This window comes from Loigolactobacillus backii (assembly GCF_003946275.1).
GTDB lineage: Bacteria > Bacillota > Bacilli > Lactobacillales > Lactobacillaceae > Loigolactobacillus > Loigolactobacillus backii.
Map to the genome: position 1 here is coordinate 1 of NZ_RHNQ01000014.1, position 43,901 is coordinate 43,901.

Consider the following 43,901-nt stretch of genomic DNA (forward strand, 5'->3'; position numbering starts at 1 on the left):
AACAAAAAGCACATTCACCGAAGTGAATGTGCCGTTCAAAATCTCCACCAATACGATTTGACAGAGACCCAAAAAAACGAGGCTAGGACTTTTGTCCTAGCCTCATTGCATTTATTCTTTAGACTATTTTTTAATTATTTATTATTCCGCAACTACTTGGTGAATTAATTTAGTATCTTTACGCATTTCACCAAGCTCAATGGCGCCACGAACTTCTTCTTGGGCAGCAACTGAATCAGCATCACTACTGTAAACTGTTGCCAACACTTCGCCGGCCTCTACGGAGTCACCAATCTTTTTCCGTAAAACAATTCCGGCTGCTAAATCTAATTTTTGCTCCGCATTCTTCCGCCCAGCATTTAAGGTTTGAATAGCGTGCCCCATTTGATCAACATCAATGGTACTTACGTAACCTGAGCTGCTGGCCCGAACGTCATTTGTGTAAGCAGACGCAGTCAATTTTTCTGGATGATCGATAACGTCTGGATCGCCACCCTGACTAACGATTAAATCACGGAACTTAGCAAGAGCTTTCCCAGTTGCCAAGTTACCAATTAAAGCAGCCCGCGTATCTTCGGCGTTGGCCCCGTAACCACCAAGCTGTGCCATGTGCGTTCCTAATTCCAGAACTAATTTACGTAAATCAGTTGGCCCACCATTTTTTAACGTCGCAATAGCTTCCACAACTTCTACGCCGTTACCAATAGCGTGGCCCAAGGGTTGACTCATATCGGAAACAACGGCCAGTGTTCGCCTACCAACCTCATTACCGACGTTAACCATAAGGTGCGCTAATTGTTCAGCCTGCTCCTCATTCAACAGATCATGCCCGCTACCAGTTTTAATATCTAAAATAACGGCATCTGCACCGGTTGCGATATTCTGACTTAGCGTTGAACAGGCTACCAAGGACGGAATTGCCATCGTATCAGTTTCGTGCCGCAACCGCCGTAACTTCTGTTCGGCCGGTGCCAACTCATCGACTGGGGCAGCGATTGCCAGACCAATCTCCTTGACGGCCTGGACAAATTCATCCGGCGTTAAATTAACCCGAAAACCAGGAATTGATTCTAATTTGTCTAACGTACCGCCTGAATGATTAAACGAGCGCTGACTTAATTTAGCGACGGGAATGCCTAAACTAGCAACTAAGGGCAACAGAACCAAGGATGTTTTGTCCCCTAATCCCCCAGTAGCGTGTTTGTCCACTTTAATCCCCTGAATAGCAGATAAATCATAGACGCCGCCGGAATACGCTAATCCCATTGTAAAGTCTGTTAACTCAGTTAAATCAGTACTATCCTTGAAAGCTAATGTCTCAAGAAAAGCACCCATTTGGGCATCAGTCACACTAGCATCGCCGAGCCCCTTGATTAAAAAGGAGATCTCATCTGCCGAAAGCGGTTCTCCGTGTCGTTTTTTAGCAATTAATTCTGTCATTTGCATTACGAAATACCTCCAGATTAGGTCCATAAACAAAAAGCCGTTACTTATTAAAAAGCATACGGCTTTAACGGGACGCTTGTCAAATAAAGCTAGCGTGGTAAGTAGAACGGGCAATGGTATCGGAGTGGGACAAAAGTCGGTTTTGAGTTTACTGCGTAACGTAGGCTAATTCAATAACCGCTCTATGATTATTGAATTAGCTGTAGTTAGGCATGTGAACCCAGACTTTTGGCGCACGTTCTAGAGTAATGCTCGGAAATAACTAGGGGTTAGGATCTTTGACCCAACCTCAATGGTATTCCCAAGTTTAGATCGTGTTTGGAAAATACCTTATTAGTGTTTACCTGACCAATTTAGTGTAAACGTGTTGGGAAAAGCAGCTTCCTGCGGTGACCGAGACGAACTTAGTCGAGGAAATACAGTTATGGACTTTATAACTGTGTTCCTTGTTTTTGCCACAAGAATAGACAACATTCGTAGCATCATGAGTTATTTGCGCTTTTTGCAAATAACTAACCGTAATTGCGAAGTAGTAGTTGAATGGACAACGGATGAAGCATCAAAATTATTAGCGTTTTGGGCTAATAATCCTCAATTGCGGAATAGTAGCTACAACAGCCAAATCACCTTTTTCAAAGGTGATTCGTCTGTTTAGGCTGCGACTCGGACTTCGGTTTATCCTAGATCGACATCGTTAGTAATCCTTAATCTAAGTCATGCTTGGAAAGTGCTTTTACTTTTCTTTGCCTGACTAATCTATGGAAACGTGTTTGGAAAAGCAGATTCCTGCGGTTAGCTACAACAGCCAAATCACCTTTTTCAAAGGTGATTCGTCTGTTTAGGCTAATCCTCAGAATCTAATCGCTTTTCCAAACACTCTGTTATTTCTTACCGCGACCATAGCGGAAATACAGCCAGGGACCAATTGGTTGAATTAAAGTCACTGGCAACCAAACAAATTTATTACCGCGCTTAAAACTTGAACGATGTAAAATACTGCGAATGGCCAGACCTTGCACAATAAGCTCCGCAATGGCCACCGGCACCAAAATTTGGCGGCGCCGCAATTTGCGGTAGCGTTGTTGTAATTTTTGATCTTTAGCTTTTACCTTCGTATCAGTCATCATGATCCCCACTTTCCAGTTTCATTATGGTTTGGCAATTGTTGGTTGTTGACTATTCTGTGTGGCCGTTCGTTTCTGACTGCTAATCGACGCATTATTTGAAGAACGTATGCCTCTGGCCGTGGAGCGGACAGTTGTGTAGTAAGTTTGATTAATCGATTTTTTAGCAAGCAATTTTCGAATAGCCGCATTCGAACCAACAAAATTACCGTTATCACTTAATGAACGTGCCTGTGCCAATTCATGCTGATAATTCTTTTGTTGCTTGATAACTGTTGGTAGCTTAGCTCGCAGTGTCTTTGCTTGCTTAACTAACGTTGAATTGCCATGTTCAGTTGCTGCCACTTGTTGTAATTTTTCTTTAGCAGCGGACTTTTTGGCCTGCTGAACGTCCGTATCGGCGGTGCGCATTAACTTAACCTGTTTTAATGAAGTTTGTGCCGTCTGATCCGATTTTTTAGCAGTTAACGCCTTATTATATTGTGCTTGTGCCGTTGAATAGTTTCCTTTATCAACCGCCGATTTTGCTTGTGTCATTGCATCTTGGTAATCACTATTCGCTTGGCTACTACAACTTGCTAGTAATAAGCCGCTACCTAAAATCAATAACACGGAGACCAATTTTTTCACGGGAAAACACCCTCTCAAACCCGTTAATTAATTTGATTACAATAATTTTTTAACCAGTTACACTAAAAAGCCATGTGCTTCTTGAATACTTTCTCGTCAAAGTATACCATGTTTACGGTTACTTTTCCTGCACTAGTATATTTTAGAATTAAAAACACTTCATTAACTGCTTACACTTACTACTTTTCAGAAAGTGGCGTATACTGTCTTTTATACTTACATTGCGAGAGGAAGGATTTTGGCACATGCTTGAAAAGACTTTTTATAAAACACTCTTCAGTCACTCATTTAATATTCCAGTTAAAGTAAATTATTGGGACGGCAAGAGTGTTGTTTACGGTGAAGGCGAGCCAGAAGTCACCATCACATTTCACGAAGTAATTCCAATGAAAGAGATTCTAAACAATGCTTCATTGGCACTTGGCGAAGGTTACATGGACGGTAAGATTGAAATTGATGGTGGACCTTACAGTATTCAAAAACTATTAACGGCGGCATACGAGAGCGCTGGCAGCTTTATGCGTAATTCAAAATACATTCGTTTCCTACCTAAACAGTCCCACACTGAAAAACACAGTAAAGAGGACGTTCAAAGTCATTATGACGTTGGGAATGACTTTTACCAGTTATGGTTAGACTCAACAATGACTTATTCGTGTGCTTACTTCCAATCACCAAAGGATACGTTGGAGCAGGCTCAAATGAATAAGGTTCGCCATATTCTAAATAAGCTGGATCCACAATCTGGACGAACCTTGCTTGATATTGGCTGTGGTTGGGGAACCTTGATGCTAACAGCTGCAAAAGAATATGGTCTCCACGTTACTGGGATTACTTTGAGCCAAGAACAATACAATTACGTTCAACAACAAATTAACGATCAAGGACTACAGGATGTCGCCGATATTCAGCTGACCGACTACCGCGAATTAAAACACGAACCATTTGATTACGTTACTTCAGTTGGTATGTTTGAACACGTTGGCAAAGAAAATCTTGAATTATACTTCAAGACGGTTAGCAAATACATGAAGGACGATGGCGTGGCTTTGATTCACGGCATTACGCGGCAACAAGGTGGCGCAACCAATGCTTGGTTAACTAAGTACATTTTCCCAGGTGGTTATGTCCCTGGTTTAACTGAAAATATGCAGCACATTATCGACGCTAAGTTACAAATTGATGACGTTGAGCCTTTACGACGTCACTACCAGCACACGCTTGAAATTTGGGATAAGAATTTTAATGACCATTTGGATGAAGTTACCAAGCTTGAAGGTGAACGGTTTACTCGCATGTGGGACCTCTACTTACAGGCCGCCGCTGCTTCATTTGAGTCTGGCAACATTGACGTTATTCAATTCTTAATCTCTAAGGGTGCCTCCGGTAAATTTATGCCAATGACCCGCGATTACATTTACGCTAAAGAATTGGCTAAAGAGTCTGCAACTAACGATTAATTACTTTAAGGGAGTGGGACAAAAGTCCTTTTTGGATTTACTGCGTAACGTAGGCTAATCGAATAACCATAGTACGGTTATTTGATTAGCCGTAGTTAGGCACGTGAACCCAGACTTTTGGCGCACGTTCTAGGGTAATGTTCAGAAACAATGAGAGGCCAGGACTTTTGTCCCAGCTTCTTTTTGTTTGCATTAAAATATCATCATATTTTAATTTTCTCATTTTTAATCTAAAATAGCTATTGACATCCATCAAAATCAGCCTTATAGTAACACCATATTAGAAATAGATGAGATATAAATAGACATTGATGAGGAAAAGTAATTGATTGTCGTTGAGTCAGCGAGTTTCGTTAGGTGCAAGGAAACATCACGACAATTTTTGAAAATCACCTTGGAGTTATGACGCGAAGCTTAAAGTAACCGTCATTGGTAGCAACCATTATTTTGCTAGCGTATCGAATAATTCTGATTATTATTCCGTACGTGATGAGTTATGTTATGTGAGTAACATAAAAATTTGGGTGGTAACGCGATTAATCGTCCCGTAAAGTAGATTTTCTACTTTGCGGGATTTTTTTATTGAAATGCACTATACGTATACTTAATATTACCCGCTTTTAAACACACTCACTTTATTGTTGAACAGTCTCACCTATTTCTAAAAACTATTTGAGGAGCTGATTTTTATGTCAGAAAAGAATGTACTTGCTACAAAGAACGCCACTGAAGAAGAAGTTGCTAATGATCTGTACCAAGCCTTGGTGACCAAACGGCCATTAACTGCAACTGACTACGAGGAAAAAGTTGCTAATTTTGATACTGCCTATCGTGTTCAACGTGCTTTTACCGAACTTAAAAATGAAGCTGTTGGCGGCTATAAAGTCAGCCTAACCTCCGAAGAAACCCAAAAAATGTTTGACTCTGATTCACCATTTTATGGCGCTGAAACAACCAGTGCCTGGCTCAAAAATTACGCGACAGTTAAACTCAGTGATTTAATGGATCCCCTACTTGAAGTTGAAATGGTCTTCACCGCAAAAGAAGCACTTTTAGCAACGGATTCATTGGCCGAACTGCTCAGCAAAGTTGAGGTCTCGGCCGGCGTTGAGCTGCCTGACTCACGGTTCAAAGATTGGTTCCCTAGCCTTTCGAAATACTTAGTTGTTGCCGATGGTGCCGTTGGTGGCCGGGTAGTTTACACAAAACCAACGACTGCCAAGGTTGCCGTTAACGACTTGGCCGGTGTTGATTGCACCTTATCCCTTGACGGAAAACAACTCGGCACTGGTAAATCCTCTGAGGTTCTCGGAAATCCGCTCAACTCATTACAATGGCTAGTTAAAAAATTAGCCGAACAAGGTGTTGACTACCCTAAAGGTACTAAAGTTTCCAGTGGCACTTTCCTTCTCCCACCACATTTACAAACGGGCCATTACGTTGCACACTTCAGCAAATATTTTGAAGATGTTGAATTAGACGTTAAATAATTAGAGCGTGTTTGAAAAAAGAGACAAAATAAGCTCCAAGCCTTCAGAAAAATAGCTGAAGGGCTTGAAGCTTATTTATTCGGTTAATTTATTTTGCCTGTCGTTCTTGCCGTAATTTTAGAGCCAACTCCAGTGTCCGATCCGCAATTGTCGACTGAGAGTCAACAACTGGGTAATTATGATCCGGCGCCTTTTCTTCGGCCAATGATAACTCAGTGCAACCTAAAATAATGGCGTCAACCTTCATATCCTGAACCATATCAGCCAAAATTGTGTGGTAAAGTGTGGCGTCAACGTGGCCTTGTTCCTCTTTAATGGAGGTATAAATCAAGTCGTTGATTTTCTGCTGAATTGCAGGTGTTGGATCAACTTCCGTGTAGCCAGCCTTTTTAATTATTGGTTGGTAAACGCCACTCGCGACAGTTCCTTGAGTCGCCGCCAAACCAATTCGTTTGGCCGTCGGAAATTTATGCTTGATTTCCTTAACCGTTTCTTCAGGCATATTTAAAAATGGCACGTCACTAGCTGCATTTAGCTCATCGTAAAAATAGTGGGCCGTATTACAGACCATTACCATGAAATCAGGCTTTAATGAATTTTGTTGTTCCACATCTTCTAGTAAAGTCGGCAAAAAATTCGTTTTGCTATGATCTAATAGATAAGTTGTCCGGTCCGGTACAGTCGCGTGATTGACCAAAATATAGTTTAAATAATCTTGATCATTTTTGGCCGGCGTTCGTTGATTTAAAATTCGAATAAAACTATCCGTCGCCATTGTGCCCATTCCACCTAAAATCGAGAAAAATTGTTGCATCCTACCAACCTCCTAAAAATGCGAGCATAAGGTTAAAACGATGAACTACATGCGAATACTTATAAAAGCGTTCCAGTCACGAGCGTTGTTCACTAAATGAAATTAAGCACGGAAAGATACTTTTTCAAGCACCTCTAACCCAAATTGGTTAGAAAAATACTACCATAACCAATTTTCAAAGTCAGCCTATTCCTTATTTTCCTTGAAGTATTGGGCAAAACGTCCATTGTACAAATAGAAAGAATAACGCTGCAAAATATACCGCTTTAAGTTGCGGTCACCCTTGTAAAAAACAGTTGTGCCGTAACGTTTGGCCGCTAATAATTTTAGGGCTCGCTGCTTATCGGCATTGTCCCGTGCGTATTTTTTGAAAACTTTAGCGGGAACACCTAGCCACAACATTTGTTTAGACTCATCTTTGTTACCATAGACAGTTGGTTTATCTTTCATTTCACCTGTGACGTAATCTTCAACTGGCATTTGTGCCAAATTATACCCATTTAAAGTAACAAAGAAGCTGCTACGACCTTGGCGCAAATTAATTTCAAATAATTTAAAGCTCTTATCCCGGGAATCATACTTCATATCGAAGTTGCAATAACCGGTAAAGTTGATTGCCTCCAAAAACTTCTGAATCGTATCGTACAGTGCTTGATTATATTCAGGTAAAATTGCGACGTAGTTACCAATATCAGCTGGCGTTGGATCCTCCAATAATGGATGTCCCAAACACATTAACTTCACGTGGTGATACTGATCAACATAGCAGTTTAACGTGCGCATGTTGGAATCATCACCAGGAATAAAATCTTGTAAGATAACGTCGGAAGTATAGCCGTTATCGTAGATTTTGCTGACAATATCGTCAAATTCTGCCCGAGTTTTAATTCGAAACGCCTTTTTACGTCCTTCAAAATGAATGTCTAACCATTCAACAGCATTTGAGGGTTTCAACGCAACTGGAAATTGATATGGAACATCAATTTTTGCAACGCCAGCCTTATAGTCATCCCACGTAATAATTTGGGTTAACGGATGGGGTAAATCATACTGATCAGCCATTTCGTAAAAGGCTTCTTTACTGATTAATTTCTCGACAAGATCATAATCAACGTAAGGAACAACAAACGTTTTTTGTAGAAACTCTTTATGCTTAGAAACAAGTTCAACGTAGCCATCACCACAAGCAATTAAAATCACTTTTTTATGAACATTTTGATAACGCTTGGCGATCTTCTCCATGCTGGCAATAAAACCAGGATCCTCATTAAATCCCGGGAAGGTTTCGACGTCAACTACTTTACTGTATTTAGTTGGAGCAAATTGGACACTGGCAAAGGCCTGCACTTTTTTACCGTAGCGCTCATAAAAAGCCCGTGCCATTCCATAAACATTAATATCGCTCCCTAAAAGTACTGGGATAAAATCAGTTTCACTTTCCATCATTAATCTTTTAATCCTCTCACAATTTCTTTAGCAACGACCATGTCAGTTGGGTAAGGCGTATCGACACCACGAACCTTTTGGTAGGCGTCGTCACCCTTTCCGGCGAGCACGACAATATCATTTTCCGTACTCAATTCAATGGCCTTGCGGATAGCCTTGGGCCGATCTATTTCAATTGTAACGTTGACTTTCTTATGGTCAATGTTTTCATCAATTTGTTTAGCAATTTTTAAAGGATCTTCAAAACTAGGATCATCTGTTGTTAAGAAAGCGACATCTGCGTACTCACTCAGAACCTTAGCAAAGCCTGCCCGGCGGGAAACTCCCTTATTTCCTGGACTACCAACGACAACAATCACTTTATCCGTCTTTTGCTGACTTTCTAGAAAACTTAGTAATGCTTTCATACTGGCATAATTATGCGCATAATCCGCGTAGATGGTGCCATGATGTTCCGTTTGCAATGATTCCATTCGTCCTGGAACGTGGACAGTTCTTAATCCTTGCGCGATTTCTGCTTGACTTGCCCCCGCTAAACTAGCGGTGACCGCAGCGGCTACGGCGTTACTTTCATTAAAGTTACCAGGCAAATTTAATTCGTAAGTTGCGCCATTACCGATCTTCTTAGCCTTAGGCGTTACCGGATAAAATTCAAACTGACTTTCAATTAAATCGGCCTCATCACTTTTGAATCGGTAATCAACCGGTGGAACTGCCATTTTAGGCTGAAAATCTTGATGGGCAAATAAATAAATATCTTCTGGCTGGCTAGTTGTTTTGGCGGCCTGATAAACATCCAATAAGTGGTCCGTTTCAGCATTAATGACGCAGATTTTCGAATTAACTAACAACTGTAACTTGCAGTGTAAATAATCCGCGAAGTTAGGGTGCTCCGTCGGTCCAATATGATCTGGTGTAATATTCAAAAAAACACCAACGTCAAAATGAAGTCCGTAAACACGTTCTTTTTTGTAAGCCTGGGAAGAAACTTCCATCACCAAGTGCGTCATCCCTGAATCCACCGCCTCGCGCATGTCGTGAAAAAGATCCAGTGATTCTGGCGTCGTTAAATTAGATTTAAATTCCTGCTCTGGTTTAGGCCCAATAATTCGATCAATCGTTGAAAATAAGGCTGTTTTATCCGATGTTGTTTCCTTTAAAATATTACGGGTGAAATAGCTCGACGTTGTCTTACCCTTAGTCCCAGTATAGGCAATGATGAAGAGTTGATTTTGCGGAAAGTCATAAAACGCCGCACTAATTAACGCCATTGCCTTTTGAATATTAGTGACAATAATCGCAACTAGACCCACGCCCTCTTCTAGTTCGGCCTCGGCCATATAAGCCGTTGCACCATTTTTCTTTGCCGTTGATAAATAATCTGGTTTAAAAGCGCCCTTACAAAAGAAGAGTGAGGCCTCCGTCACCTTACGTGAATCGTAAGCAATCCCCTTAAAAATGACGTTTGGTGCATCAGTGACCTTTTTTAATAGTTGATGTTCATTTAGTAATTCAATAACTTCATTTAGTTGCAACTGCATGATGATCCTCCTTCAGATGCCCAATTAAAACCTGTTTGAAAAAGTAGCATCGGCATTCAAAAATTACGTAAAACCGTTTTTAATACGTGATTTATTATAGCATAAAAGCCCCGTTTAAATGAGATTCTCACTTTTGTTTCCGAAAAAAAAGAACGGTGTTGAAAGTGCCCAGTTATGAGCAAATCTCCACCACCGTACTTGTTCATCATCTAAATTTAAACGCTAATCGGTAAGTAGCTATTCAGCCACTAGGAAAAATAATTTCCGTCACGCTATCGCTTAAAATATGTTTTGGAAGAACCGACTAACTTGTTGGCCAAACGTTGCCTTAGCTACAGAGGTTTGTGTCACTAAGGTCACTTTTGGTACTGAATAGCCCGGAAGATAATTGTTGGACTGAACCGTGGCCGTTCCTACTTTTTGCTGTGCCTTAACGGGTACTGTTAGTTGTTTCTTTGCGGCCGCCTTCGTTAACTGATAACTAAGTTTTATTTGATTACTAGTTGCAGCAGTTGGCGCCCAAAAAGTCAGTGCCTGCTTAGTGCCAATTTTAACCGCTGTATTCTTCCCATTCGGTACCGCCAAGGTTTTAAGCTGGTTCACCTGTGCCCCTTTAGGTAACCAAGTCTGTTTAGTCTGCGTATTGAAAACCTCGTGCATTAATTTTGCCGTTTCGGTAAACCGAGCATTTTTATCCTTTTCGGCCTGATTAGCGTGCATTACCACGGTAATAATTCGATTGCCGTTTTTGCTAACGGTACCAGCAAAGCATTCACCGGCCAAATCCGTTGTGCCTGTCTTCAAGCCATCCACCGGTAAATCACTGACCGCGGCCGATTCACCAGGTAACATTGCGTTCCAGGTTTTCATAGTCGTTGTCGTTCCTGATTTTACCTGAAATGGCAGTGAGCGCTGTTTAGTTGTTTCCAGAACTTCTGGGTAGTCGGCCATTAAATGCTGGGCAACAATAGCAACATCTGCCGCCGACATTTCATTTTCAGCCGTACTAGCCGAATTAGGGTAGCGATCATCACCTAAGTAACTATTATTTAGACCGCTAGTATTTACGATCTTGGCATCTTCAATCCCCCAACGCTTAAGTAAAGTACGCATTTGATTAACTGCACCTGTCTGTGACCCTGCTACCGCATTGCCCAACAGAACTGCTGCCGAATTGGCCGACGCAACTAGGGCTGCCTGGTATAAAGAACCAACCGTGTAGTGACCATTTTCTTCCAGTGGCACATTGGTTAGATCCTTATCTTGGGTTAGACGGTAGGCCAATTGATCCACTGGTACTTCAGTATTCCAAGTTAATTTGCCCTCTTTAATGGCCTGCAAAGTTAGGTAGATAAGAACCATCTTTGTCATTGAACCAATTGGCAAAACTTGTTTAGCGTTTTGCTGGTATAAAATTTGCCCACTACTAGCGTCAACTGCAATCCCAGCCTTGGCATCTAACAGTTGCCCCTGAGTTGCCGCTGCACTTGGTTGACTGACCGTAGCTACCCCTAACAAACTTAAAGTTAGAATAACAATTATTCGGCTAACAATTTTTTTCACTATCCTACTCCCTTTTCCACTAGTTCTGGTATTGCTTCGGTATTTCTAATTTAACCCCGTGCTTAACGGGTAAGTACATGACAAAACTAGTTAAATGCCTGTCCGAAGTTGCGTAGATATAGCCACCATGTAAACTAACAATACTCTGAGCAATGGCCAAGCCTAGACCAGTACCTCCAGTTTCTTTAGAGCGTGATTCTTCCACCCGGTAGAAGCGATCAAATAACTGACTCAACGCTTCTTTAGGAATCGGTGAGCCATCATTTGACACTTTAATCATAACCTGAGTACCTTCTTGTTTAGCTTCCAAAAAAATATGTTTGGCATCTTTACCGTACTTTAATGCATTGCTGATCAGATTATTGAACACCCGGCTTAATTTTTCTGGATCAGCGTCCATCATTAATGGATCTGGTCGATACTTCACGTTGATTAATAATTGCTTTTTTTCGGCCTCTAGCTCGAAACTGGCGGCCAATTGCTCTAACATCTGGCCCATATCAATTTGACTAATGGTAACTGGTGTCGAAGTTTGCCGAACCTTAGTGTATTCAAACAAATCCTCAACTAATACTTGCATCTGTTTGGCCTTTCCAAAAGCTATGTGGGTATATTTCAGAATTTGAGCCTCATTTTGATACTGGTGATCCTCAATCAGACCCAAATATCCAATTATAGACGTTAGCGGCGTTCGAATATCGTGGCTAACGTTGGTGATTAGCTCATCCTTTGAGTCCTCAATTCGCCGCTCATCATCCATTGCCTTAACCGTCGAGTCAACCAACGCGTTAATACTTAAAATAACGCGCTGCAAATCACCGCGCAACGTAAACGGAATTCTATGCTCAAAATGTCCGTCCGCAATATGGTGTAATTCACTAATAACGTGACTAAGTTGCATCTGATGGTAGCGCCGAATTAAACGCCAATAAACAACCAAGGCATCAAAAACTAGCATAAAAATCGTAAAAATATTTTGCCAGCTCATTAAGTGGAAATTATTGGGCCCAATTGAAACGGCGTTCTTGATTTGAAAAATACCATCGTTCAACGCTCGATTAGTGTGAATAGCCTGATTAGCCAGAACGATTACGGACAAATTCAATAATAGTAATAAAATAACGGTTGTAACGCCCTCTATGAATAGCGCGCTTTTTTCTCGTCCGGTTAATTTCACAGTTTACCGGTGACCTCCTTAATGTGCTTCAACTTTATAGCCCACGCCCCAAACAGTTTGAATGACCTTCTCGCCATCCGTTGCTTCCTCAATTTTATCGCGTAAATGACTGACGTGAACCATCACCGTTTTGGCCGAAACAATACTTTCTTGTTGCCAAACACGTTCAAAAATTTCATCCGCTGAAAAAACTCGGTTGGGGTGACCGGCCAATAAGTATAAAATGCCAAATTCTAGTGCCGTTAATTGAATTTGCTTTCCAGAAATCGTTTTTACTTCATGGGAATCTTTTTTAATCTCTAAAGGTCCAACTTCAAGTACATCGGGTGTATCATCGGTTACTTGTTGTTGACTGCGGCGTAACAAGGATTTAACCCGCGCCATGACCTCTAGTGGATTGAAGGGCTTAGAAACGTAGTCATCAGCCCCACTAATTAGGCCCTGAATTTTATCCATATCAGTTGTCTTGGCCGATAACATAAGGATCGGAATCTGTGAATCTTTTCGGACTTCACGGACAACTTCCATTCCATCCATATTTGGCATCATGATATCTAAAATCATCAAAGCAACGTCTGGATTAGTGGCCAGTTTTGTTAAAGCCTCCTTACCATCGTAAGCCTTAAGTGCCTCATAACCTTCATTTTTAATGTAAATACTTAATAATTCAACGATATCCTTATCGTCATCAACAACTAAAATTTTCATAGATAATTCCTCCTTGTTTCACATCAGCTAATTTTTAAACACGTTTAAGTAAATTTTATTGCGGCCGAGCACAGAATACTCTTAAAAAATTTCTTAGTCTGCTCATTAAAATTCCTTATGAACCAGCTTGCCATGATCGCAACTGGTAGTATCGGCAACTTCAAACCATTGCCTTTATTTATGTGGATCATCCCATAACGGCCACCAAGCAAGCTTGAACCGTTACTAGTCTTCAACGAACATACCACACTTTAGTAATTCTAACAAAGAAAGCTTGAGAAATAATTAAGAGTGGCACTTTTACGCCGGAAGTACAAAAAAAGAAGCCCAGAAAAGTCTGAGCTTCTTACTATTTCCGATCATTATTCTAGAACGTGCGCCAAAAACCTGGATTCACGTGCCTAACGGGAGTGTTTGGAAAAGCGCCCAGGTTCCTGTGCTTAGTTACGCAATAAACCCAAAACCGACTTTTGTTCCACTTCCAGTCCTTAATTATTTAGCGGCCAATTTGCCTTGGTATGATTTTGCAATTGCGCTAATCAAATCAGCATCCTTCAAACCAGTTACTTCTTTAATAACGCTGGTTAGATCTTCGTCCTTCAACATTTGTTGTAACTTAACTGATTCATCATCTTTAGGTTCATCGTAAGTAAAGATCATGCCAACAGTATCCAACAAGGTGCTGTAATCTAATCCCTTGGCCTTCAATTCACGCATTGGTCGTACAAAGCGTTCGTCGTAGCCTAACTTACGGATTGGTGTTCGTGCAACCCGTGAGATATCGTCAGAGATATATGGGTTTTGGAAACGACTAGCAACTTTATCTTGATATTCTTTTAATTCGGCAACCGTAAAGTCAAATTCATGGCTCAACAAATCACGAGTTTCGCTCAAAGCACCCTGCAATTGTTTCCAAATTTCAGGATCTTTAATGGCGTCACCAATTGTTGTATAACCTTTATATTTACCAGTATAAGCAACAGTAGCGTGGCCTGTATTAACTGAGAATAACTTCCGTTCGATGTATGGTTCCAAATCGGGAACGTAAACAACGGTATCAAGCTTCAATTCAGGATTCTTCATCTGGGATTCATCAACGACCCATTCCTTGAATGGTTCAACGGAAACGGCCAAAGGATCTTCATGATGTTGAATCGGTACAATCCGGTCAACGGCAGCGTTTGGAAAACCAACGTAGGCATCGGCGTACTTTTGTTCGTCGGCATTTAAATGCTTATAAACTTCAGTCTTTAAGAACTGACTGCCACCAATCATATTTTCACAGGCAATTGCATCTAACTTAGTTTCAGATTTTGCAGCTAAACGTGCCTTAATCCCATCAGCAATCAATGGTGCAATAAATGGTAAAATCTTAGGCCCAATGGCAGTTGTCACTAAATCAGTTTTTTCAATTGCTGCGACAACAGCCTCAGGATGATCCTTGTTATTTAAACCATCAACGTTTGCAACGTGAATCTTTTTATGGCCTTCAGCGGCTAATTCAATATCGTATTCGTGCCGTGCGTTTAAGGCATCAATGATGGTGCTGTTAACGTCAACGAAATCAATACTAAAACCATTTGCTGCTAAAGTTTCACCAATAAAGCCACGACCAATATTTCCTGCTCCAAAATGTACTGCTTGCACGTTACTCAACCTCTTTCAATAAATTGATAATTTCATCTGGTGACTGCGCGTCAGCCAACTTTTCGACATTATTAATGTCGCTACAGAAAAGTGCGATTTGCGATAATAACTGTAGGTGTTCACCATTTAAGCCTGCAATACCAAAGACTACGGTCACGAGTTTTTCATCTGCGGGATCATCCGCAAAATCAACACCCCAAGGCAATTGAACAATCGAAATACCTGTCTTTTTAATATACTGCTTACCGTCACCAGTGCCGTGAGGAATTGCGATAAAGTTACCCATATAAACGGAAACATCGCGGTTCCGCGCCAGCATTGAATCAACATAAGGTGCCTCAACGTAGCCGTGATCAACTAATAAGCCACCAGCCATTTTAATGGCATCCTCTTTGGTTTTAACTTCTTGGTTCAGCAAGATCATATCTTTATCAAGTGCGTCCATATTTCTCACCCTTTCTCTTTTACACTCGTCACTCTGGCGTTGCCGCGTCATTAATCACTTTAATTTCGTCTAAGAATAGACTACTGATTAGTTGATAAACGATTGACTGCGTCCCAGTTTTATAAATTTCTAAATTTAAATCACTTTCAATGATAGAACCACTAATCTTTCCCATCAAGCTATTTTCAGCAAAATTCATATTTGCTGGTCCTAGCATTAGTAAAACACGCGTTAATGCAATCGGTTTATTATCCATACCTTCAACGTCTAGCGCATCACTCAAATCATAAATTGAAAAGAATGGTTTTTTGATTGTACTATCGGTAGTGTGAATTAAAGCCATTGCCGTCCCCGGAATACCAACTGGTGCCTTACGCATTCGCTTAATTAATAGCTCGGCGACCCGGTGCGGATCACTCAACATGAGTCCATCCAAACTGGTCGTAATTTGCGTTAAGGTTGCTAGCAAGTCTTGATTGGCATTATTAATTTTTTGAACAGTGACGCGTTCTAAAATATCATTAGCAGTTCGCATTGCTTGGTAAACCTCTTTAAAATCCTGAGTTTTTTTAGCTAGTACCTTTGAATCAGTTGTGACCTGCTTTTTGGCCACCGTTTTCGGCGTACCATATTGGGTTACAATATCATCCTTAATTTCCTTGATTTCACTTTGAAGTAGCAACGGACTAATCATCTTATACTTCATTGGAAATCCTGGTAAGAAAATAGTGGATAAAACTAAATCATACTGACTCAAATCCAAATTATTCAATTCTGAAACTCGGGAAACTTTGAAATGTTTAATTTCTGGTACATTTTTACGTGATCGTGTTTCCAAAATCTTGGCCGTTCCGATACCGTTGGCACAAAGAACCAATGCAGATACTTCAGCCTTTTTAACTCGTTTTTCGTAAGAAGAAGCGAAGTGAATCACAATGTAAGCAATTTCGCTATCAACAAAATGTGTTTCCGGAAAAACCTTAACTAAAGCTGCACTAACATCCTTGTATAAATTAGAATACTCGGTCTTAATTTTTGTCAAAACCGGATTGTTAAGCTCTGGTATCTGAGAATGCGAGCGTTTCAAGGCGGCCGACAAATGTGCCATTAAGTCCTTAAATAGCGTATCGTCTTGTCGAAAATCCCAAGCAAAGCGTGTCGTTACATCAGCAATTAGTTCTCGGACTTGATACGATAAAGCCAAATCGTAATTTTCCAACATAATATTCTTCGGAATCGCAAAGCTCATTCCCTGAATCTGTAATGCTAAGAATTCAAGCTCCAGCATATTAACGTGATCCCGAATGGATTCCGGAAACTGATTAAACAGGTTAATGGCCAAATGTTGGTCCTTAAATAACTCATTTTTATCAACGTGCTTTAACTCATCTAACGTTTGTTCTTCGGCAATTCGCATTGCCGAAACCGTCAAAACAATGGTTAACTGTTGCAGCTGGCTATCAGAGAGATGCTGAAAATCGGATTTCTGGTACTTCGTAATTGCCTGAAAACTAATGGCTAACAGCTCAGAATCTAACAATTTAATGAAGTACATTGAACTGTATTCATTTTTTTGAGTAGCTCGATTATTTTTTTCCAAATACTCAAAGAATTCATATTCGTTAATTTCACTGTTGAGCACGCCACTTAAAACACGCCGACGATTACTCTCTTTTCCAGTAACTTGAATTCCTTGCGCCTTTTTGCGAACAATCTGTAATCGATAATCCGTAAAAATTGGTTCGATTGTCGTTAAATCTTGGGCAATGGTGGCGGAACTAACACCAAAATCATCCGCAAAAGTTTTCATTTTTACGATATCATTTGTCAGTAACAACCGACAAGTGATCGCGCTTTGCCGCCGGCGAACATCGAAATAACCAATGTTATCTTCAGTTGAAAGTTGCTGGCGCAGCTGCGTCATTGCGGCCGGTTTCCCCACCATTTGATAATAATTTTGTTTCTTAACTAATTGAATCTGTAAATGAGCAAGTGTTGTCTCAAGACTGGAAAGCTCTCGGTAAACAGTTCGCTTGCTAACGTGAAGTCGTTTCATCAAATCTTCACGGGTCATTCCTTGTGCGTTCCGTAATAGTAATAAAATTATCTCTGCTTCTCGATTGGAAAAGTACATCAAACCAACCTCTTTAATGTGAATAAAGTCGAGGCAAGGCGTTTGCGTAGCTTAATGCTACATACGGCAAAAGGCAAATTCTCCCCTAAAGAGAAAATTGGCCGCCTTTTGTGTCGTTTTTATTCACGATCTTATTTAAGTTCAGAGATAATTTTATCATACTCTGCAGGATCTAACAGATTACTCATTACGATAACTTGTAAATCAGCAAATTGCGATTTAATTCGTTTAGCAGTTTCACGACTAGCAAGAACCAACACTTCTGGCTTATCTTCCAAATCGTTAACAGCAACATTGCGTGCAGTTATTTTCTTATCGTTTTTCTTTAAAGCAGTCTTAAAGGTTGAAAGGGCCATTGTTGCCGAACCAACATTCTGGTCGTGATGAACGAAATCAACTTCAGTAACTTTGCTAAAATCAACTTTATAAGCCGAAGCGTCAGTTTCCTTAGTAGTAGAATCTTGCGCTGCATTTTCCGTTGAAGTCTCGTCATCTGCTGTAACTTCTTTGGTCTTCAAGCCGGCGACAATTTCATCGTACTTAGGACTATTCAAGAAGTTTTCAACTGATACGTGGACCGCATCTGGCGTCTTCTTCAAAGCTCGATCAGCTAATTCTTCTTGTGTAACAACTAATAAACCAGATTCATCCTTCAAATTACTAATGGCCGTGTTGGTTACAGAAAGATCCAAACCAGCTTTCTTAACCTTATCACGTAAGATTGAGGCACCCATTGCGGATGAACCCATCCCAGCATCACAAGCAAAAATAATCTTACTTACAGTACCACCAGATAAGATAGCTTTAGCGTCTTTGCCATTGCTAGCTTGAGGCTTGGTGTTACCTTTCATAGCATCTACTTGTGCTTGACCAGCTTCTAAAGCAGCATCCGGATTGGTCTTATCCCGGCGCAAGATAACCATTGAAATTAAGAAGGAAACAATCGTTGCTGCAGCAACACCGGTTAAGACAGCAACAAAGTTTCCAATACCTTTAGGTGTCATTAAGAGAATCGAAATAATTGAACCAGGTGATGGTGATGCTTTCAAGCCAGCACCTAACATACTAAAGGTAAACGTCCCAGTTACACCACCAGCGATAACAGATAAGAATAATGCTGGTTTCATTAAAATGTAAGGGAAGTAAATTTCATGAATCCCACCAAAGAATTGGATAATGATGGCACTTGGTGCAGATGCTTTAGCAGTCCCTTTACCAAAAATAGAAAAGGCAAGTAAAACACCAAGACCTGGACCTGGATCAGGTTCAAGCAAGAATAGAATTGACTTTCCTGCTTTAGCCGCTTGCTGAATACCAAGTGGTGTCAAAATCCCCTGATTAATAGCGTTGTTTAAGAACAAAACCTTCGCTGGTTCAATGAAGATATTTGCCAACGGAATTAAATGAATCGAAATGATGTAGTCAACACCAGTTGCTAACCAGCCACTTGCTGTTGTTACAACTGGGCCAATGGCATAACAGCCAATAATAGCTAAAAGCATTCCAATAATACCAGATGAAAAGTTGTTAACTAACATTTCAAAGCCTTGACGAATGTGAGGCTGAACTCGATCGTCCCACTTCTTAATACACCAGCCGCCAAGTGGTCCCATTAACATAGCACCAATAAACATTGGAATGTTGGCACCAACAATAACACCCATTGTTGCAATTGCACCAACAACCCCGCCACGATGACCTGCTATTGATGAGCCACCAGTAAACGCAATTAATAATGGTAGTAAATAAGTCACCATTGGTGTAATCAATTTGGCAAGATGTGCGTTTGGCAACCAACCAGTTGCCATAAATAATGCTGTAATTAAGCCCCAAGCGATAAAGGCGCCGATATTTGGCATAACCATGTTAGACAAGGCACTACCTAAACGCTGGACTTTCGTTTTAAGTGACGATTTTTTCTTCGTCGATGTTGCTGTATTTTCCATAACTTAAAACGCTCCTTTCCTTCTACTTTACGAAATTCATTGTAGCCGCTTCCTGAAATCGCTTCAACACGAACTTTGGCACACTTGATCGTGCCATCTTCTACTTTAACTAAAAAGTGGCACAAAAACAGACTAGATTCCGCTCTGCAATAACATCAGTTTTGGCGCACTTCAAAAATAACAACATAATCACGAAACAGCATAAAGAATCGTGTTTTAACGCCCTAATTAAATATAATTAGCAGTATAAATTCCACCGTTAATCGAATTACTTCTATATGAGAGCATGATTGTTGTTAAATAAAAAATCCAAAAAATGAGTGGAATGCTTGACTATTTTTCAAAACGATTTATAATTGGACTATACCAATAAAGGTACGAAAACTTATGAAGAGGGGTTCTAAATAATGAACGTTATCGTTGTTAAGAATGATGTTGAAGGCGGCAAAAAAGCAGCTGATATGATCCGCGAAGGTGTTAAAAATGGTGCAAAAGTATTAGGTCTTGCTACTGGTAGCACTCCTGTTGAAATGTACAAGAACTTAATTGCAAGCGATGTAGATTTCACTAAGATGACTTCCGTTAACTTGGATGAATACGTTGGTTTGGCACCAGATAATGATCAAAGCTACCATTATTTCATGCAAGACAACTTGTTCAACAAGAAGCCATTCGCTAAAAGCTACGTACCAAACGGTTTAGCTGAAGATTCTGATGCCGAAGCCGCTCGTTACAACAAAGTTATTGCTGATAACCCAATTGATATCCAAGTATTAGGTCTTGGCCGTAACGGTCATATTGGTTTTAACGAACCAGGCTCCCCCGTTGATGCTCAAACACGTAAAGTTGCTTTAACAGAATCAACAATCGAAGCTAACTCACGTAACTTTGAACATGAAGAAGACGTTCCTAAATACGCTTATTCAATGGGTATTGGTTCAATCATGAAATCTCAGAACATCATTTTGATGGCTTGGGGTGCTGAAAAAGCTGATGCTGTTAAGGGTATGATTGAAGGCCCTGTAACACCAGATCTTCCAGCAAGCATTTTACAAAAGAAAGATAACGTTACAGTTATCATCGACGAAGCAGCTGCTTCAAAATTAAGCAATAAATAATTTTAAAGACTAAAAAAGGACCAACGACGGCGGAAATTCCGTTTGTCGTTGGTCCTTTTTTTATACATTTTATTTTCTGTAACTAATTTGTCCTAAACATGCTAAAAATTATCGTTGCTCAATTGCGGAGTAGACTCTAACCGCTTTTTAAACGCTCTCTAATTTGAAGCCGCCATCTTATGTTCAGCCAAAGCCAACAATCGTGAAATACTGAAAGTTAAAACAAAGTAAATCAATGAAGCAACAATTAATGGTGAAAACGGCTTAAAGCTTGCGCCCTGAACAACACCCGTTTCAAACATCAATTCACCTACCCCGATTACTGAAACAACCGACGAATCCTTTAAGACAGTAATAAATTCATTTCCCAACGCCGGTAAAATATTTTTGATTGCTTGCGGTAACACAACATAACGCATACTAGCGGTTTGCGTCAATCCTAATGAACGCGCCGCCTCTAGCTGTCCTACTTTAACCGAATTAATCCCCGAACGAATAATTTCTGCTACGTAAGCACCAGAGTTAAGTGATACGGCAATCATACTTGAAATTAAGGCCGATAGCCCAAGACCCAACATTTGTGCGCCAAAGAAAACAATGAAAACCTGAATCAGCAGTGGTGTCCCCCGAATAAATTCGATGTAAATAACGGCAACGGCCTTTAATAACCAATTCTTCGATCGTTTCATAAAGGCAAGCATTGTTCCTAAAATAACCCCAAAGAACACACCAACAATGGCCAACTCAACGGTATAAAGTGTTCCTTTAAGGAAGTAACTACCATATTGTTGGAAGAAACTACTTTTTTTGAACATTAAAGCATTGGCGTCCTTTTTATACTTGGTCATTAACCCTTTTTGATTGATCGTAGTAATACTTTTATTTACTTGCTTTGTTAAGGCCGGCGCATCTTTGGGCATTGCAACGGCCGTTGGTTTTGTAGAATTAGCAAAACTAGTCTTAGTTATCGCAAAGTCCTTATTCTGCTGGACGTAAGCATCAGCAACTGGCTTTTCTAAAACAATTGCTTTAATTTTATTATTTTGTAAATTAAGTACTAAATCCGTTGTTTTTTGTAGTGACATCACCTTGGCACCAAACAACTCATTGTGCGCCAATGTTTCCTGAGTCGTTTGTTTTTGAGCACCGACTGCGACACCTTCATAATCCGCTGAAGTTTTAAATTTGGCGGCATCCTCTTTTTTGGCAATTACAACTTGCTTAACGTGTAAGTACGGCTTAGAAAAAGTAACCTGTTTAGCTCGCTCTGGCGTTTCCGACATGCCCGAAATAATCATGTCGACTTTTCCTGTTTTAAGGGCACCTAATAAAGCATCAAAACCCATTTCATTAATTTTTAATTTAACACCCATATCTTTCGCAATTCGCCTGGCAATCGATACATCAAAACCAACGATTTTATCTTGGCCATTAATTGTTTGGTGAAATTCGTAAGGTGGGTAATCGGCGGATAATCCAACCGTCATGTAGCCCTGTTTTTTAATTTTTTTCAAATACTTATCTGATTGCGTTGTTGTCTGCTCGGCGGCTAAACTTGGTGTGCTCGCCAGTACGGTCGGAACAAGTAATCCTAATAGTAAACTCATTAAAAGCAGCAATTTCTGAACCTTGTTTTTCATACTGGAGTCTCCTTTTTTAATCCGTTTTTAATTATTGAATTTATTATACGTTAAAAATAATTTTTATGCAAATATTATTCAATTATTAACTTACTTTAGGCCAAAAAAATAAGCGCTGCGGGGTTACCCAACAACGTTTATTTTCCTTCTATTTAATTTTTACGTTTTTTGAAACCAAACATTAACAAACCACTTAATTCCAATAAAAGTACACCTAACGCACTACTACTTTGTGCTTGTGTCTCGCCAGTTTGTGGTAATTTAGTCATTTTATTTTTTTCAACAACTGGTACAGCCTTTGTCGTTGTGGCAGCCTGTTTTACTTTTTTGTTAGTAAAGCCTGTTACTAGTTGCTTAGTTTTAACTAATTTTGTACTTGTTTTCCCAGTGACGGGTATTTTCTTGGTGCTTATCTTTGAAGCAACTACTTTTTTAGTAGCCTTAGTAGTCGGCTGGGATTGTGTTGGTACTGTCGGCTGGACAGCCGTTACTCGCTGATAAACATAGGTCACCGTTTGTGGTGTTGTTGTTAATGTCCCAGTTGCGGCTGCGCTACCGGCGGCTAAACGCTCGTACGTATAACCTGCAATTGTTCCCGGACTTGTGGTATAACCCTTACCAACAAAGGCCCCATCTGGATAAACTGTGCTGCCAGTTCCAAGACTGTTTCCTTGTTCATCTTCATACTGCACGGTCACAGTTGCCGCCTTAACTGGATTTTGCTGGTAGACATAAGTCACTGTTTGTGGTGTTGTTGTTAATGTCCCAGTTGCGGCTGCGCTACCGGTAGCCAAACGATCATACGTATAACCTGTGATCGTCTTCGAGTCCGTGGTATAACCCTTACCAACAAAGGCTCCATCCGGATAACTTGCGCTGCCAGTCCCGAGACTATTACCTTGTTCATCTTCATACTGAACGGTCACGGTCGCCGCCTTAACTGGATTTTGCTGGTAGACATAGGTCACCGTTTGTGGTGTTGTTGTTAATTTGCCACTAGCTGCAGCACTACCATTACCCAAACGCTCGTACGTATAGCCTGAAACCGTTCCCGGACTCGTAGTATAACCCTTACCAACAAAGGCCCCATCCGGATAAGCTGCGCTGCCAGTTCCAAGACTGTTTCCTTGTTCATCTTCATACTGAACAGTCACGGTTGCCGCCTTAACTGGATTTTGCTGGTAAACATGCGTCACCGTTTGTGGTGTTGTTGTTAATGTCCCAGTTGCGGCGGCACTACCGGTAGCCAAACGATCATACGTATAACCTGAAACCGTTCCCGGACTTGTGGTATAGCTCTTCCCAACAAAGGTCCCATCTGGATAAGCCGCGCTGCCAGTCCCAAGACTGTTACCTTGTTCGTCTTCATACTGAACAGTTACCGCCGCACCATTTTGTTGGTAGACATAGGTCACTGTTTGCGGCGTTGTCGTTAATGTCCCTGTTGCCGCGGCACTACCAGTAGCCAAACGATCATACGTATATCCTGAAATCGTTCCCGGACTCGTAGTATAACTTTTGCCAACAAAGGTTCCATCTGGGTAGGCCGCACTGCCAATTCCAAGACTATTACCTTGCTCGTCCTCATACTGAACAGTTACCGCCGCACCATTTTGTTGGTAAACATAAATCACTGTTTGCGGCGTTGTTGTTAATTTGCCACTAGCTGCAGCACTACCATTGGCCAAACGCTCGTACGTATAACCTGCAATCGTTCCCGGACTCGTGGTATAACTCTTACCAACAAAGGCTCCATCTGGATAAACTGCACTGCCGGTTCCAAGACTGTTACCGGCCTCATCCTCATACTGAACGTTAGCAACAGCCTTTACGGTAACAGTAACAGTCTGATCGGTTTCATTACCGTCCTTATCCGTTACCGCGTAAGTAACATTATACGAGCCTGACTGTTTTGTATCAAAGCCACCATCATCTTTGACAACGATATTACTTGTAATATCGCCATCTTCAATATCGTTAGCGGTTGCCGTATTTTTTAGGTTGTAATCAACATCATAATCAACAACTTGGTTGCTAACTTCAAGTGAAGGATAGAAACCATTTGTCCCCACCTTAGCAAAAGCCGAATTTAAATTAACCACATAATGAGAGGGTTCACTCGCACCTGGTTTTGTATAATCAATTGAAAAACCATTCAAATATTGAGCATTAGGGTCAGCACCCTTAACTGCATAAGTAATCAAATAAATGGCATCTGAAGTTGTATTACCTAAATTAATTTGAAAATTATGATCACCATACGTAATTTCATTGGCAAACTGATCCGTCACGTCAACACCCAAATGCACAATTCTAATTGAATCAGGAATTAGTGTCTGATTTGTATCATAGGTAAAACCTAATGTTACGTCACTATATGGTCCTAATTTCATACTTTGATTGTATGCATTTTGAAAATCCATTTCTCCTGAACTGAGCTTAAATAAACCATATTTGGTACCATCTTGTGTCGCGGTACCCACAAAGTTAGTAACGTTTGTCCCCGTATAGCTAGCAGTATTTTGCCAATATGGTGAAATGAGTGAGCTATCAGAATTATCGGTATTGCCTGTGACTGTGATTATTGGATTGGCTACTGGAACAGCAATAATTGTCCCATTAGTATTTAAAATATTGGCCAAAATCGGTGCACCTTGCGTTACAGAGGTAGAATTATTAACGGCAAAAACTGGAATCTTAATTGTAACCTCCCCAAGCGTAGAGATTGTTTTAAGAAATTTAAATTTAATTTGATTATTTGCCGTATCAACCGTCATTGCTAAATAATCGGGTAAATTCAACTCACTCGACTGTAAACTAGCATAACTCAGCACTGATGAATCAACCGTTAAATCCAATTCAGTGCCCACCGGAATAGTATTTGTACTGAGATTGTTAATTGCAACACTTAAAGTAACGTTTTCATAAGGTGAAACATCTCCAGTTGCATTTGTATCAATTGTGACATTGTCGGCCTGAAGTCCTTCTGTTACTGCCAACTCACTCAATTGGGATTCATTAGTAGCAGCTGTTCGTTCTGGGCTAACAATTTTAGCCTGTCGACCTGCATATTTCGCAGTGTCCATTGATTTTCCCGCACTTTGGATCTTCCCACCTACAGATGCCACGTCTGAAGTGGCTGTTGATTCTTGAGTTTGTGTCTTTCCAGACGAACTTTGATCTGTGCTCGCTGCTGAAGTATTGGCCCCAGAACTTGCTGCCGGAGCCGCACTCGTAGCCTTTGAATTTATTTGCGCATCAGCCACTGAACCAGTCGTTGCAGAATCAACTTGCGCGTCCGCAGACGAGCTTTGACTGGCACTTACTGCTGATGAATTTGAGTTTGCTACAGAGCTTGCGGCTGTGGCCTCGCTTGAACTTTTTGAACCAATTTGTGAATTAGCAGTGCTTTGCTTAGGAGCCGCTGAATTGGCCTGTGTGCTCGCGGACGAACCTTGATCAGAGCTCATCGCTGAGGTATTGGCCACAGAAGTAGCCACCGGTACTGCCGATTCAGCGGTAGCCGCGCTATTAACTAAAGTGACCACTTGTCCTTGATTTGAGTTTGTTGGCGCAATTGTCACTTGATCTGATTTGTTTACATTATTAGACTCATTGTTCACGGCTGCATGAACATTTCCTTGATTTAAAAATCCACCACCAAAAAAAGCAATACTTAGTAAACCAGCAAATAACCATCGTTTACCAGATTTATACATTTTATAATGTAGTTTAGTTTGTGTTTCAAACGCCCGTAATTTATTTTCTTTAACATTACGCACAATAAATCATCCCTTAACCTAACCCTTAAAGAGCTAAAATTGTGATACCAACAAGTATATGGTACTACTTTATTAAGACCGTTCGAAACATAAATAGGCAATATTTTCACCCAAATTCAAATTAAATTCTTATGTAATTTGATAAGAGTAATTAGATAAATTATTCCAACCTTCATTTTATGTACCCCTTACCAAAATTTATGAACCTCTAATCAAATAACTCGTTTACGAATAGATAATGCCTTAAATCATTTACTATTTTCCAAAACAAAAAGCCCGCAAGACATTTAGCTTGAAGGCTTTTTGATTTGGAAAGTGATTCAGCTACCGATCACTACGCAATTCATGTCGGTGCCGTGGATGTAAATAAAGACCAAATTTATTCATTACTACTAAAATCAAGGTTGCCATCACTAAACCAGTTAATACCAACATAATCGATGAATTGGTTGTTAGAACTGTGTATAAACAACCTAAAATAATGATAACTTGCAAGATCGTTGTTAGCCACAATATACGCGGCGACCTGGGCCGGTCAGATTTCATCCTTCATCATTCCTTCTTTACACATTTTATACTTGTATTGTAGCATGTTTCGGTCAACTTGCTACTATTTAACTACCCTTTTTGAACAACAATTGCTGTTTCGGCGGGTAACTTATCTTCCAAAAATTGGTTTAAGTCAGTCATGTTTTGCTGAAAATCTAAAGCAATCACACGTTCCTTATCCGTTTGAAAAATAGCCTGAATTCCCTGTTTAGTTGCACGCAAAGTAACTTTTTTAATGTGTGCGTAAGCCGTGTAACTAAAGAGAACACTATCAGTTAAGATTCCTGTTTGCGTCAAACCTGCACGTAGAAAGGCCCCCGCAACACAAGCAACCGCTAGAATTAAATTAATTATTTTCCCACCAATTGTTACTTTTTCCAAGGTCTCAATTAAAAAAACAACTGCCAAGGCACCAAATAAAATTGTGTACATCCAACTCATTAATGCATGATATTCTAACTGTTTTTGAATACCATATAAATAAACTAATAGGGCAATCGCCGCTATTAAAAGTACTCCCATCAACCACAACATTAGGCAGATCTCCTTTTGTCCAATATTTCTTACTTAATTATACAAAGAAAAAGTGGGATATTTGGAAATCTCATTAAACTGTTGTAAAACGGTAACATTACCGTAATATATAGGCTGAATTCTGTTATTATTGTAAAATTTTTTAAAAGTAAGGCGCTTATCTAAATCAACCTCCCTTAAATAAGCCATTTTTGATTTAAAATTAAGATAATCTTGGCATGTTTTAAGTGAATAAAAAATCATGAAATCAAATAATTCATCATTTTTATTTCTCAGATCCAGTCCTACTCTTTATAAAACGCCGATAGATTAGCTTTACGGATCACTTAATTCTCGTTATACTAAAAATGGTTTATATGATTTATTACGATGTGGTGTGCAATATTTTTATAAACGGAGGTGATGGCATGTTAAATCGGCAAACTTACCTAGTGTCAAATCAAAAAGTACTTGATAAAATTCTACAGGAATTTACTGCAGCGACTGATTTGCCTACAATACTTGTTGATACACAGGGTAACGCACTTACTTCTAGTCATGGCTTCACTCCTTTTTGTCGACTTATGCGGCAAAATGAGGCAACTCAAAAGCTTTGCCAAAATTGCGACGTTGCAGGCGGCCACCTTGCCTTGAATAATAAGCGACCAACACCCTATCTTTGTCACGCCGGCCTAGTGGATTTTTCCTATCCCATCATGCTTGATGACCAAGTCATTGCTTACATTATTTGCGGACAGGCCAAGGTTAAAGATGGTGCCGAACTCCAACCAATCACGGAACAAAAAACTACTTTATCTACGAATGCTGCTTTAAAGTCAGCCTACACAGCCCTTCCATTCGTAAACTTAGATAAAGTTAAGGCAGCGGCAAAATTGCTCCAGATGATTATCAATAATTACCTAACTGATATTGTCGATCAAACTTTAACTGTTGGCCCCTTTAGTTCAGTACCAAAATCAGTGCAACAAGGAGTCACATCAGCAAACGACGAGGCTTGGGCAACCAATAATCAAGCGACGCAGACCGCAAACATTGATTTTAAGATCCAACCAGCTGCGGCACAAACGGTAATTGATCATCCCCAAAAAGCCGAAATCAAAAAGGCCATTATTTACATTAACAGCCATTTAAATGAAACCATTACACTCAATGCCGTTGCTAAGCACGTCTTTTTATCTAGCTATTATTTAAGTAAGTTATTTAAAAAAGAAATGAATATTAATTTTGTAGACTACGTTAACCGGAAGAAAATCGATCGTGCCATAATTTTACTTCAGGACGCGACGTGGTCAATTGATAGTATTGCCCATAATTTAGGCTTTTCACAAACTAGTTATTTCAGTAAAACTTTTAAAAAAACAACGGAATTATCCCCCAGCCAATATCGGAAGCAAATTCAAAAAAATAACGAGTAATGATAGTTGTTTGCGCTGGGACAAAAGCCCTTGCCTCTTATTGTTTCCGATCATTATTCTAACGTGCGCACGACCGACGTTTGTCCCACTTCCGGCCATTTTCTTAAAATTTCAAAAAATACAAAAACAGTGGCAGGTCAAGTATATTATGGCCTGCCACTGCTTTCTTCTAGCGCTATAGTAGAACTTAATCAATTTTCATTAGGGCAACTATTCCAACAATTTATTAATCTCCGCCCTAACATCAACGTCGGTCTCATTAAGCAGACGTTCCTTAAAAAAGCGGTGTAATTCGTCATTTAGACCACGGCTTAACTGCCCCACTGCCCAGACCGCAGTTAAACGAATTACTGGTCGTGGGTCTTCTTCAATCAACTGTAATAATAATGGCAGTGCACTACGATCCTTCATGTTGGCTAAAGCAATAATTGCGTTGCGTTGAAGCGGCTTCTTCCCCCGCCACGAGCCGGCTAAACGGCCAAATTGTTCTTTGAATTCACGGTTGCTTATCGTTAACATTGGTTGCAAGATTGGTGTTACTTCATCTACTCGTGGCTCCATTTCTTCGTGTAAATGAAAATCCTTTCCCCTATTAAATGGGCAAACTAACTGGCAAATGTCACAACCATAAATAACACTGCGTATTTCGGAACGGAATTCCTCTGGCATGACACCTTTCGTCTGCGTTTGGTAAGAAAGACACCGTTGAGCATTTAACCGTCCATCCCCCATCAAGGCCTGTGGTGGACAATAATCAACGCAGCGTGTGCAAGTTCCACACTGATTTTCTACTGGTGTATCTGGTTCAAAGGGAATATTAGTTATAATTTCACCTAAATAGACAAAAGACCCAAACTTTTCCGTTATTAGAAGTCCGTTGCGGCCAATAAATCCTAGACCAGCACGCTGGGCCACTGCAACATCACTTAGTTCGCCAGTATCCACCATCGGTTTGAAAGTGAAATTTTCTTCTGGAACGGTAGCATTAATAAAATCCACCAATTTTGTCATGCGGTCTCGTAAAACGAAATGGTAGTCTTCCCCCCAGGATGCTCGGGCAAAACTACCCCGCCGTTTGGTTCGATCACGCGGGGCCTTTTCTTGCATCCGACTTGGATAGGCCAATGCGATTGCGATAATTGATTTAGGCTGATCAAATATTTTCTCCGGATACAAGCGCTCTGCCATGACTTGGTGCTCAAAACCACTTGTATGCCCAGCAGCCTTTTGGGCCAAGAGACTTTCCTTCATCTCTGCAAACGGCGCTGCATCCGTGAAACCAATTTGATCAATTCCAATTTCATCACTTGCGGCAATAATTTTACGTTTTAGATCATTATACAGGGTAGGCACCTCCCTTTTTATGCCTGTTATTTTTAGACTGTATTTTTAAATTAGTCTCCTAAATTACGTTTAATTCTGGATGCTAAGGCCGCTTTATTGAGGTGAGGCTGGAGCAAAAGTCCTAGCCGCTTACTATTTCCGCGCATTACTCTAGAACATGCACCAAAAGTCGGGGTTCACGTGCCTAACGGAAGTGCGATTAGATTAGCTTACGTCACACAGTAAACTCAAAAACTGACTTTTCACCTCTTGTTTAGCCCTACAATTATTGTCCTATTGCTTATAAATTGCTTTTGTAAATCGTACTTGTTATGCTGAGTTTACACACATCAGGAAGGGAGCCACGATAATGTCACAACAAACTGACTTACAAAAGCATCTCCAGACCATTCAAAATAACGAATTTGATCCGAAAAGTATTCAGCACAACACTTTCCGTTCCTGCATTCACCGTAGTGCTCAAAACCTTGGCTTCGTAAAGGACAACCAATTAACTAAACGCGGACACGAGCATTTAAAAATTAAACTAACTTAACTTCAGCACACAACCATAAGGGTTCAGGACAAAAGCACACTTTTGTCTTGAACCTATTTTGTTGTCTTTGCTATGCTAACGGTATTTGCCAAAGCATTTTAGCATAAGTTTGACCAAAATGTCGTAATCGATCTTGATACGTCATTTCCTTCGGGTAAGGAGCCGGACTTAGCGTATGCTTAATACCATATTTATTAGCATAAAAACTCGCCTTCCGATTATGCCAAGGTACGGTCACGATCAGACAACGTTGCAGTTGAAACTGGCGCAATAATTTCAACGAAAAAGAAAAATTCTCAGCAGTGTTGCTGGCTTGCCGCTCGCGAATAATTGCTGCTTGCGGTATACCACGTGCGATCAATCCCTGAGCCATGACGTCGGCCTCAACGAATTGATTGTGGATTGCCCCACCAGACACCAAGACGTATGAAGCAAGCCCCTGACGGTACAGCTGGACTGCCTGATCTAAAACAACCCGTAAAGTTGGTGTTTCCCTCCCGTGAGCAGTAGCCGGATGACCTGGAATCAGAATAACATCACTACGCTGGTGCCGATTTTTTCGTGCTTTAGGGTAAGCAAACACTGGTATGCTGGTAACAATTAAAATACCTGCCAAAAAACTACCCCAAAAAGTTTTTCTCCTCATCATCAGGTCACCCCTTCACTAAATTTTACCTTGTTTAATTAAGGTTCGTAGTACTTGCACCATATGGTCACTTTTTATACCAGTAAATTGGGTCACTGGTATTGGAAACGCCAGAATTTTGGTCAATGTTGCTCGATCTAATTCAGAAGCGGTTCGGCCGGCCAATTCCGGATCATCAATGCCAGTTAAGCGGATGCCGTGTAGAAAAAATTGAACCAACGCCTGAAAATAACGGTCATCTACCACTTCTTCACCACTTTGTTTTGTGTCGGCACGTTTCAATAAATAGATTGGCACAACGTTTTCGTTATGGTAAAAATCAGTAATAATTTGTGAATATTCCGCCGCTGATGAATTTGTATCAAGTTGAGCGTACTCCCCTGCTCGTAATTGTTGGACGGCGTTATTTACGATTAGAACACGTTGAAATCGTTGTACTGTTTCTTCGTCATTTTCCAATATAATCACTACCTTTTGAGTTAATCATAACATGCTAGTCATTAAATTTTTGTCACTATTTCAAGACCATCCCCAGAGATGTTATACTAGAAGAAACATTAGAATGAATTGGGGTAAGAAGAATATGCGGAAATCATTAACATTACTGACAGCCGTTCTAAGTATGGGATTACTTTTAGGTGGTTGTGGCAAACAAAGTCAAAAAAACCAGACAAAGGCCGAGTCAACAAGCCTTGCGTCCAAGCAGCATTTATCTAATTTTCAGCTCCAGCAAAAATACGTTGCCCTGACTGATGCGGCTATGAAACCAGTTAATTTGATTAACCAACAAACTGATAGTTCTAACCAAAAATTATCTGCTAGTTTGACATCAACTAAGCAAAAAGTACAAAAGATCCAAAAAGAACTTCGTGCCAATCAAAATAACCCTAAACTGACAAAAAGCTTGCAGCACTATGCCAAAACAATTTTGACGCTTGTCAGTTCCGTTGGCTCAAGTAATAATAATAGTTACTCAACTAGCTTCACAAAGCTTAACACCGAGGCTCATGATATCGCTAAAACTGATTTTAATAACGAAATTCCTGATTCTTTACAAAATTCTTTAAACTATCAGGCCGAAAATAATACCTATGCCTCGGGCAATATTATTAATACTAAGGGTTTCCGAATTACCTTTACTAAAATTCAAATTGTCTCTGACGATAGTAATGGTAAGGTTGTCCTCTTCAACTACACTTACCATAACAAACATAAAACGGCTACTACACCACAAACTGATCTAAACAAATATGGTGTTTTTCAGCAAAATGGTGTTGACTTAAGCACTGGCACACCGGCTAGTTCGTATATTTCAAGTAACTCAAATTATAGCACTGCGGCACAACAAGCCACGACAGCAGTTGAGCCCGGAAAAACGGTAACGGCTGTTGCTAGTATCGAGCTAAAAGACGATAAGGCAGCGGTTAATTATGAAGGAAATAATCCTAGCACTCATAAATCAATTGGTACAATAACCATCAAATTACAGTAAACAGAAAAAAAGGGATGGGGTAAAAATAAATTTTACCCCATCCCTTTTTGCTGTTTTAAACAGCTTTTAATGAATAAAATTCCAACCACTAACCTTTTAAAAGCTAATTAACTGCCACAAGCTTGCCAACCGCCAATAAATAAAGGTACTTAGCAGTTACTGGACGCTTCAAAATTTGACCAAGTGCCGCAGCATAAAGGTTTAATTGCCCCGAATATCGTTGCTTAATTGCTTGAATTCCGGCATCTGGTTTGTTTTTAGCAACCCGATCGGTTTTGTAATCAAACAAAATTACTTGGTCAGAAAGGACTAGATAACCATCCATAATCCCATGAATTAATACCGGAGCATCATTTTGCTGGTTAAAGTCCGTAAATAATTGTTTGGCCGGTAATAACATGGAAAACGGTGCTTCACGCGTCACTTGATCAGGGTTCGCCAATAGTAATTTTCCTAACGAACTAGCAAAAAAATTAATTAAATTGGAAACATTAACCTTTTTTGCCACGGCATCCGTCAAGATACCCGCTTCGACTAAACGCGTCAACGTTTCTCCAATTATTTCATCCGTGGGTGGTACGTGTAAATCTAGTTCTTGTAACACTAAATGAGTTGCACTCCCAATTTCTGCTGGCGTTGGTGCCGTAACTGTCTGCATAAATTTGGGCACCATAAAATCATGATTAACGAAACGATGCTGTCCTTTTGGCGCACCATTCAGTTGCAAAGGATTCATTTCACTATTATCGGGGTCATCAAATAACCGCTTCACTTCGGATACCGATTGATAGGCCGTTGTTTGGGTGGCCGTTACATCGGGATAGTTTAGATTTAGAACTTGCTCAATCTGGGCCTGCCGCTCAACGGAACCTTCTGGCTGTGTTGTTTTTGCCGTTGTTTCATCTAACCAAGTCGTCGCCGCTTCAGTCGTTGCCTGTAGCGGATCAGTTGGCAACACTTGCTGCTTATTGGCAAAAGTTATTTTGAACTCCGTTTTATCAAGTGCCAGGCCGGAAAAATCACTATTCTGTGTTAACAATTCCTGATCAAATTGCGGGTGCCGGATTAAGCACATCCCAATCCAATCCATAAAATTAGTCACGTTACTTCTAGTGGTTTCATTCAAAACTAGATGTTCACTTTGTAGCGCTGCCTGCCATTTTTTTACAGCCGTCTTTTGATCGGGGTAAGAGCCTACAATATAGAGTTGCTGCTCAGCACGTGTTAAAGCAACGTATAATAGCCGCATTTCCTCGGCCGCCTGTCGTTTTTTAACCTGTGCCTTGATAACTACTTGTTGCGGAGTTGGAATTTTAATTCGCTGCTCAGGCTCCAAATAGGTAATCCCAATCCCCGCACGATCATCTAGTATATAGTCCTGCCTTAAACTAGTCTGATTAAATTCATGGTTGGCATCCATCAAGAAAACAACGGGAAATTCAAGCCCTTTACTACCATGAATTGTCATTACAGACACAGCGTTCTCCGTTGTTTGGGTTGGTGCCTCAGCCAGATCCTTATTCTTTTCCTGCATCTTTTCGATAAAACGTACAAACTGAAAAAGGCCTTTAAAGCTGCTTGCTTCATAAGCGTGCGCCCGTTCATAAAGAGCGTGAAGATTGGCCTGCCGCTGAGCTCCTGCAGGCATGCCACCAACGTAATCAAGAAACCCAGTTTCTTGATAAATAGTCCAAATCAACGTCACTAATTGATTTTGGCGCGCTAAAGTTCTAAATTCATCAAGCTGGCCTAAAAAACGATCAATTTTCTGGGCCAATTTTTGTTGAAACTCATTACCAGTAGTAAAATTCTGGTGAAATCTAACCACTGCCGCATAATAATCACCTGTTCGCTTAGTTATCCGTAAGAAGGCCAATTCGTTTTCATCCAAGCCAACAATTGGCGAACGTAATACACTTACCAGCGGAATATCCTGATACGGATTATCAATCACACTTAGTAAAGCCATCATAATCTGAATTTCAGTCGTTTGAAAATAATTCTGTGCATCATTAACAACAACTGGAATTCCCAGTTGTTTGAATAATTCGGTAATAACAAGGTTATTTTTGCGCGTCGGTGTTAGTAACACAATATCCTGATACTTTAAATCACGTTGTTTACCTGGATGAAGATGACGATCATATATTTGGCTATGATCAGCAATTATTTTTTTAATCCGCTGACCAGCCATCATAATCTGCCCTTGTGCTTTATCATCGATTGAAAAACTTTCATCCACTGGCTCGGCAGTTTCTTCTTGAGTCTCTTGAGTCTTTGCTTCGTAAATCATAACCTCGGCGTGGGGTTCCATTGGTGGGTACTTTGCGCTGGCAACTAATTTGGCACTGTCATCGTAAGCCATTTCTCCAACCTGTTCATCCATTAGTTGACTAAAAAGTAGGTTAATAAAATTGGTCACATTAGTCACTGAGCGGAAATTATCGGCCAAAATAATGCGTTCACCCACCGCCGAATCGGTAAATTCCTTATATTTGGCCAAAAATAAGCCTGGATCGGCCAAGCGAAAAGCATAAATAGATTGCTTAACATCGCCCACCATAAATAAATTTCCTGGGTTATTTTTCGCAACTGTCGTCAGAATAGTTTCCTGAAGTCGATTAATATCCTGATACTCATCAACCAATACTTCACTAAATTTCTGCTGTAATGTTTGGCGTGTTTGTTGACCACTTTCGGAATCAGCAGTAAGAATCTGTAACGTAAGGTGTTCTAAGTCGCTAAAATCCAAAACGTGGCGTCGCCGTTTTTCCTTAGTAAAGGCGTCACTAAATTGACGAACGACAGCAACTAAGCTTTGAATTAACTTGGCCGCGGCCTGCATAACACTCAAAGCCTGTTGTTCATCAAGGGCAAAATAATCCACCGCTAACTGACTAATTTGTTTTTTTACTTGCTTTCGGTACTCTAATATTTGCTCTTTTGTTGCTTTAGCCTCATCGGACAACTTACGCAGCCCTGGCGCCCGCTCAAATTTAAAGTTGGCTAGATTTTGCCGAATTGTGTTCCAATTATCTGCTTCTAATGTCGTTTGTAGTTGTTGAATTTTTTCACCATCACTAGCCAAAACTGGGGAAAATTTTTCCAACTCATCCACCGCTAATTGTCGCGCACTGGCTAAATCATTTTGGGCCTGAGTTAATTGTGCTTCTAATAATGGGCGTAACTGCTTTTGAAAGAACTCACTTGCCGTTAAGCTTGAACCAGATACTTGGTAAGACGTCACTAACTGAGTTAACCAGGCAACTGGATCGGGATTGGCGTTAGCAAAATCAAACAGCCTGAACACTAAATCATTTAGACCATCGTCGTTGCGATCATTAGAAAAATTTTGAACTAACATCGTAAAATCATTGGCCCCATCACCATAAAGCTTTTCCCGTAATTCATCCCAAACTTCTTCGCGTAGCAGTAAATTCTCTGTATCATCGGTTAATAAACGAAATTCAGGATCTAAGTCGATAACGTAATAATAGCGCTGAATCAATTGTAAACAAAAGGCGTGTAACGTACTAATATTAGCTACTGATAATAGCGTTAATTGATGCCGTAACTCCTGTTGCTGTTTTCCTGGTGTGGCTGCCTGAATGGCCTGCTCAAGCGCAGTCTGAATTCGCTGGCGCATCTCAGTAGCAGCAGCGTCAGTAAACGTCACAACTAATAGCTCATCAATACTCGTACCGTGTAATATTTTTTGAATGACTCGCTCAACTAAAACAGTTGTCTTACCTGAGCCAGCCGAGGCCGACACCAAAATATTAGTTCCTTGCGCCACAACTGCTCTTTGCTGGCTTGCCGTAAAAGTTGCTTTTGCCATTTTAGTCTTCCTTCCTCTGCCGTTTTTCAGCCGCCAACATAGCCACAACATCCTCTGGCTGGAGTGTATTTAATTGGTGATAATTATTTTCCGGTAGCATAGCGTCAAATTGGAAAATTGACTTATACGGTGAGTACTGTAAGGCAGTATGATTATCTGGCCACTTAACCGGATTTAATTTTAAATCCCCATTAAAAATACCCTGTGCCGCCTGTCTAATTAACGTCTCGTTATGCTGAAGTAGCAACTCTAACTCACTTTCAGTAACCAGATTACTTTGGTGAGGACTGTAGCCGCCACTTGCCTTTTTATAAAGCGGGTAAACCTGTGAGTAGCCACTCTTTTTATCAGCTAAATCTTGATCCAAATTATCAAGTAACGTTAAATCATTTAATAAAATCCCATCATATTTATTGGTTGCTAGTAATGCATCATCAAACCCTTTGCTAAGTACATCCTTTAGCTTTAACTTAGGATTCTGTAAATGCATGTATAGTGCCCCAGCCAGCTTTACCGCGTTACCATCGGCCAATTGACCCACATTCTTTTTCATTGCGTCTAAATAGGTTAACATCTGCAAGGCCAGTCCATAGTAAGCATCGCTGAAACTAAATTTGTGCTCACTAGATTTATAGTCCACAATTCCTAAATAACGTTCTTGGCCAACAACCAATTGATCAATGCGATCAATCTTCCCTCGAACGTGAACCGCACGTCCCTGTGGCAGATTAAAGTCTAATGATTTCAGCCCTTCTTTACTACCGACATGGCCAAATAAAACTTCCGTTCGTAGTGGCGCCATCCGTGATTTTTGGCCCTGATGTTGCAGCGCATGACTCATTTGTTTAACCGTTCCAGCCAGTTGCCGAGCAATATAGGCCATCCGGTTAGAACTATTTAAAATCTGAAATTGAGGCAACTCGCGCATTTCGTTTAAAATATGATCTACTAAGTGATCGATTTCCGTTAGTTTTAATTCGGCGATCGTTCGCCCATCGGCCTGTACTTGACGTAATAAATGATCCAACGCCATATGGTAAAATTCTCCCGTACTAGCCGGTGACAGTTCGAAAACATCACGCTCACGTAATTTTAAACCGTACTTTAGAAAATAAGCGTATTCATTTTGATAAAATTCCTCGAGCTTTGAAATGGATGTATTAATCGATTTACCATACAAACTGGTAACAATGTCAGGCTTTAATTGCACTGGAATATTCCGATAATTCAAACTGGCCATTAACTTTGCCGTTAGCTGTTGATAATTAGGATCTTGACGTAATCGGCGGTAAACGTAAAGCCAAGCCACTGGCAGCTCTTTCTTCTGCGCAATTGCATCTCGACTGATTTGAATTAAATTAGTCAAAGCACTTCGCTTCGAGCCTACATACGTTGCAATTTTATTTGCCGTCAACTGCGGGCGCGTCGGGCAATACTGCCAAGTTAAATGAAAATAGCGCCGAATTCGTTCAACGTATGGCGACGGCTGTAATGAAGCACCATCATCCCCCGTCATAGGGTAAGTAAAAATAAGCCGCTCTTTCCCGCTCAAAAACGCTAAATAATTAAGGTACGGTTCAAAGGCCATCTGGGCCAACGCGCCATCTGGTAAATAATGTTCCGCCGGTAGTGTCGCGGTTAGCTTTTCTTGATCACTGTCTGAAAGCAATTGGTTTTCACCTATTCGGTCAGGCATGACCAAATTAGTGGCGCCAATCATAAAAATTACTTTACGCTCATCAGTTTGAACAATCCCCGTTTCCGAAACTAGCACCTGATCCAAAGTTGATGGAATTTGTGAATAACTGGCGCCCTGAAATCCAGCCTGAAAGAGCGCCAAAAAATTAGCACTATCAAAATCACTATCGCCTAAAATTGTGACGTATTCATCCAGCATACTGCAGAAAGTTTGCCAAGTTTGTTCTGGTTGTGCTGCGGCCGTTAAATCACCACGTTCAACCGCCTGATCACGCCAATTTAATAGTTGATCAGGTACGCCCCATTTGACTAAAAATTGATAAATTGCCACAACGGCCTGGCTCCCAGTTTTAACCTGATCTAACTTTTTAAAAAGCGGTGGTAAACTTTGCTTAATAAAATTCCGAATAATGTTAACTTGCTTAGTTATCACTTGATCACGGTCCGAGACGGTTCCAAAATCTTGCTCATCAAAGCGGTAGTACTGCCAGTCGTCTTTACGTAACCATTGTTTTCCGGTAAAGCCAAACTTCAACACCATATTTTCGGTTAAATCAACGGCCTGCCGAAAATCTTCGAGTGCCATTGTTTTACCCTGAACCTTAGGTAAAAAAAGCTCTGTTTTTAATAAACGCATCATATCCTGATAACGATAAAAATGATCTTTAACTGCAAACAGCGCATTAATTAATTCAACTAAAGGATGATCAACCATGCTGTGTTGTAAATCATCAAAGTAAGGAATTTGCTGCTTTTGAAAAATTGGTGCCAAAATTGTTTCGTAAGCATCTAAATGCCGTGTTAACACCAAAAAATCCCGGTAGTGGTAACCCTCTAGCGCAACCATTTGCCGAATTTTAGTCGCAACACGCATAACTTCTGCATACCGAGTGTCAGTACACATTAATTGGAGCGTGGTCGCTTGCGTTAGGGTTTCACTTTGAATATTCCCGCCGTTGGTTGACTGAATCCAATAATTTTCTAATTGTTGTAAGCCCGCACTCACCCGCGGCTGTTGAGCCCGCAAATCCGTCGCAATTGGAATATGAAAACGGCGTGCAGTTTGATAGAGTTGGTGGTAAACCTTACCTGATTGAAAAAAGAGATTTTCTAAAGTGGGCAATTCATTAGTATAGGCTTGATCAAGGGTTAAACTAACCGTTACTTTAGCCGCGTGTGTCAACAAGGTTGTTAGTAAACGATATTCTTGAGCCGATAATTGTGCAAAGCCTTCAATGTAAAAATAACTGTGACTTAAATCTTCCTGGGCCAAATAGTCACTTAAAGCGTTGAGTAAATCTGTATTTGCAACGTACCGGCCAGCCATCGCTGCATCAAACGCCTGATAGATTACCGCTAAATCGGCCACTTTAGCCGCAATATCTGCCTTAGGATCTAATTTTTCGCCGATTGCTTGTAGATCTTCGCTAGTAACACAGCCAGTTTTTAAGTTCATTAACTGATCAACCAATTGGGCAATGAAACCTGGCTGCGTTAACTCGCCCCGAAAAATTGTTAGTTCGGCCGCATGCTGCGTAACAGTTTGATACATCAGCATATTCAATCCAGCCTTATCTAACCTTGGCAATTGATAATAAGGTGTGTTCTTCATGAAATGCCAAGCCAACCGTGAAAACGAAAAGACCTGTACGTTTTGTTCAGCGTAAACCATTGAAGTCTTAGCTTGCCGCTGCTGTAACGCATTTAAAATGGCAACTTCTGAACTAAACTTGATGTGGTTAGGAATCAAATAAAAAAAATGGCCCTCTGGATCAGCATCTAACTGCCGACCCAACTGTGCTAACATCACTCTTCGGTGGTCTTGGCTGGCCTTTCCAATTACAAACTGTAAGCTCATCGTCAACTTCCTTTCATAAAGTGTTTGAAAAAGCGCCCGGGTTCTACGCCACAAATACAATTACAGGACCCACAATTATGCTTTCCAAGCTAATTTGTCTAAGCGCGCCAGTCATTGCAAAAATTAGCCAAACAAAATATGGCGGGTACAGTAATCTACTTTTTCACACACGTTTAAATCGGTTTGGAAAATACGATTAAACTACCTTCCTGCTTACTTTAATTTTACCATAAAACTTAGTATAATCCTCGTTTGCTTTGAACGTATGTTTGCTTTTGATTTTTAAAATAATGGTAGTAAATTTGCAAGCGTAACGCAAATTTACTACCACTATTTTTAAAGATAACTCATTCATTTAATTAAACTACACAAACAAATCTCCAGAATATTACCTTGCACTATAAATTATCGCCTGGCTCAAAAGTAATCGGTGATAAGTTTAACGATTGCTTGACTAATGAGTCCATTAATAATTTAGTGTTTTTAGTAATTTTAGCTGCCGCTAACTCATTTTGTTGCGTTAAATAATCGGTTAATTTGGCCCCACTTAGCTCAGCTGCCTGTTGGTCAGTTAACTCAACGGCATTCCGTACTTGCGCTTGGCAAGCATCGCGATACTCATTAATTTGCTCAACAAAATCATGATAGTGAGGTTCAACTAGGACGCCCAATGACTTATAAAGCCAGTAAGCATTGTCTAAATCAACCGCTTTAGTCGTATTGCGATAATTTTCTGGCGTATCATTAATGTTAGTGAAGAACGGCACGTACGGGCTGTATGCAAAAAAGCCCATCGCTATCCACTGAATACCGGCGTACTCCGGCGCCACATGGTTACGAATCTGTAAAATATGTGACACTTGATTACGATCTAACGCAATTGAACGGAAAGTTGTTTTCTGTTCTTTTGTTCCTTTTCCAAAAGGATCATACGGTGTTTCTTGATAATGCGAACTCAAAAAGTACTGTAAATCCTCCACTGCTAATTTACGGTCAGCGTGTTGGATAAACGGAATTTCTTGACTCGTTGGCTCTTGTTCAACACTCGGTGTAAATAAGCGCTGACCATACCAAGCTCGAGGCGTATTATAATGGGCATCACTTTCAGTGTGTGTTCCAAAAATTTGCCGATAATTAAAGTGCCCTGGATGAGCATTTAAATGATGATCGGCAACAAATTTAGCCAAATCAGTTGACCACATAAACTGTTCTGGTTGGTCAAAATCAATTTCCTGAATATTAATCTGATTAGGGGCAATGGCGTAAGCGTCATCAGGAATTCGTTGGGCAATCCAATGGTGCCCACCTGCTGTTTCCATGTACCAAACCTCATCATGATCAGAAAAAGCAATTCCGTTACTTTCACCTGTTCCGTATTTTTCAATTAAATCGCCTAATCGTTGAACACCAGCGCGGGCCGAGTCAATGTATGGTAAAACAAGCGTCGTCATTGCCTCTTCATTAAGCCCATTCAGAACCAGTGGATCAAAACCTAATACCCGGGGGTTTGTAAAAGTTGTCTCCGTTGCGGACATAGCAACGTTCTTTTCGTTAATCCCGGCTTCTTCATAAAAGCCATCGTTGGGCCGATAATTAGGCTCTGCTGTGTAACGGTAAGCGTGCGCCGGTAACGGCACAACCATCCCAGTTTCTGGAGAAGTAAACACTTCACCCTTTGAAGCTCTTGCGGCATGTACAACGAATTTTTTTGGATTGATTGGTCCGTATCCATCCTCGTTTCTGGCAATCATAGTTGAACCATCGAGACTTGCCTTTTTTCCGACCAAAATGGCAGTACACGATGAGTGTTTAGTTGACATTTTGCCACTCCCTTTCATACTTTAAGTTTAGTCGTTTGCCAAAAACAACGCAATAGTGGTGGGAGCGTTTAGATTTTGAACATTAGTCCAAAGCACGTTCAGAAATACTTCTTTTAACCTACTAAAAAAGCACAGTTACTCCTACCTAATCGTGGCGTAACTGCACCCAATAAATTTATTATTTTTATGATGCCACTAACGACGTTCTTACCCGACCTATCATTCCGGTAAAATCAGGGTGCTTTTGCACAAAAACAGCCAGATTTCGTTCAGGCAAATCCGTTAGCGGAATAGTCTTGTATAGCGTTGGATCAATTGTCGCGTAGGCTAACACTTTTTGATTGTTCGTCAAAACAACCTGAATGGCCGCGGCCAAACTAACCGCCCGCACCAAATAAACTTCCCCCACACGGACCGTCAAACGGTAAATTGGTACACCAACGTTTTGTTGTTGCCGCGGTCGGCGACTACGCCTAATTGAGCCGATTTTTTCAGAATTTTTTAATTCTTGAGCCAAATCCGTCGTAATTTCATGAACCACTTTTATTTCATGACAAATTGCACAATTGGCCGGCCGGCTTCCTGCTTCGTGGTCAGCAACATGTTGTGTATAAAGGTCCGCTAAATAAATCAACATTTTTCGTTGTTTTTCCTTCAACAATTGTCGTTCTGTTTCCAACAATATCACCTACAATCAAAAGAAAAATTATATTTATTACATTTATATTACAATAGTATTACGACAAAGTCAAAAAATAGCAGGCTAAACCCAGAATTAAACCCGGTTTAACTTGCTATTTATGAAAAATGATTATTTAAATTAAAAAAGTAACTGGGCAGCTACTTTGCCACAAGAACGGCCATCGTACACAAAATTAAGAAACTGGGACAAAAATTCTAGCCTCTTATTGTTTCCAAACACTCCCTAGTTTATAAAACATGGACACCAAATGATGGCATAAAGTAATTTGAAATTGTCTCGATTTCAACGCTTTGTCCTGGTTGTGGTGCAGCAACATATTGATTATTTCCAATATAAATGCCTACATGGTAGGTTGCACCAACGCCACCCCAAAATACAAGGTCACCAGGTTGCATTTGATTAAGCGCAACTTGCTGGCCGGCGCTTTCCTGAGAAACCGTGTAATGATTCAGTTGAACCCCAGCCTGACTATAGGCGTAGGCAGTTAACCCTGAGCAATCTAGTCCCTGACCGGGTGTTACACCGTCCCAGACATAAGGAACACCAATCTGTGACTTAGCAGCAGCCACCACTTTTTGGGCCGCAGTTGTTGTTTGTTCAGTTGTCGTCGTTGTTTGCTTTTGATTAGTCGTTGTTGCTGCAGTTGGTTGTGCCGCTGTCTGCGCTGTCGTTACAGTAGTCTGATCATCAGTTGCCTTTAAGTACTTCGCCGGTACCCATTGATCGTTACCGATGTTATACCATTTTTCACCTAAGGCCTGTTTTGTGCCTTCAATATTAACGGATTGTCCTTCAACTAAATAGCGTAAGGGCCGTGGTGCATTTGAGTTGTTATCCCAAACAGTCGTCGCACCACCATGATATGTAACGGTCCCCTTGGTTGCAGCATCAGCACTTGTTGTCTGGATGCTCAATAACGTTACACCGGCAATTCCAACCACACCAGCCGTTATAACCTTCGTTAAATTCTTTTTTGCTGTCATAATATGTACCCCTCACTAAGAATGAACTTTCTAACTCCAACCACCACTATAACTGACCGAAATTACAGGCCTATGACTTGCATATGACAGCCCCATTACAAATGAAAAATATTAGACAAATATTTTTATTAATAGCGTTGTTAATAAGAATGGCTCTAGCAGTTTACTATGGCCAGCACTTTTCTAACATCATTACTTAACTTTGCGAATAACAATTTGAATCCAAGCGAAGGTCTGGCTTTTAGGCGCAACTTCTTGTATTATTAACATATTAGAAACAAAACCTAATTGAACAATAAAGACTTGTGGTCAGAAGTCAAGTAGGTGATACGTAAAATATTGATAGTTCTAATTGTGAGGAGAGTATACTTCCCC

At 40.5% G+C, this 43,901-nt stretch carries 31 protein-coding genes and 1 other annotated feature; of the genes, 6 read left to right on the plus strand and 25 right to left on the minus strand.

What is annotated here, in order from left to right; all coding sequences use genetic code 11:
• Positions 1–141: 141 nt before the first annotated feature.
• From EKM61_RS03955 to EKM61_RS03965, 3 genes are all read right to left on the minus strand, one after another.
• Positions 142–1,446: a thymidine phosphorylase gene (locus tag EKM61_RS03955; RefSeq protein ID WP_068222360.1), complete on the minus strand. Its 1,305-nt coding sequence runs from the start codon at positions 1,444–1,446 to the stop codon at positions 142–144.
• 881 nt (positions 1,447–2,327) lie between these two features.
• Positions 2,328–2,573 carry a hypothetical protein gene (locus EKM61_RS03960; RefSeq protein ID WP_225359764.1) on the minus strand — a complete coding sequence of 82 codons (246 nt, stop codon included), beginning with the start codon at positions 2,571–2,573 and terminating at the stop codon, positions 2,328–2,330.
• A 21-nt stretch (positions 2,574–2,594) separates the two neighbouring features.
• Positions 2,595–3,200: a hypothetical protein gene (locus tag EKM61_RS03965; RefSeq protein WP_068222351.1), complete on the minus strand. Its 606-nt coding sequence runs from the start codon at positions 3,198–3,200 to the stop codon at positions 2,595–2,597.
• A 245-nt stretch (positions 3,201–3,445) separates the two neighbouring features.
• On the opposite strand from EKM61_RS03965, the gene EKM61_RS03970 reads away from it, so the two are divergent.
• Together EKM61_RS03970 and EKM61_RS03975 are read left to right on the plus strand one after the other, a co-directional pair.
• Entirely contained in the window at positions 3,446–4,660 is a 1,215-nt protein-coding gene (locus tag EKM61_RS03970; protein WP_068222348.1) for an SAM-dependent methyltransferase, read from the plus strand.
• Positions 4,661–4,959: 299 nt separating this feature from the next.
• Positions 4,960–5,211 (plus strand) — a binding site (T-box leader).
• 138 nt (positions 5,212–5,349) lie between these two features.
• Positions 5,350–6,150, plus strand: a complete 801-nt coding sequence (locus tag EKM61_RS03975) for a 2-keto-4-pentenoate hydratase (protein ID WP_068222345.1) — start codon at positions 5,350–5,352, stop codon at positions 6,148–6,150.
• 88 nt (positions 6,151–6,238) lie between these two features.
• On the opposite strand, the gene EKM61_RS03980 is transcribed toward EKM61_RS03975, so the two are convergent.
• The 10 genes from EKM61_RS03980 to EKM61_RS04025 all read right to left on the minus strand — a co-directional run bounded on the left by EKM61_RS03980 (position 6,239) and on the right by EKM61_RS04025 (position 19,571).
• Complete coding sequence (locus tag EKM61_RS03980) at positions 6,239–6,964, minus strand: amino acid racemase (RefSeq protein WP_068222342.1); 726 nt, start codon at positions 6,962–6,964, stop codon at positions 6,239–6,241.
• A 186-nt stretch (positions 6,965–7,150) separates the two neighbouring features.
• Positions 7,151–8,407 carry a carboxylate--amine ligase gene (locus EKM61_RS03985; RefSeq protein WP_068226173.1) on the minus strand — a complete coding sequence of 419 codons (1,257 nt, stop codon included), beginning with the start codon at positions 8,405–8,407 and terminating at the stop codon, positions 7,151–7,153.
• A gap of 2 nt (positions 8,408–8,409) precedes the next feature.
• On the minus strand, positions 8,410–9,951 hold the full coding sequence (locus tag EKM61_RS03990; protein ID WP_068222338.1) for a UDP-N-acetylmuramoyl-L-alanyl-D-glutamate--2,6-diaminopimelate ligase: 1,542 nt from the start codon (positions 9,949–9,951) through the stop codon (positions 8,410–8,412).
• Between the two features lie 279 nt (positions 9,952–10,230).
• Positions 10,231–11,514, minus strand: a complete 1,284-nt coding sequence (locus tag EKM61_RS03995; RefSeq protein WP_225359763.1) for a D-alanyl-D-alanine carboxypeptidase family protein — start codon at positions 11,512–11,514, stop codon at positions 10,231–10,233.
• Positions 11,515–11,533: 19 nt separating this feature from the next.
• Positions 11,534–12,691 (minus strand): sensor histidine kinase, encoded by a 1,158-nt coding sequence (locus tag EKM61_RS04000; protein WP_068222333.1) that lies wholly within the window; start codon positions 12,689–12,691, stop codon positions 11,534–11,536.
• A gap of 18 nt (positions 12,692–12,709) precedes the next feature.
• Positions 12,710–13,399 carry a response regulator transcription factor gene (locus tag EKM61_RS04005; protein WP_068222330.1) on the minus strand — a complete coding sequence of 230 codons (690 nt, stop codon included), beginning with the start codon at positions 13,397–13,399 and terminating at the stop codon, positions 12,710–12,712.
• 492 nt (positions 13,400–13,891) lie between these two features.
• On the minus strand, positions 13,892–15,046 hold the full coding sequence (locus tag EKM61_RS04010; protein ID WP_068222327.1) for a mannitol-1-phosphate 5-dehydrogenase: 1,155 nt from the start codon (positions 15,044–15,046) through the stop codon (positions 13,892–13,894).
• A 1-nt stretch (position 15,047) separates the two neighbouring features.
• Positions 15,048–15,491 (minus strand): PTS sugar transporter subunit IIA, encoded by a 444-nt coding sequence (locus tag EKM61_RS04015; protein ID WP_068222324.1) that lies wholly within the window; start codon positions 15,489–15,491, stop codon positions 15,048–15,050.
• Between the two features lie 28 nt (positions 15,492–15,519).
• Positions 15,520–17,628 (minus strand): BglG family transcription antiterminator, encoded by a 2,109-nt coding sequence (locus EKM61_RS04020; protein WP_338152592.1) that lies wholly within the window; start codon positions 17,626–17,628, stop codon positions 15,520–15,522.
• 128 nt (positions 17,629–17,756) lie between these two features.
• Positions 17,757–19,571, minus strand: a complete 1,815-nt coding sequence (locus tag EKM61_RS04025; RefSeq protein WP_068222318.1) for a PTS mannitol transporter subunit IICBA — start codon at positions 19,569–19,571, stop codon at positions 17,757–17,759.
• 407 nt (positions 19,572–19,978) lie between these two features.
• On the opposite strand from EKM61_RS04025, the gene nagB reads away from it, so the two are divergent.
• Complete coding sequence (gene nagB, locus EKM61_RS04030) at positions 19,979–20,689, plus strand: glucosamine-6-phosphate deaminase (protein ID WP_068222316.1); 711 nt, start codon at positions 19,979–19,981, stop codon at positions 20,687–20,689.
• A gap of 158 nt (positions 20,690–20,847) precedes the next feature.
• On the opposite strand, the gene EKM61_RS04035 is transcribed toward nagB, so the two are convergent.
• From EKM61_RS04035 to EKM61_RS04050, 4 genes are all read right to left on the minus strand, one after another.
• Positions 20,848–22,329, minus strand: a complete 1,482-nt coding sequence (locus EKM61_RS04035) for an ABC transporter substrate-binding protein/permease (RefSeq protein WP_068222313.1) — start codon at positions 22,327–22,329, stop codon at positions 20,848–20,850.
• A 152-nt stretch (positions 22,330–22,481) separates the two neighbouring features.
• Positions 22,482–26,111 (minus strand): MucBP domain-containing protein, encoded by a 3,630-nt coding sequence (locus EKM61_RS04040; RefSeq protein WP_068376547.1) that lies wholly within the window; start codon positions 26,109–26,111, stop codon positions 22,482–22,484.
• 324 nt (positions 26,112–26,435) lie between these two features.
• Positions 26,436–26,657: a hypothetical protein gene (locus EKM61_RS04045; protein WP_068222307.1), complete on the minus strand. Its 222-nt coding sequence runs from the start codon at positions 26,655–26,657 to the stop codon at positions 26,436–26,438.
• Positions 26,658–26,729: 72 nt separating this feature from the next.
• Complete coding sequence (locus EKM61_RS04050) at positions 26,730–27,194, minus strand: hypothetical protein (RefSeq protein WP_068222305.1); 465 nt, start codon at positions 27,192–27,194, stop codon at positions 26,730–26,732.
• A 407-nt stretch (positions 27,195–27,601) separates the two neighbouring features.
• Between EKM61_RS04050 and EKM61_RS04055 the strand changes: the two genes are divergently transcribed.
• Positions 27,602–28,609, plus strand: a complete 1,008-nt coding sequence (locus EKM61_RS04055; protein ID WP_068222300.1) for a PocR ligand-binding domain-containing protein — start codon at positions 27,602–27,604, stop codon at positions 28,607–28,609.
• Between the two features lie 210 nt (positions 28,610–28,819).
• Here the strand turns inward: EKM61_RS04055 and queG are convergent, their stop codons facing one another.
• Positions 28,820–29,953, minus strand: a complete 1,134-nt coding sequence (gene queG, locus EKM61_RS04060; protein ID WP_068226172.1) for a tRNA epoxyqueuosine(34) reductase QueG — start codon at positions 29,951–29,953, stop codon at positions 28,820–28,822.
• Positions 29,954–30,302: 349 nt separating this feature from the next.
• On the opposite strand from queG, the gene EKM61_RS04065 reads away from it, so the two are divergent.
• Complete coding sequence (locus EKM61_RS04065; protein ID WP_068222297.1) at positions 30,303–30,488, plus strand: hypothetical protein; 186 nt, start codon at positions 30,303–30,305, stop codon at positions 30,486–30,488.
• A gap of 70 nt (positions 30,489–30,558) precedes the next feature.
• Here EKM61_RS04065 and EKM61_RS04070 read toward each other — a convergent pair whose 3' ends face one another.
• Positions 30,559–31,137, minus strand: coding sequence for a YdcF family protein (locus EKM61_RS04070; protein WP_068222294.1), 579 nt, complete (start codon positions 31,135–31,137; stop codon positions 30,559–30,561).
• Positions 31,138–31,152: 15 nt separating this feature from the next.
• A complete protein-coding gene (locus EKM61_RS04075) occupies positions 31,153–31,593 on the minus strand; it encodes a hypothetical protein (RefSeq protein ID WP_068222291.1) in 441 nt (146 codons plus the stop codon).
• Between the two features lie 124 nt (positions 31,594–31,717).
• Here EKM61_RS04075 and EKM61_RS04080 point away from each other — a divergent pair, with 124 nt between their 5' ends.
• Positions 31,718–32,626: a DUF5067 domain-containing protein gene (locus EKM61_RS04080; RefSeq protein WP_158234211.1), complete on the plus strand. Its 909-nt coding sequence runs from the start codon at positions 31,718–31,720 to the stop codon at positions 32,624–32,626.
• A 103-nt stretch (positions 32,627–32,729) separates the two neighbouring features.
• Here the strand turns inward: EKM61_RS04080 and addA are convergent, their stop codons facing one another.
• The 5 genes from addA to EKM61_RS04105 form a co-directional block, all read right to left on the minus strand.
• Positions 32,730–36,464, minus strand: a complete 3,735-nt coding sequence (gene addA / locus EKM61_RS04085) for a helicase-exonuclease AddAB subunit AddA (RefSeq protein WP_068222285.1) — start codon at positions 36,462–36,464, stop codon at positions 32,730–32,732.
• A 1-nt stretch (position 36,465) separates the two neighbouring features.
• On the minus strand, positions 36,466–40,020 hold the full coding sequence (locus EKM61_RS04090; RefSeq protein WP_068222280.1) for a PD-(D/E)XK nuclease family protein: 3,555 nt from the start codon (positions 40,018–40,020) through the stop codon (positions 36,466–36,468).
• A 398-nt stretch (positions 40,021–40,418) separates the two neighbouring features.
• Positions 40,419–41,840, minus strand: a complete 1,422-nt coding sequence (locus EKM61_RS04095; protein ID WP_068222277.1) for a C69 family dipeptidase — start codon at positions 41,838–41,840, stop codon at positions 40,419–40,421.
• A gap of 184 nt (positions 41,841–42,024) precedes the next feature.
• Complete coding sequence (locus EKM61_RS04100) at positions 42,025–42,519, minus strand: hypothetical protein (RefSeq protein ID WP_068222274.1); 495 nt, start codon at positions 42,517–42,519, stop codon at positions 42,025–42,027.
• Between the two features lie 251 nt (positions 42,520–42,770).
• Entirely contained in the window at positions 42,771–43,526 is a 756-nt protein-coding gene (locus EKM61_RS04105) for a C40 family peptidase (protein ID WP_068222271.1), read from the minus strand.
• Positions 43,527–43,901 lie beyond the last annotated feature (375 nt).

What these genes read in the sequence shown, in the direction of transcription:
- EKM61_RS03955 (WP_068222360.1), bottom strand. Translation starts at nt 1,446, where the DNA reads ATGCAAATGACAGAATTAATTGCTAAAAAACGACACGGAGAACCGCTT.
- EKM61_RS03960 (WP_225359764.1), bottom strand. Translation starts at nt 2,573, where the DNA reads ATGATGACTGATACGAAGGTAAAAGCTAAAGATCAAAAATTACAACAA.
- EKM61_RS03970 (WP_068222348.1), top strand. Translation starts at nt 3,446, where the DNA reads ATGCTTGAAAAGACTTTTTATAAAACACTCTTCAGTCACTCATTTAAT.
- EKM61_RS03975 (WP_068222345.1), top strand. Translation starts at nt 5,350, where the DNA reads ATGTCAGAAAAGAATGTACTTGCTACAAAGAACGCCACTGAAGAAGAA.
- EKM61_RS03980 (WP_068222342.1), bottom strand. Translation starts at nt 6,964, where the DNA reads ATGCAACAATTTTTCTCGATTTTAGGTGGAATGGGCACAATGGCGACG.
- EKM61_RS03985 (WP_068226173.1), bottom strand. Translation starts at nt 8,407, where the DNA reads ATGGAAAGTGAAACTGATTTTATCCCAGTACTTTTAGGGAGCGATATT.
- EKM61_RS03990 (WP_068222338.1), bottom strand. Translation starts at nt 9,951, where the DNA reads ATGCAGTTGCAACTAAATGAAGTTATTGAATTACTAAATGAACATCAA.
- EKM61_RS04005 (WP_068222330.1), bottom strand. Translation starts at nt 13,399, where the DNA reads ATGAAAATTTTAGTTGTTGATGACGATAAGGATATCGTTGAATTATTA.
- EKM61_RS04015 (WP_068222324.1), bottom strand. Translation starts at nt 15,491, where the DNA reads ATGGACGCACTTGATAAAGATATGATCTTGCTGAACCAAGAAGTTAAA.
- EKM61_RS04025 (WP_068222318.1), bottom strand. Translation starts at nt 19,571, where the DNA reads ATGGAAAATACAGCAACATCGACGAAGAAAAAATCGTCACTTAAAACG.
- nagB (WP_068222316.1), top strand. Translation starts at nt 19,979, where the DNA reads ATGAACGTTATCGTTGTTAAGAATGATGTTGAAGGCGGCAAAAAAGCA.
- EKM61_RS04035 (WP_068222313.1), bottom strand. Translation starts at nt 22,329, where the DNA reads ATGAAAAACAAGGTTCAGAAATTGCTGCTTTTAATGAGTTTACTATTA.
- EKM61_RS04045 (WP_068222307.1), bottom strand. Translation starts at nt 26,657, where the DNA reads ATGAAATCTGACCGGCCCAGGTCGCCGCGTATATTGTGGCTAACAACG.
- EKM61_RS04050 (WP_068222305.1), bottom strand. Translation starts at nt 27,194, where the DNA reads ATGTTGTGGTTGATGGGAGTACTTTTAATAGCGGCGATTGCCCTATTA.
- EKM61_RS04055 (WP_068222300.1), top strand. Translation starts at nt 27,602, where the DNA reads ATGTTAAATCGGCAAACTTACCTAGTGTCAAATCAAAAAGTACTTGAT.
- EKM61_RS04065 (WP_068222297.1), top strand. Translation starts at nt 30,303, where the DNA reads ATGTCACAACAAACTGACTTACAAAAGCATCTCCAGACCATTCAAAAT.
- EKM61_RS04070 (WP_068222294.1), bottom strand. Translation starts at nt 31,137, where the DNA reads ATGATGAGGAGAAAAACTTTTTGGGGTAGTTTTTTGGCAGGTATTTTA.
- EKM61_RS04080 (WP_158234211.1), top strand. Translation starts at nt 31,718, where the DNA reads ATGCGGAAATCATTAACATTACTGACAGCCGTTCTAAGTATGGGATTA.
- addA (WP_068222285.1), bottom strand. Translation starts at nt 36,464, where the DNA reads ATGGCAAAAGCAACTTTTACGGCAAGCCAGCAAAGAGCAGTTGTGGCG.
- EKM61_RS04090 (WP_068222280.1), bottom strand. Translation starts at nt 40,020, where the DNA reads ATGAGCTTACAGTTTGTAATTGGAAAGGCCAGCCAAGACCACCGAAGA.
- EKM61_RS04095 (WP_068222277.1), bottom strand. Translation starts at nt 41,840, where the DNA reads ATGTCAACTAAACACTCATCGTGTACTGCCATTTTGGTCGGAAAAAAG.
- EKM61_RS04105 (WP_068222271.1), bottom strand. Translation starts at nt 43,526, where the DNA reads ATGACAGCAAAAAAGAATTTAACGAAGGTTATAACGGCTGGTGTGGTT.